At 69.8% G+C, this 57,671-nt stretch carries 48 protein-coding genes (1 of these 48 running past the window's edge); 28 read left to right on the top strand and 20 right to left on the bottom strand.

The features are described from left to right. The 4 genes from G4D86_RS22400 to G4D86_RS22385 form a co-directional block, all read left to right on the top strand. Positions 1–1,751 carry the 3' portion of a GMC family oxidoreductase N-terminal domain-containing protein gene (locus G4D86_RS22400; RefSeq protein WP_163996052.1) on the top strand. The gene continues 592 nt to the left of window position 1, outside the view, so only the last 1,751 of its 2,343 coding nucleotides appear in the window; its start codon lies beyond the left edge, outside the window; it ends in the stop codon at positions 1,749–1,751. Positions 1,752–1,860: 109 nt separating this feature from the next. After that, complete coding sequence (locus G4D86_RS22395) at positions 1,861–2,370, top strand: DUF2267 domain-containing protein (RefSeq protein ID WP_163996051.1); 510 nt, start codon at positions 1,861–1,863, stop codon at positions 2,368–2,370. A gap of 87 nt (positions 2,371–2,457) precedes the next feature. Next, the gene (locus G4D86_RS22390) at positions 2,458–3,303 is read left to right on the top strand and encodes an SIR2 family protein (protein ID WP_163996050.1); all 846 of its coding nucleotides are present in this window, start codon (positions 2,458–2,460) and stop codon (positions 3,301–3,303) included. A gap of 16 nt (positions 3,304–3,319) precedes the next feature. Continuing rightward, positions 3,320–3,880 (top strand): non-canonical purine NTP pyrophosphatase, encoded by a 561-nt coding sequence (locus tag G4D86_RS22385; protein WP_163996049.1) that lies wholly within the window; start codon positions 3,320–3,322, stop codon positions 3,878–3,880. A 51-nt stretch (positions 3,881–3,931) separates the two neighbouring features. Here the strand turns inward: G4D86_RS22385 and G4D86_RS22380 are convergent, their stop codons facing one another. From G4D86_RS22380 to G4D86_RS22365, 4 genes are all read right to left on the bottom strand, one after another. Next, positions 3,932–4,303, bottom strand: a complete 372-nt coding sequence (locus G4D86_RS22380; RefSeq protein WP_163996048.1) for an MPN domain-containing protein — start codon at positions 4,301–4,303, stop codon at positions 3,932–3,934. A gap of 17 nt (positions 4,304–4,320) precedes the next feature. Continuing rightward, entirely contained in the window at positions 4,321–5,439 is a 1,119-nt protein-coding gene (locus G4D86_RS22375) for a hypothetical protein (RefSeq protein ID WP_163996047.1), read from the bottom strand. A gap of 33 nt (positions 5,440–5,472) precedes the next feature. Beyond that, positions 5,473–7,248 carry a vWA domain-containing protein gene (locus G4D86_RS22370; RefSeq protein WP_163996046.1) on the bottom strand — a complete coding sequence of 592 codons (1,776 nt, stop codon included), beginning with the start codon at positions 7,246–7,248 and terminating at the stop codon, positions 5,473–5,475. Positions 7,249–7,547: 299 nt separating this feature from the next. Continuing rightward, positions 7,548–8,255: a metallophosphoesterase gene (locus tag G4D86_RS22365; protein ID WP_163996045.1), complete on the bottom strand. Its 708-nt coding sequence runs from the start codon at positions 8,253–8,255 to the stop codon at positions 7,548–7,550. Between the two features lie 437 nt (positions 8,256–8,692). On the opposite strand from G4D86_RS22365, the gene G4D86_RS22360 reads away from it, so the two are divergent. Next, on the top strand, positions 8,693–9,361 hold the full coding sequence (locus G4D86_RS22360; RefSeq protein ID WP_163996044.1) for an RNA polymerase sigma factor: 669 nt from the start codon (positions 8,693–8,695) through the stop codon (positions 9,359–9,361). 46 nt (positions 9,362–9,407) lie between these two features. Beyond that, entirely contained in the window at positions 9,408–10,592 is a 1,185-nt protein-coding gene (locus G4D86_RS22355; protein WP_163996043.1) for a hypothetical protein, read from the top strand. 47 nt (positions 10,593–10,639) lie between these two features. Here G4D86_RS22355 and G4D86_RS22350 read toward each other — a convergent pair whose 3' ends face one another. The 4 genes from G4D86_RS22350 to G4D86_RS22335 all read right to left on the bottom strand — a co-directional run bounded on the left by G4D86_RS22350 (position 10,640) and on the right by G4D86_RS22335 (position 13,647). Beyond that, positions 10,640–11,815: an AraC family transcriptional regulator gene (locus G4D86_RS22350; protein WP_163996042.1), complete on the bottom strand. Its 1,176-nt coding sequence runs from the start codon at positions 11,813–11,815 to the stop codon at positions 10,640–10,642. Positions 11,816–11,826: 11 nt separating this feature from the next. Then, positions 11,827–12,372, bottom strand: a complete 546-nt coding sequence (locus G4D86_RS22345) for a zf-HC2 domain-containing protein (protein WP_163996041.1) — start codon at positions 12,370–12,372, stop codon at positions 11,827–11,829. Further along, positions 12,365–12,973: an RNA polymerase sigma factor gene (locus G4D86_RS22340; RefSeq protein WP_240360409.1), complete on the bottom strand. Its 609-nt coding sequence runs from the start codon at positions 12,971–12,973 to the stop codon at positions 12,365–12,367. The genes G4D86_RS22345 and G4D86_RS22340 overlap by 8 nt, the downstream gene beginning before the upstream one ends. Positions 12,974–13,161: 188 nt before the next feature. Further along, positions 13,162–13,647, bottom strand: a complete 486-nt coding sequence (locus tag G4D86_RS22335) for a PaaI family thioesterase (protein WP_163996039.1) — start codon at positions 13,645–13,647, stop codon at positions 13,162–13,164. 122 nt (positions 13,648–13,769) lie between these two features. On the opposite strand from G4D86_RS22335, the gene G4D86_RS22330 reads away from it, so the two are divergent. From G4D86_RS22330 to G4D86_RS22320, 3 genes are all read left to right on the top strand, one after another. Beyond that, positions 13,770–16,079, top strand: a complete 2,310-nt coding sequence (locus G4D86_RS22330) for an ATP-dependent helicase (protein WP_163996038.1) — start codon at positions 13,770–13,772, stop codon at positions 16,077–16,079. A 235-nt stretch (positions 16,080–16,314) separates the two neighbouring features. After that, positions 16,315–17,178 (top strand): helix-turn-helix domain-containing protein, encoded by an 864-nt coding sequence (locus G4D86_RS22325; RefSeq protein ID WP_163996037.1) that lies wholly within the window; start codon positions 16,315–16,317, stop codon positions 17,176–17,178. 98 nt (positions 17,179–17,276) lie between these two features. Next, positions 17,277–18,482, top strand: coding sequence for an FAD-dependent oxidoreductase (locus tag G4D86_RS22320; RefSeq protein WP_163996036.1), 1,206 nt, complete (start codon positions 17,277–17,279; stop codon positions 18,480–18,482). A gap of 9 nt (positions 18,483–18,491) precedes the next feature. Here G4D86_RS22320 and G4D86_RS22315 read toward each other — a convergent pair whose 3' ends face one another. After that, complete coding sequence (locus G4D86_RS22315; RefSeq protein ID WP_338050615.1) at positions 18,492–19,523, bottom strand: outer membrane protein assembly factor BamB family protein; 1,032 nt, start codon at positions 19,521–19,523, stop codon at positions 18,492–18,494. 101 nt (positions 19,524–19,624) lie between these two features. On the opposite strand from G4D86_RS22315, the gene add reads away from it, so the two are divergent. The 4 genes from add to G4D86_RS22295 all read left to right on the top strand — a co-directional run bounded on the left by add (position 19,625) and on the right by G4D86_RS22295 (position 23,823). Then, positions 19,625–20,785: an adenosine deaminase gene (add, locus tag G4D86_RS22310; protein ID WP_163996034.1), complete on the top strand. Its 1,161-nt coding sequence runs from the start codon at positions 19,625–19,627 to the stop codon at positions 20,783–20,785. A 65-nt stretch (positions 20,786–20,850) separates the two neighbouring features. Further along, a complete protein-coding gene (locus tag G4D86_RS22305) occupies positions 20,851–21,630 on the top strand; it encodes an SDR family oxidoreductase (protein WP_163996033.1) in 780 nt (259 codons plus the stop codon). A gap of 157 nt (positions 21,631–21,787) precedes the next feature. Continuing rightward, the gene (locus G4D86_RS22300) at positions 21,788–23,212 is read left to right on the top strand and encodes an RtcB family protein (RefSeq protein ID WP_163996032.1); all 1,425 of its coding nucleotides are present in this window, start codon (positions 21,788–21,790) and stop codon (positions 23,210–23,212) included. A gap of 155 nt (positions 23,213–23,367) precedes the next feature. Further along, positions 23,368–23,823 (top strand): hypothetical protein, encoded by a 456-nt coding sequence (locus tag G4D86_RS22295; RefSeq protein WP_240360408.1) that lies wholly within the window; start codon positions 23,368–23,370, stop codon positions 23,821–23,823. Between the two features lie 7 nt (positions 23,824–23,830). Here the strand turns inward: G4D86_RS22295 and G4D86_RS22290 are convergent, their stop codons facing one another. Next, positions 23,831–24,349 carry a GNAT family N-acetyltransferase gene (locus tag G4D86_RS22290; protein WP_163996031.1) on the bottom strand — a complete coding sequence of 173 codons (519 nt, stop codon included), beginning with the start codon at positions 24,347–24,349 and terminating at the stop codon, positions 23,831–23,833. 8 nt (positions 24,350–24,357) lie between these two features. Further along, entirely contained in the window at positions 24,358–25,587 is a 1,230-nt protein-coding gene (glgC, locus tag G4D86_RS22285) for a glucose-1-phosphate adenylyltransferase (RefSeq protein WP_163996030.1), read from the bottom strand. A gap of 229 nt (positions 25,588–25,816) precedes the next feature. On the opposite strand from glgC, the gene G4D86_RS22280 reads away from it, so the two are divergent. Beyond that, entirely contained in the window at positions 25,817–26,698 is an 882-nt protein-coding gene (locus tag G4D86_RS22280) for a GGDEF domain-containing protein (RefSeq protein WP_163996029.1), read from the top strand. Beyond that, positions 26,699–26,851 (top strand): hypothetical protein, encoded by a 153-nt coding sequence (locus G4D86_RS52190; RefSeq protein WP_205519686.1) that lies wholly within the window; start codon positions 26,699–26,701, stop codon positions 26,849–26,851. A gap of 20 nt (positions 26,852–26,871) precedes the next feature. Here the strand turns inward: G4D86_RS52190 and G4D86_RS22275 are convergent, their stop codons facing one another. Genes G4D86_RS22275 through G4D86_RS22255 form a run of 5 tightly spaced genes read right to left on the bottom strand, consistent with a single transcriptional unit; the run spans position 26,872 to position 35,637 of the window. Further along, complete coding sequence (locus G4D86_RS22275; RefSeq protein ID WP_163996028.1) at positions 26,872–27,900, bottom strand: NAD-dependent epimerase/dehydratase family protein; 1,029 nt, start codon at positions 27,898–27,900, stop codon at positions 26,872–26,874. Then, a complete protein-coding gene (locus tag G4D86_RS22270) occupies positions 27,897–32,303 on the bottom strand; it encodes an AMP-binding protein (RefSeq protein ID WP_163996027.1) in 4,407 nt (1,468 codons plus the stop codon). Before G4D86_RS22270 ends, G4D86_RS22275 begins: the two co-directional genes overlap by 4 nt. Before the next feature lie 8 nt (positions 32,304–32,311). Beyond that, positions 32,312–33,922: an NPN-dependent hydroxyacid isomerase, LarAH14/15/16 family gene (gene larAH, locus G4D86_RS22265; protein ID WP_163996026.1), complete on the bottom strand. Its 1,611-nt coding sequence runs from the start codon at positions 33,920–33,922 to the stop codon at positions 32,312–32,314. A 12-nt stretch (positions 33,923–33,934) separates the two neighbouring features. Continuing rightward, entirely contained in the window at positions 33,935–34,600 is a 666-nt protein-coding gene (locus G4D86_RS22260) for an HAD family hydrolase (protein ID WP_163996025.1), read from the bottom strand. A gap of 56 nt (positions 34,601–34,656) precedes the next feature. Continuing rightward, the gene (locus tag G4D86_RS22255) at positions 34,657–35,637 is read right to left on the bottom strand and encodes an NAD-dependent epimerase/dehydratase family protein (RefSeq protein ID WP_163996024.1); all 981 of its coding nucleotides are present in this window, start codon (positions 35,635–35,637) and stop codon (positions 34,657–34,659) included. A 387-nt stretch (positions 35,638–36,024) separates the two neighbouring features. On the opposite strand from G4D86_RS22255, the gene G4D86_RS22250 reads away from it, so the two are divergent. The 6 genes from G4D86_RS22250 to hemH all read left to right on the top strand — a co-directional run bounded on the left by G4D86_RS22250 (position 36,025) and on the right by hemH (position 44,315). Continuing rightward, positions 36,025–36,342, top strand: coding sequence for an SWIB/MDM2 domain-containing protein (locus tag G4D86_RS22250; RefSeq protein ID WP_163996023.1), 318 nt, complete (start codon positions 36,025–36,027; stop codon positions 36,340–36,342). Positions 36,343–36,512: 170 nt separating this feature from the next. Next, positions 36,513–39,614, top strand: coding sequence for a malto-oligosyltrehalose synthase (gene treY, locus G4D86_RS22245; protein WP_163996022.1), 3,102 nt, complete (start codon positions 36,513–36,515; stop codon positions 39,612–39,614). Beyond that, positions 39,611–41,755 (top strand): glycogen debranching protein GlgX, encoded by a 2,145-nt coding sequence (gene glgX, locus G4D86_RS22240; RefSeq protein ID WP_163996021.1) that lies wholly within the window; start codon positions 39,611–39,613, stop codon positions 41,753–41,755. Before treY ends, glgX begins: the two co-directional genes overlap by 4 nt. Before the next feature lie 72 nt (positions 41,756–41,827). Next, on the top strand, positions 41,828–42,766 hold the full coding sequence (locus tag G4D86_RS22235) for a TerC family protein (protein WP_163996020.1): 939 nt from the start codon (positions 41,828–41,830) through the stop codon (positions 42,764–42,766). Positions 42,767–42,831: 65 nt separating this feature from the next. Then, positions 42,832–43,218, top strand: coding sequence for a Co2+/Mg2+ efflux protein ApaG (apaG, locus tag G4D86_RS22230; RefSeq protein ID WP_163996019.1), 387 nt, complete (start codon positions 42,832–42,834; stop codon positions 43,216–43,218). Beyond that, positions 43,218–44,315, top strand: a complete 1,098-nt coding sequence (gene hemH / locus G4D86_RS22225) for a ferrochelatase (RefSeq protein WP_163996018.1) — start codon at positions 43,218–43,220, stop codon at positions 44,313–44,315. The genes apaG and hemH overlap by 1 nt, the downstream gene beginning before the upstream one ends. Here hemH and G4D86_RS22220 read toward each other — a convergent pair. Together G4D86_RS22220 and G4D86_RS22215 are read right to left on the bottom strand one after the other, a co-directional pair. Beyond that, positions 44,263–45,294, bottom strand: a complete 1,032-nt coding sequence (locus G4D86_RS22220; protein WP_163996017.1) for a hypothetical protein — start codon at positions 45,292–45,294, stop codon at positions 44,263–44,265. The genes hemH and G4D86_RS22220 overlap by 53 nt on opposite strands. 96 nt (positions 45,295–45,390) lie before the next feature. Next, positions 45,391–45,972 (bottom strand): hypothetical protein, encoded by a 582-nt coding sequence (locus G4D86_RS22215; RefSeq protein WP_163996016.1) that lies wholly within the window; start codon positions 45,970–45,972, stop codon positions 45,391–45,393. A gap of 147 nt (positions 45,973–46,119) precedes the next feature. On the opposite strand from G4D86_RS22215, the gene G4D86_RS22210 reads away from it, so the two are divergent. Continuing rightward, positions 46,120–47,337, top strand: coding sequence for a M24 family metallopeptidase (locus G4D86_RS22210; protein ID WP_163996015.1), 1,218 nt, complete (start codon positions 46,120–46,122; stop codon positions 47,335–47,337). A 52-nt stretch (positions 47,338–47,389) separates the two neighbouring features. On the opposite strand, the gene G4D86_RS22205 is transcribed toward G4D86_RS22210, so the two are convergent. Beyond that, complete coding sequence (locus G4D86_RS22205; protein ID WP_163996014.1) at positions 47,390–48,958, bottom strand: CocE/NonD family hydrolase; 1,569 nt, start codon at positions 48,956–48,958, stop codon at positions 47,390–47,392. Positions 48,959–49,486: 528 nt separating this feature from the next. Here G4D86_RS22205 and G4D86_RS22200 point away from each other — a divergent pair. Further along, positions 49,487–50,110 (top strand): TetR/AcrR family transcriptional regulator, encoded by a 624-nt coding sequence (locus tag G4D86_RS22200; RefSeq protein ID WP_163996013.1) that lies wholly within the window; start codon positions 49,487–49,489, stop codon positions 50,108–50,110. 19 nt (positions 50,111–50,129) lie between these two features. Here G4D86_RS22200 and G4D86_RS22195 read toward each other — a convergent pair whose 3' ends face one another. Beyond that, positions 50,130–51,092 carry an L-threonylcarbamoyladenylate synthase gene (locus G4D86_RS22195; protein WP_205519685.1) on the bottom strand — a complete coding sequence of 321 codons (963 nt, stop codon included), beginning with the start codon at positions 51,090–51,092 and terminating at the stop codon, positions 50,130–50,132. 31 nt (positions 51,093–51,123) lie between these two features. On the opposite strand from G4D86_RS22195, the gene G4D86_RS22190 reads away from it, so the two are divergent. The 5 genes from G4D86_RS22190 (at position 51,124) to G4D86_RS22170 (ending at position 57,237) form a co-directional block, all read left to right on the top strand. After that, the gene (locus G4D86_RS22190; protein ID WP_163996011.1) at positions 51,124–52,545 is read left to right on the top strand and encodes a TIGR01777 family oxidoreductase; all 1,422 of its coding nucleotides are present in this window, start codon (positions 51,124–51,126) and stop codon (positions 52,543–52,545) included. A 72-nt stretch (positions 52,546–52,617) separates the two neighbouring features. Beyond that, positions 52,618–53,547, top strand: a complete 930-nt coding sequence (locus tag G4D86_RS22185) for an ABC transporter ATP-binding protein (RefSeq protein ID WP_163996010.1) — start codon at positions 52,618–52,620, stop codon at positions 53,545–53,547. After that, a complete protein-coding gene (locus tag G4D86_RS22180; protein ID WP_163996009.1) occupies positions 53,544–54,266 on the top strand; it encodes an ABC transporter permease in 723 nt (240 codons plus the stop codon). The genes G4D86_RS22185 and G4D86_RS22180 overlap by 4 nt, the downstream gene beginning before the upstream one ends. After that, positions 54,263–56,134, top strand: a complete 1,872-nt coding sequence (locus G4D86_RS22175; protein ID WP_163996008.1) for a motility-associated ABC transporter substrate-binding family protein — start codon at positions 54,263–54,265, stop codon at positions 56,132–56,134. Before G4D86_RS22180 ends, G4D86_RS22175 begins: the two co-directional genes overlap by 4 nt. Then, on the top strand, positions 56,131–57,237 hold the full coding sequence (locus G4D86_RS22170; protein WP_163996007.1) for a hypothetical protein: 1,107 nt from the start codon (positions 56,131–56,133) through the stop codon (positions 57,235–57,237). The genes G4D86_RS22175 and G4D86_RS22170 overlap by 4 nt, the downstream gene beginning before the upstream one ends. Positions 57,238–57,671 lie beyond the last annotated feature (434 nt).

The following is a 57,671-nucleotide window of genomic DNA, read 5'->3' as shown; positions in this document are numbered from 1 at the left end:
GGTGCTCGCTGTGCGGTGACTGCATGACGGGCTGCAACGTCGGCGCGAAGAACTCGGTGCTGATGAACTACCTGCCGGACGCCGCGCGTCACGGAGCGAAGATCTTCACCGAGGTGGGCGTGCGCTACCTCGCGCGCGACGGCGGGCGCTGGCGCGTCTACTACCGGCCGATGAATGCCGGCCGCGAGCACTTCGACGCACCGGACCTGTGGGTGACCGCGGACCGCGTCATCCTCGCGGCGGGCACGGTGGGCACGACGGAAATCCTGCTGCGCTCGAAGGCGCTGGGGCTGCCGCTGTCGGAGCAGCTCGGCCGGCGCTTCAGCAACAACGGCGACGTGATGGCCTTCGGCTACAACACCGACGTCACCATCAACGGCGTGGGGCATGGAGCGCAGCCGCACGACACGCTCGAGCCGGTGGGCCCCACCATCAGCGGCATCATCGACGACCGGGCCACGCCGCATCAGGAAGACGGCATGGTCATCGAGAACGGCGTCATCCCCGGCGCCCTGGCCCGGCCGGTGACGGCGCTGCTCGCGGCGGCCTCCATCCTCTCCGGCGATGACACGGACCGCGGCATCAAGGACCGCATGGAGGAGATGGCACGCATGGCGGAGAGCGCCCTGCGCGGGCCGTACTTCGGGGCCATGCGCAACACGCAGACGTTCCTCGTCATGTCGCACGACGACGGCAAGGGCGAGATGCGGCTGGCCGGAGACCGGGTGCGCGTGTACTGGCCGGACGCGGGGCTGCAGCCCGTCTTCACCCGGGTGGACGAGCGGCTGCGCCGCGCCACCGAGGCACTGGGCGGCACCTTCGTGCGCAACCCGCTGTGGAGCAAGCTCACCGGGCATGAATTGCTGTGCACCCATCCGCTCGGCGGTTGCGCCATGGCGGAGCGCGCGGAGGAGGGCGTGGTGGACGACGAGGGCCGCCTCTTCGCGGGCGAGTCCGGCACCGGCGTCCATGACGGGCTCTACGTCAGCGACGGCTCGGTGATTCCGCGGCCACTGGGCACCAACCCGCTGCTCACCATCTCCGCGGTGGCGGAGCGCTGCGTGGCGTTGATGGCGCGGCGCCACGGGTGGACGGTGGATTACTCGCCCGTCTCCGAGGCGCCCGCGCCGCTGCCGTCGCGGCCGCTGTCCGTGCAGTTCACCGAGACGATGTACGGCTACATCTCCGGCGCGGTGGAGGAGGACTTCCTGCGCGCGGGGGACCCGGAGCGGCTGGACACCTCTCCCTTCCGCTTCATCCTCACCGTGGAGGCGAGTGACCTGGAGGCAGTGTTCGCCCACCCGCTGCACCCGCTGAGCATGTCCGGCTGCGTGCAGGCGCCGGTGCTGTCCTCCCGGCCGCTGACGGTGGAGGGAGGCGTGCTGCACCTGATGACGAAGGACCTGGCCCGGGCGGGCGGGCGGCGGATGCGCTACCAGCTCCCGCTCGTCTCCGAGTCGGGCGAGCGCTTCTTCATGGACGGCTACAAGGACGTCCACGACGACGCGGGGCTGGACCTCTGGGTGGACACCACGCGGCTGCTCGTGTCCGTGTACCGGGGCGCGGACGCGTCGGGGCCGTGCGTGTACCGGGGTTTCCTGCGGCTGAACGCGAAGGACTTCACCGTGCAGCTGTCCACCCTGCGGGTGCTGTACGCGCGGGACTCGGCGCAGCGGCTGGCGGCGCTGGCCCGCTTCGGGCGCTTCTTCTTCGGGACGCTCTTCGACACGTACGTGCGCAAGGCGGCGTAGCGGGCGGGGAAGCGGCCGCGCTCGGTGCGTCCGCGTCCCGGGCGTGCCCCTCCGGAGGGCCATGGGCACCGTGATGCCCAGGACAGCAGTTCCGGAGGAACGACACCCCATGGCCGATGACCAGGAGCAGCAGGGAAAAGGCGCCCCGCAGGAGGACGAGCGACCGGTCAGCCGCCGCGACCTTCCCCTCGAAGTTCGGCGCGCTCAGCGGAGCGAGTCGCGCGCCAGCCAGACGTACAAGGCCTTCCTCGGCCACCTGTGCGAGCGGGGAGGCATGTCTCCCTCGGTGGCCCAGCAGGCGGCCGTCTCCGTGCTGTGCGCGCTGGAGCAGCGCATCTTCGCCGAGGAGGCCGCCGACCTGGAGGCCCAGCTCCCACGCAAGCTGACGGAGTTGCTGCACCGCTGCGAGCGGCACGAGGAGGAGCTGCCGCCCAAGTTCCACCGCGAGCACCTGCTGCGGCGCGTGGGCGAGGATTTGTCGCTCAACCCGGACGCGGTGGAGCCCGTGGTGCGCGCCGTACTGGACTCCCTCCGACACCAGATTTCCGAGGGCGAGGCCGAGGACGTGATGTCCCAACTCCCGCACGACATCCGGGACCTCTGGGGTCGGGCCATCTGACCCGGGAATGGCCTCGGAGTTGCCGCGAGGGGGCAACGTGGACAAGGTCCGATTGCGGGAATGTGCTTCCCGGCCACGGAGGTGCCGATGGCCGTTCTCGAACTGGCCCAGGCCGCACCCTTGCTGCAGCAGGAGTACCAGGAAGGCCGGCTCATTCCCTTTCTGGGCGCGGGCTTCTCCAAGCCGCTGAACCTGCCGGACTGGAGTGAGCTCATCGCGGTCATGGCGGAGCCGCTGGGCTTCGAGCCGGAGCTGTTCAAGCAACATGGCAGCTCCGAGCAGCTCGCGGAGTTCTTCGCCGTGGCGCACCCGAACAACTTCGAGCGCCTCGTCTATGGCATGGCGCGGAAGTTCAACTCGGACGAGGCCAGTGAGCTCCGCAGGACCTCTCCCACGCACAAGGCCCTGACCCACCTGGACAGGTGGCACACCATCTACACGACGAACTTCGACTGGCACATCGAGCACGCGCTCAGGGATGCGGGCAGGAAGGTCTCCGTGCTGTCCTCCTTCGTGGACTTCCAGGACAAGAAGGAGGCCGGTGCCTGCGATGTCATCAAGTTCCACGGCACGCTGGAGATGCGCAACACCATCATCCTGACGGAGAGCGGCTTCTTCGGCCGGATGGCCCTGGAGGATGCCGCGGACCAGCGACTGCGGGCGGACCTGCTCAGCCACAGCTTCCTGTTCATCGGCTACAGCTTCAGCGACTTGAACATCCGCTACATCTGGTACCGCATGCACCAGCTCCGCCAGCGCAGCCAGGTCGGAAGCCAGGTGCCGCTGAAGCCCCGCAAGTGCTTCTTTGCCACGCATGGCTCCGGACCGGTCCAGCCGGCGCTGCTCGAGCAGTGGAACGTCGACGTCATCCAGTTGGACCCGACGGACAAGACAGCAAGCGTCGCGGAGCTCCTGAAGTGCATCGGCGCATGACCAGGAGTGGATTGGGATGAAGACCGTCTATTTCCTCACGTCGAATGCCGACAAGCTCCGCGAGATCGAGCACTTCTTCCAGGGCTCGTCGAAGCTGGGCTTCGTCAAGGTGGCCAGGCCGGGCATTGGCGAGCTCCTCGAAACGGACCTGAAGGCGCTCGTCATGAACAAGGCCGCGGCGGCCTACGCTCGGGTCCGGTATCCCATCATCGTCGAGCATGGCGCCTTCTGCATCGAAGCCCTCGGCAGTCTCCCGGGGACTCTCATCAAGCCTTTCTGGGAGAAGCTCGGGGGAAGGCTCTGCGAGCTGGTCCGTTCCGAGGACAGGAAGGTGACCATCCGGTGCGCTGTCTGCTTCTGCGACGGCATGCAGCGGAGGGTGATTCTCAAGGAGGTCGAAGGCACGCTGGCGGATGCACCGCGCGGCAAGGGCGGCTTCCATTGGGACTCCGTCTTCATTCCCAAGGGCCGTACGAATACCTTCGCGGAGATTGCCGAGACCTCGCTGGATGACAAGCTGAGCCTGTCGGCCGCGGGGCTCGCATACGCCGAGCTGAAGAAGGAGCTCGGCCTCTGACCTGATTTTCGCTCCTGGCTCGCGAGGAGCCGGTTCATCCGAGGCCGGGGCTCAGGCCAATGCAATCGGCTCGCGCCGCATGCCGGACACGCGACGCAGGGGCTCCGCCCACCAGGGCTCCTCGGAGAGGAGCACGTCGCGCCCGTCCACGCGCGCCACCATGCCCTCGGGCGCCACCACGGAGAACCGCAGGGGCCGCCCGAGCGCGGAGGTGAGCGCGGACATGGTGCTCTCGTCCTCGGCGGAGAAGCCGAGCGGGCCCTCGGGGTGGCTGTGCGCCACCTCCGCGAGCTCCGCTCGCAACTGCCAGATGGCCTCCCACCGCTCGCGCGAGTCGGGCAGGAGGAAGGGGTTGTCGGACTCGTCACTCCACAGCACATCGCCGTCCCTGCCGATGAGCAGGCACACCTCTCGCGTCCTCATGGCTTCCTCCTTCCCGTCTACGCGTGCCGCGTAATCACCAGCACGCCCGTGTCGATGGCCTCGCGGATGACGGACGGAAGGCTCTCCAGCGTCACCTCGCTGTCCGCGCCCGCGAGACACACGCCCGCGTCCACCACCTGGAGCGACGCCGCGTCGACGATGGAGATGAAGCGCTCGCCCATGAAGGCGTACGTCACCTCCAGCCGGTTGCCACCCAGCCGCCGCACGTCGCGCAGCCGCGCCCCGGCGCTCAGGAGCGCCCGCTCCGCGCGCTCCGCACCGTCCTCCCGCGCACCCCGACGCCCGTGGTGAACGCGCGACACCGCCTCGGCCACCACCTGCGCCGCATGGGCCCGTCCCGCCGCCGCCCCGCGCTCCAGCACGCGTCGCTGTGCCTCGGACATCGTGTCCGCCGGGTACGCGCTCCCAGCCGCCGCCCGCCGCTGCGCCTCCGACACCAACCCCGCCGCGTACTCCCGCACCCGCGCCGCCTCGCGCTCCTCCTGCGTCCGCGCCTCCCGCACCGCCCGTGCCCGCAGGTGCGCCTCGCGCTCGGCCACCAGGTGCCGCAGGCACGCCTCCGCCTTCTCGCGGCCGCCCTCCGCCACGTCCAGCACCCGCGCGCGCACCTCGGCCGGCGCGAAGCGGATGGCCAGCGCACGCGACGCCCCCTCCAGCAGCGCGTAGCCGAACGCCGCCCGCAGCGCCGCGCTCACGCCCTTCGCACCGGCGAGGGACTGGCCCTCCTCCAGCGCGCGGCGCGCCGCATCCTCCGCCTCACCCTCGAACTCCAACCCGTCGAATAGCAGCGAGCCGTCATGCCACCGCCGGGCACTCACCAGCGCCAGCCGGGGCGGCTCCTCCTCCGGCATCAACTCCAGGGGCTCGGCCACCGCGCCCTCGCGCACCAGCCGGCTGCCCCACACATGGCCCCGCACGCGCGGCAGCCCGTCCAGGCCCTCCGGCCCGGCCGGCTCACGCGCCGTGGCGACCCGCCCCTGCACCTCGAAGCGCCACCACCCCGGACGGACCGGGGTGGCGACACGGAGGCGGCGCGAGGGGGCGTCCACGGTGCCGCCGCCGAGATACGGCAGCACCGCCGACTCCACCTTCCCGAGGAACTTCCGGTAGTCCACGCCGCCTCCTCCTTTCCCACTGCTACACGCGACTCACGCCACCTTCAGCAGCGGCGTGCGCATCACCCGCTCCACCCACCCGGACTGCACGGTGGTGGCACCGCCCTGTGCCGCCGGCGCGTCCAGCAGCGCCTTCAGCACGCGCGGCACCTGGTACGGGTCCGCGAACTGGTCCACGTTCACCTCGCTGAACGGCACCTTCAGCTGCCCCGCGCACGTGCGCACCGTGTTGCCGCGCGCACCCGCCACGGACACCAGCAACGCCATGGCCGACACGGTGTAGCCGAAGTCACGGAACGCCCGGGCGAACTGGTCCCCCGCCTCGCCCGCCTCGTCACCCACCACGATGACCACCAGCTTCGCCCCCTCCGGCACCCTCACGCCGTCGCGGTGCAGTGCCTGCAACGCGGCCGCGTGCGTGGTGCCACCCGACGCCTTCAGCCCGGCCAGCATGTGCTGGACGGCGGTGCGGTTGGCCGCCTTCGGCCGCAGCACCGTGCCCATCGTGTCGAACGCCGCGATGTGCAGCTTCTCCATCGGGAAGCCCGCGAGGATGCGCGCCAGCGCCTCCTTCGAGTTCTCGATGGCCCCCTCCATGGACCCCGACTTGTCGATGAGGAACATCACCCTCACGTCGGTCTCCGCCGTCGCCTCCGCCACCGCGGTGCGGGCCGCGTTGTCGCTCGCCTCCTCCAGCTTCTGCCGCAGCACCACGCTGCGCACGTTCTTCGCGATGTTCAGCGCCCGCTGGTCCGTGGCGCTCGCCACCGCCTTCTCCCAGCGCGTGCGCACCGCGGGCTCCGCCAGCAGGCCCAGCTCCTCCAGCGTCGGCGTCATCAGCCGCAGGTCACGGTCCGACAGGGACGGGAGCAGGGCCGCCATGATGGCCGGCGTGAGGCCCACGTCCTTCGGCAGCCGGCCCACCACCTCCTTGTAGGAGAGGCGCTCCAGCTCGACCCACTCGCAGATCTCCGCCTCCGACAGCCCGTCGAAGCGCTCGCGCTTGACCAGCGTCAGGCCCGTCAGGCCCACCGTGCGGTGGCCCGCGTCGGACTGCTTCTGCTTCCAGCCGAGCACCTCGAAGAAGGCCTGCGTGCCCGGCTTGTACCCCGCCTTGCGCGCCAGCTTCTTCAACGTCTCCTTGTACCCGGCCTTCACCAGACCCTGGAGCATCGGCAGGTTCGCCTCACGTGCCGCCAGCCACTTGGACGCGACGCGCTTCCAGCGGCCCAGCGGCGCCTTGCGGGACGCGGGGTCACCGAAGCCCGCCTCGCGGTTGAGGCGCGCAATCTCCGGCTGCTCGAGCAGCTCCGCCACCCGCAGCACGGCCTTGGGCGCGAGCATGCGCGTGGACTTGCGCTCGTAGTGGAGCACCATCGCCTCGCCAATGGCCCGCCAGTCGTCGTCGTGGAACGCCACCTGGCCGTTGTCGTCGCGCACGGGCTGGCCCGCGTGCTCCTGCACCAGCATGAGCGCGCACGTGGCCACCTTCAGGTCACGCCAGTCCGTCTGCGTCAGCGCGTACGACGCGAAGTGCGCCATCAGCTCCGCGTTGAGCTTGTAGATGTCCAGGAGCTGCCGGTAGAGCTTCACCGCCGCCGGCACGAAGAGGCCCGGCTTCACCGGCCGCCCGCTGGCCTTCTGCGCCGGGGTGGCGTGCGCCGCCGCGTACCAGGTGCCGTTCACGTCCAGCCCGGGCCGGTTGTGCCACAGGTGCGCCGAGCCTCCGAGCACCAGGTCCAGCAGCCGCTCGGCCGGGCCGCGCTGCGCCTCGGGCAACAGGTTCGTGTTCTGCGTCGGGGTCGTCATGGGTGTTCCCCTTTCGGGACATGCCGCGGGTCAGGCGCGGGGCGGACCTCTCGCGTGTGAGGCGAGGGGAGTGCACCGCGCGTGGAACGCACGTGCGGCCTTCACGTCAGCGAAGGCCGCCCGTGCGAAGTCGTTGGAAGGAAGAAAAAATGCGCCCGAGTGACGAGGCCGGTTGTCCTCTGGAGCCCAAGTCCAGCGCTCTACCGTTGAGCTACGGCCGCAGGGCGGCCGGCGGGAGTCGAACCCGCACCTCTTGCGTGTGGGGCCCCGTCGGACGGGCGCGAAAAGCTGTCAGTGCTTCAGGAGTAGACGCACACGTCGCCGTGCACCGGGAACTTCGCCACTTCTTTGCCACCCCGGTACGTGTTCCGGGCCGGCACCGAGACGAGCTCCCAGGTGGGGAGCACCACCGCCGTCAGTGAGCGGCCATACACGCAGCCGGTGTCGATACCCACCGCGTGCTCGGTGACGAGCGGCTGGTCGAAGACGGTGTGGCCGAAGATGACCCGCTCGGGGCCCTTCCAGTGGTGCGTCCAGAACCTGCTTCCCTCGGGAGCCTTGGAGGGCCAGAAGCTCTTGGGCGAGGGTGGCTGGATGCACTGCACGTGGAGCAGGTGGTAGGGGTCCTGGGCCTCGACGGGCTTGTCGGGCAGCATGCCGGCGTGCACGACGACGGCGTTGTGCTCTGGCAGCCGGATGAAGTGGGGCAGGCCCGCCATCCAGTCGTAGTGCTCCGGCTCCAGCACGCGGCGCGTCTCGAGGTGGTCCGGCAGCAGCCGGTCGTCCGAGCGGCGGCGCTGCTGCAGATGCTTCTCCTCGTGGTTGCCGAGGATGGCCTCGTGCCGCATCGCCAGCTCCACGCACTCGCGCCGCTTCGGGCCGCGGTCCACCAGGTCCCCCGCGAAGATGACCCGGTCGCTGGACGTGGCCCCCACCTTGGCGAGCAGCTCCAGGGCCTCGTCGTGGCAGCCGTGGAGGTCTCCGATGACGATGGTGCGGGCGGACATGACGCAAGACCTCGAAAAAGAATGAGTGCCCGAGTGAAGAAGCCGGAAATGCTGACTGGATAGGTCAGTGTCGAACCGTCGACGGACATCCACCCGTTGGGGTAGGTGCGTGGAGTTGAACCACGAGCTTGTGAGGCCTCTTCGGCCGGGCGCTCGAAAGCGATGCGGGCAGGGACGCGCCCTTTTTGTGTTCCTGACGGCGGGATTTTCCGGGCTTCTGGACCGCTTCCCCTCTTTAGAGGCATTTTGTCAGGAAATCGGCGCGGTCGGCGTCCGGCCCCTGGAGGTTCCAACTGTCCGCATTTCCAGGCGGTTTGGGGCCTTCCTGCTCGTCTCGGAGGCTGCCTGCGGATGCCAACGTGGTACCTTGCCGCGCCACATCCCCGTAACCCCATCTCCCGGGGGGGTTCTCCCGGCGCAGGCCTCAGGTCCTTCCGGTGTACGAGCAGCTCACGGATGACGAATTGTTCGCGGAGGTGGTCCGCCGCCGCGCCGCTGGCGAGCCCGTCGGGGCCCACCTCGGTTCGTTGGTGGACCGGTGGGGCCGCCCCGCGCGCTATGTCATCAGCAAGATTCAGGCGAGCTACGGCCGCGGTTCCCCAGCGGACGCGGACGAGCTCTTCCAGGACGCGGTGGGGAAGTTCATCGACCGCGGCCTCGACCAGTTCAGGGGCGTCTCCGAGCAGATGCCCGGCCGGAGCGCGTCTCCCAAGACGTTCTTCCTGCGCATCGTCAAGCACGTGGCCATCGACTTCTACCGGCGGCACCGCGAGGAGCTCGCGGCGCCTCCGTCAGACCCCGATGACGCCATGGAGGAGCCACCTTCCGAGGTGGCCCGCGCTGTCGAGGCAGGAAAGCGGACCGAGCAGCGCGCCGAGGCCCAGGAGCTGTACTGGGCGGCGTTTGCCCGACTCCAGCAGGAGCACCCGAAGGAGGCCTCTGCATGGGAGCTGTACCACCACGAAGACGTCGAGGATCACGAAGAATGTGCCCGGCGCCTGAACATCACGGTGGTCAACTCCTACAAGCGCGTCAGCCGCGCGCAGGCCTACCTGAAGCTCTACCTGCTGGATCTCCAGCGCGAGACGCAAGGGGAGGAAGCGTGAGCCTCCTTCCCGGTCATACCCCGGGGTACCCAGGAGGATTGAAATCATGAGTGTCGCTCTGTCCCGCTATTCCGCCCGCCGTTCCGTGCTGTCCTCGGCGAAGTCATCTCCCGGTGAAATCCTCGAGGCCGCGGGAGACTTTCTCCGCCGCTCGTCCCGGGTGGGGATGGAAGGTGTGGAGGACGCCCTTCGGGGCCTGGGTCGGCCGCAGGTCGAAGCCTGGTTGAAGGCCCAGAAGCCGCAGTCGCTGCAGCCGGTGTTGTTGAGGGCCGCGGAAGAAGCAGTGGAAGTCGCGCTGGACGGGGGGGAGGAGGCGGAGATGTGGCGGGCCTCGGCGCTGGAGGGACTTGCCGCCCGCGACAGGGCCGCCTCCGCCGCCCGCGCACTGGCCGCCTGGGAGGGACTTCACGGGGCCCTGCAAGGTGACGCCGCGCAGCTTCGAGATTCGTTTCTCTCCGCGCTCGGGACACTGGATTCGTCACTCCGCCCGAGAGCCCGTTGGTTCATTCCGTTGAATCCGCAGCGACGGCAGGAGCTGGAGCTTCTCGAGCCCGCCGAGCAGGACACGGCCTGGTGGTTCTCCGCCCGGGCCGGTTGCGATGACCTGGTGGCCACCTGGACGGGCAGGCCCCAGTCACTGACTCCCCACCTCCAGGGCTGTGTGGACTGCCGCGCGGACATGGCGGACGCGGCGCCCGTGGACGCGCCACCGCGCCGTCACCTCACCGCGGACGACCTCTGGCGCTTCGACATGGGGCTGATGACCGAGGACGAGCGCGCCAGGGTGGACGCGCACACGGCCCGCTGTGGCGAGTGCGCCCAGGCCGTGCTGGCATTGGGCGAGGGCGAGGAGGCGGTGGAGGAGGCGCTGGACATGGACATGGAGGAGGGCGCCGTGGGCCGTGCCGCGCGCAGCTCCCGCGCGCCGGTGTCCGGACGTCCTTCCGCGGCCCGTCACCCGGAGCAGCGGGAGGTGCTGGACGAGCGGCGCGACTTCCGCGTGGTGCTGGTGCGTGAGCGCCAGCGCGTTCGTCTCCTGGTGCAGCCCCTGTCGGGCCGCGCGGTGACGGCGGCGGTGTTCCTCAGTCCCGGCCGTCCCTCGCTGAAACCCACGAACGGCCCCGAGGGCCTGTCCTTCGACTTGACGACGGCGTCCTCCACGGGCGCGCGCTCCGCCCACCTGTCCGTGCAGGCGGGCAGCGAGACGCTGGAGCGCGACTTCGCCTTCTGAAGGGAAGCACCCCGAGGGTCGGGGCCCGAATCACGGGCCCCTCGCGCTCACGGGGTGACGGTGCTGGAGCCGCCGCGCTCCGTGTCGAGCGCCTGCCGGCTGCGCACCGGCGGCTGCGGAATGGGGAAGGTCTGCGGCGGCAGCGTGGGGCGGAAGCCATTGGCCAGCAGGGCCACCACCAGCTGCGCGGACGGAGGCCGGGTGCCGAGCGCCGCGCCGCACACGTCGAGCTGGTCCGTCACGCGGGGCCCGTTGGTGACCTGGTAGCGGTTGCACGTGGCGTCCACCTGCGGGCTCTTGTCGCGCGGCAGCTCGCGCGTGAGGCGGCCCCAGCGCATGACGAGCTTCTCCGGCGAGATGAGGATGTTGATGGCCTCGCCGCCCCACGTCCCGTCGATGAGCGTCCGGGGCCCTCCCGCCTTCACCTTCAAGTCCAGCGGGCGCTGGGCGTAGGTGCCCGTGACCTCGATGCCGTGCTCGAAGATTTCCTCGGCGAGGATGCTCACCCAGACGCCGTCGGTGCGCTTCGTGTACGGCTTGTCCGCGGCGACGCGGCCATGGTTGAACCAGACGTCGCCCACGCGCCCCAGCGGCACCTGGTCGTTCTTCGCCACGGGGAAGGGCTCATCGTCCAGGCTGGCGGGGCCGGTGGAGGCCACCACGGGGCGCGAGGCCAACAGGTCCGTCACCGGCACCGAGGCGTCCACCGGCTCGAAGCGTACGCCGTCCAGCCACGCCTGGCCGGTGCCGCTCATGATGAGGCCGGCCATGATGGTGGTGGCCTCCTTCGGCACGTCCAGCACCACGTCGTAGCGCTTGCAGCCCGCGGTGCCCACCAGCGCGCGCGACTGCATGTTGTCGAAGGCGAGGGGCTGCTTGGGGTCCGGCCCCTCCACGCGCATCCACAGGCCCGCCCAGCCGTCCACGTCCTTGAAGCGCACGGCGGCGGAGAAGCGCAGCCGCTTGCCGCGGAAGTCCTGTGCGCCGAAGGCCTGCATGAAGGTGCCGTAGCCGTTCTCGTCCTGCGTCAGCGAGCGGAGGTAGGCGCTGCGGGTGCCCTCGCAGCGGGCGGAGTTGTCCACGCCCGCCTCGTAGCGCTTGGGCGCGCTCTCCGTCACGTACCAGCCCACCGGCAGCTTCGGGGCGCCATCCGAGGGCTGCGCCCCGGCCGCGGTGGCGGCCAGCGCGAGCAGCAGGGCGGCGAGTTTCTTCCGGAAGTCCATGACGTGGGTCCTCACAGCGACACGGGATGGCGCGCGCTCAGCGCGCCCTCGGGGAGGCCGGTGCGGGCCTCGTAGCGCGGCACCTCACCCATGCCCCAGGGGTTCTGGACCAGCAGCCCGCGGTCCGCCGCGTTCTGCGTGCAGGAGGCCTGCGTCGCGAAGTTCGGACAGGCCACGACGATGGCTCGCTGCGCTCCGGCTTCCTGCTCCTGCGCGGGCGAAGTCAGAGCGCTTTCGCCGCCGCCGGACGGGGGGTGGACGCGGCCGCCGGGCAGCAGGACCAGGGCCAGCGAGGCCGCCGCCGCGAGCGCCGCGCCGACTGCGCCCGCCGCCACGCGCCGCACGTGCCAGCGGGCGGGGCGGATGACGCGGTCCTCCCGAGGGAACTCCTGGGCCACCTCCACGAGCTGCTCGGAGAGGACGGCCTCTTCCTGCAGGAGCCTCGCGCACGGCTCACACTCCAGCGTGTGCGCCTCCAGCGTGGCCGAGGCCTCGGGTGACAGCGCCCCCAGGATGTATTGCTCCGCGGAGTCGCGGGTCAGGTGGGGCTTAAGCATGGGTCTCCTCCTCGAGCGCGGTCCGCAGCTTCTTGCGGACCTCGCACAGGATCTGTCGCACGCGCTGGACGGACAGTCCGACTCGCGCCGCGACTTCGGCATGGGGTAGCTCCTGGCCGTCACAGGCCAGGAGGAAGACGGTTCGCGCGCTCGGCGACACCTGCGCGAGCGCGGCATGGGCGCGGGACAGCTGCTCCTCCGACAGGAGGCGCCGCTCCGCGGACACCGATGGGTCCACCGGGTGCTGCCGCTCCGGCAACTCCTCCACCGCCCCGGAGATGGACTCCCGCCGTGAGCGGCGGGCATCGTCCGCGGCCAGGAAGGCCGCCTGGGTGAGCGCGAGGTTGGGCAGGCGCAGCTCCGTCAGCAGCCCCCGCTGCTGTTGTTGGATGAGCCGGGCCCACGTCTCCTGGGCCAGCTCATGCGCCCGGTCCACCCGGACGCCCTTGGCGAGCAGCGATACCACGACCCGGCGGTGGTGGCGTGCCACCAACGCATCCCAGGCCGCCCGGTCGCCGGCCAGCGCGCGCCGCGCCAGGGTCTCTTCATCCCCCCCGCGCGACGCTTCGGCTTCCACTGGCTCCTCGGCTTCCTTTGGCATCCGAAGCGTCATCCGCAGGCCTTGCACGGCTGCACTCATGCCGTCTTCCCGTCGCACTGAGGCGTCTGAGGGAACGGTCTGCTCCCCGGTGCCCGGGTAACGACTGTCCGTGCCGGACATATCGGCGGGCGCCGCGATTGTGTGGGGAGGAGTGGCCAAGTGTCGGTTTGCGGCAGGGCTGTCGGGCTTCAGTTGACGGCGGGGCTCTCGCCGGAGGGCCAGGGGAGGTTGGAGAGCTTCACGACGCCCTGGCAGCGGGCGCACTCGCGGCCCTGCCCGTCGAAGGCCCGGGCGGAGGCGAAGATGAGCGAGACGCTCTTGTTGTCGATTTCCGCCTCCACGCGGAAGTCGGCGCCGGTGACGGGGCGCTCGAAGCTCATGGAGAGCTGCACGGTGGCGCAGCGGCGGCTGGGGTCCACCAGGGCGCCGCTGCAGCCGATGGCGAGGTCGAACATGGCGGCGAGGATGCCGCCGTTGACGGCCGCGCCACTGCCCAGGCCGCCGCGGTGCTCGGGGCGCAGTTCGGGGAGGGTGATGACCACCTTGTTGCCCTCCGGGAAGGCCAGGTGCGCGCCGAAGTGGCGCAGGGTGAGGCTCTTGTTGAACAGCTCGGCGTAGCGGTCCAGGTCGGCCTGGGTGGGCCGTGAGGGGGGGCCGGACGGGGTGTCGGACATGTGCCGTTTCCTTATACCCGAGCGTACGCCGCGGGGGGGACCGGGCAGGCTGTGGCGCGGTGGAAGGACGCCCACCGGTGGGGGAAAGACGTTAGAAGCAGGGGTTCCTTTTCGAGCCTCCCGTGAACCCCCACGAATCCGCCCTCCTCGAAGACCTGAACCCTCCCCAGCGCGAGGCCGTGCTGCACGGCGACGGTCCCCTGCTCGTCCTGTCGGGCGCCGGCAGCGGCAAGACGCGCGTCATCACCCGCCGGGTGGCGCACCTGGTGATGGTCCGCCGCGTCTTCCCGTGGCGCATCCTCGCGGTCACCTTCACGAACAAGGCCGCGCGCGAGATGCGCGAGCGCCTGACCCACCTGCTCGGTGCCCAGGCGAACGACCTGGTGGTGAGCACGTTTCACTCCTCGGCGGCCATGATTCTGCGCCGCGAGGCGGAGCACGTGGGGCTCACCCGCTCGTTCGTCATCTACGACGACTCGGACCAGCTCAACGTGGTGAAGCGGGCCATGCGCGACGCGGGCATCGAGGTGCCCATGCAGCCGCGCGAAATCCTGCATCGCATCGACCAGGAGAAGAACGCGGCGCGCCTGCCGCAGCACATGCAGGTGGAGCCGGGGGACGAGCGCGGCCAGCTCATCCGCAAGGTGTACGCGGCGTACCAGGAGCGGCTGCGCACGGCGAACGCGGTGGACTTCGGTGACCTGCTGCTGCTCTTGGTGACGCTGTTCCGCACGCGGCCGGACGTGCTGGAGAACTACCGGCGCCGCTTCCACCACGTGCTGGTGGACGAGTTCCAGGACACCAACCCGGTGCAGTACGAGCTCCTGAGGCAGCTGGCGCCGCCTCCGTCGGCGAACCTGGTGGTGGTGGGCGACGACGACCAGTCCATCTACCGGTGGCGCGGCGCCAACGTGGACAACATCCTCAACTTCCCGCAGCAGTACCCGGGCGCGATGGTGGTGAAGCTGGAGCAGAACTACCGCTCGGACCAGAACATCCTCACGGCGGCGCACGAGGTCATCAGCAAGAACGCGCGCCGCATGCCGAAGAAGCTCTGGTCGGACCGGCAGAAGGGCCAGACGCTGAGCCTGCTGCTCAACCGCGACGAGCGCTCCGAGGCGCAGGAAGTGTCGCGGCAGATTCTGGCGCTCCAGCGGGAGGGCTTCATCAAGTTCTCCAGCATGGCGGTGTTCTACCGGGTGAACGCGCAGAGCCGCGTGCTGGAAGAGGCGCTGCGGCTGGCGCGAGTGCCGTACACGCTGGTGAGCGGGCGCAGCTTCTATGACCGGGCGGAGGTGCGCGACGCCTCCGCGTACCTGCGGCTGATGGTGAACCCGAAGTCGGACGCGGACCTGCTGCGCATCATCAACACGCCGGCGCGCGGCATCGGCGACACCACGGTGGAGCGGGTGACGGACCATGCCAACTCGAAGGGCGTGAGCCTGTACGAGGCGCTGGCGCAGCCGGAGGAAATCCCCGCGCTCAACGCCACGGCGGTGAAGCGACTGAAGGTCTTCCGCAACCTGCTGTCCTCGTTGACCGCCTTCGCGCAGGACACGAAGGACGCGGCGAGCGCGGTGGACCAGATGCTGCGCGAGACGAAGCTGGTGGACACGCTGCAGGCCGAGGGCAGCGACGAGTCCCAGACGCGCGCGGAGAACCTCAAGGAGTTCCTGGGCGCGGCGCAGGAGTTCGACTTGAACCGCGCGGCGGCGGCGGTGCAGGCGGCGCAGAACGCGCCCGCGGAGGTGCCGCCGGAGGTGGACGCGGCACCGCTGACGGCGGACGTGCCTCCGCTGCAGGCCTTCCTGGAGCAGATCTCGCTGGTGGGCGAGGCGGACGCGGAGGTGGGCGACGGCCGGGTGGCGTTGATGACGCTGCATGCGGCGAAGGGGCTGGAGTTCGACGCGGTGTTCCTCACCGGCCTCGAGGACGGCGTCTTCCCGCACGCGCGCGCGCTCAAGGGCGAGGACCCGGACGACAGCGAGGACATGGCCGAGGAGCGGCGCCTCTGCTACGTGGGCTTCACGCGTGCGCGCAAGCGGCTGTTCGTGAGCCTGGCGCAGTGCCGCTCGCTGTTCGGCGAGCTGCGCTACAACCCGCCGAGCCGCTTCCTGCGGGACGTGCCTCCGGCGCTCTTCGGCATCAGCGAGCAGGACGTGCCCGAGCCGCCCCGCGCCGTCGCGGTGGCGCCGCGCAAGCGCTCGTGGGACGAGGACGACGGGCCGCGCATCGACCGCTCGTACTCGCAGGCGTCGGACATGGACGGGGTGGGCGGCGACGTGCGCGGCATGCGCGTGCGCCACGAGCAGTTCGGCACCGGCCGCGTGGTGTCCACGGACGGCAGCGGGCCGAATGCGAAGGTGACGGTCGAGTTCGGCGGAGGCGTGGGCCTCAAGCGCGTCATCGCCCGCTTCCTGATTCCGGGGTGAGGCTGGGGCGCCCGAGTGGAGAAGCCGCAGTTGGAGACTTGCCAGATTTGCGTCTGGTGCCTTCGACCACTTGGCTACCCTTCCGTATGGCGGAAGGGGCTGGATTCGAACCAGCGAAGTCCTGAGCGTGTAGGGCCTCTTCGGCCGGGCGCATTCACAGGGACGCATCGACGCATGCATCCCTGACGGCTCCGGGCTGCGGGGCTTCGCGGGCCGTGGCAGATTCCCGGGCCCCATGGCCCAGGCTCCCTCCCGGCGCGGCAACGCGAAGCGTGAAGCGCTGTTCTTCGAGTTCGCACAAGCGGTGCCGCTCTTCCAGAGCGCCGCAGAGTCCGTCAACGATGCCGCCGGGGTGGTGCTCGCGCTCGGGCGCACCGAGTTGCAGTACCTGGACCGGCTGCGCTACGGGTCCGCCACGGAGCCGGAGTTGGCTTCGGCTGCGGGGCTGGGGCCGCGAGAACACACGGCCGTGCTCGACCGGCTGGAGCTGGCGGGCTACGTCCGAGCGCGCTCCACCGTGGACGCCCGACGCGAGGCGCGGGTGGAGCTCACCCCTCACGCGCTGGAGTGGATTGAAAGTCTCTGGGGGCCCCTGCGCGATGAGGGCTTCCGCCATTTCTCCACGTGGAGCACCCGCGACTTGAAGGTGGCCGCCCGCTTTCTCGCGGAGGCTCGTGCCATCCAGGAGGCGCACACAGCCCGGCTCCGTGCGCTCGCGGCCGAGCCCACTTCCAGCCGCCCCCGGCCAAACCGCGCGCGAGGCGGCCTTTCTCCGGCGGCGGTGCGGCGCGTCCACCTCTTCGCCGTCGCGCACCTGGACGGCCCGCTCCGGCTGGCCGACCTGGCGGAGCGCGCGCAACTCAGCCCGTACCACTTCGCGCGGGCCTTCAAGGCTTCCACCGGAGAGACGCCCAGGGCCTATGTGGAGCGGCTCCGCGTGGAGAAGGCCCAGGAGCTGATTCGCGACACGGAGCTGCCGCTCGCGGACATCGCGCTCGCCAGTGGCTTCAGCTCGCAGAGCCGGCTCACCACGGCATTCCGCGCGGCCACGGGCTTCACGCCCGCCAGATTCCGCAAGGGCGCCGTCGCCCGAGAGTGAATCGCAGCAAGAACGGGCAATCACCGGCAAGCCGCGGAAAGAAGCCCGTGGCCGGATGACGCAACACTCGGCGCATCAGGTCCCAGGAGGGAACACGGATGCGCACGAGGAACGGACACGCATTGATAATGGGCTGTGGCATCGCCGGGCCGGTGGTGGCCATGGCGCTGCAACGCGCGGGCATCGAGTCGGTCATCTACGAAGCCCGCAGCGGGGCCATGGACGAGGCGGGCGCGTTCCTGAACCTGGCGCCCAACGGCGTCAACGTGCTCAAGACGCTGGGCGTCGACGCCCAGGTCCAGGCCGCGGGCTTTCCGTGCGGCGGCATCGCCTTCTGGAATGGGGCGGGGCGGCGCCTCGGGGTGATGGACAACGGACCCGAGGAGCCGCGCTACGGCGCCGCGAGTCTGGTCATCAAGCGGGGCCTGCTGCACCGGGTGCTGCGCGAGGAGGCGCTCCGCCGGGGCATCCGGGTGGAGTTGGGCAAGGCGCTCGAGTCCTTCGACGCCACATCGGACGGCGTCGAGGCCCGCTTCAAGGACGGCAGCACCGCGAGGGGGGACTTCCTCCTGGGCTGCGACGGCCTGCGCTCTCGCACGCGCGAGCTGCTGCTACCGGGTGCCAAGGGGCCCGAGTACACGGGGCAATTGGGGTGGGGTGGCTTCTCCCGCTGCGCCGTGCCTCCCCCGCCGGGCGGTCTGATGCAGATGACCTTCGGCCGGAAGGCCTTCTTCGGCTACTGCGTCGCCCCGTCCGGAGAGGTCTACTGGTTCAGCAACGAGTCCCAGGCCGAGGAGCCCGCGCGAGGCTCGCTGAAGCCCGCCACCGCCGGAGCCTGGAAGGAGCGACTGCTGGCGCTGCACGGCGATGACGCCGCGCCCATCCCCGACATCATCCGCGCGACGGAGGAGGACAGCATCTCCTGCTACCCCATCCACGACATCCCCTTCCTGCCGCGCTGGCACCAGGGGCGCGTCTGCCTCGTGGGAGACGCCGCGCACGCCACGTCGCCGCACGTGGGGCAGGGCGCGTCGATGGCCATGGAGGACGCGCTCATGCTGGCCCGGTGCCTGCGCGACGCCCCGGAGCCGGAGGCCGCGTTCGCCCGCTACCAGGGCCTGCGCAAGGAGCGCGTGGAGAAGCTGACGCGGCAGGCCCGGCGCACCGGAAACACGAAGGGTGCCCCCGGCCCCGTCGGCGCCTGGTTCCGGGACAGGCTCCTGCCGCTCTTCCTCAAGCGCGCGGCGGAGGCGAACGCCTGGGTGTATGCCTACAAAGTCGACTGGGACGGCGGTACCGCCTGAGCGTCCGGCTCACTCCTGCTCTGGAGGTTTCAGCCGCCACGCCATCACCCGCCCGTCCAGGCCCAGCACGAAGAACTCGTCTCCCAGCACCACGGCCGGGGTGCGCAGGGGCGTGTCCGTGCGCAGCGAGAAGGCACGCTCCCAGGCCGGCGGCTTCAGTACGAGGAGCCGCCCCTCGCGCCCGCTGGTGGGGACGACCAGCAATTCCCCGCGAATCGACGTCACCCGGGTGAGGAGCGGGTCGGGCAGGGGGACTCGGGCCACCTCCTTGCCGCTCTCCCGGACGAGCCCCACCAGCACGGGAGCAGGCGCCGAGGCCCCGACCCACAGCGTCCCCAGCGCCATGGCCGGAGGCCCGGTGAGGATTTCGGCCACGGCCTGCTCCCACAGCGGGCTCCCGTCCTTCGCCCGGAGGGCCACGAGCCGCCCCGGGCGCGTGCTCACGTAGAGCCCGTCCCGCCACGCCTCCATCCCCACCACGTCTCGCACGTCCTTTGCCCAGGCCTGTGCCCCGTCGGCCGTGGACAGGGCCACCAGCCCCGCGCTCCCCCGCGCGACCACCAGGAGTCCCTCCGTCAGGACAGGGGCCGGAAGGCCGCGAGGCGTGTCCGGCGGGGGCTCGGTGGCCTTGGGGGCGGGGTGCCGCCACCGCACCTTGCCCGTGTCCACCGCGTGCGCGCGCACGGCGCCGTCCGGGGCCACGAAATACACCGAGGTGCGCGCCTCATCCACCACGGCGGGTGTGAGGACGGGAGTCTCGCCGGTGAGGCGCCAGCGCTCCGCGCCGTCCTCCAGCCCCAGCCGCACCACGTCTCCCGCCACCGTGCCCACGATGACGCTGTCGCCGACCACCACGGGCCGGGCGGCCACCTCCCGGCCGAGCGACACCCGCCACACCACGCGTCCGTCCCGGTCCAGGCGCACCACGGCGCCGGCCTCGTTGCCGGTGATGACGCCGTCCGCCAGGGCGACCAGCCCGGCGCGCGAGGAGGCATCGGTGGAATAACGGAAGGCCGTGTCCGCCGGCTCCCTGCATCCCACGGCCACCACCAATGTCACCGCGAGGGCGGGCAGGAGCGGCGTGCATGGACAGGCGCGGGGCGACATGGTTTGGAGGATGGCGCAAGGAAGGAACTTCGACCATGCCTACCATTCGTGAAGACGAGTTTCCCAACGCGACCGGCATCCCCTCCTCCGCCCGGCGGACGGACTTCGTGCCGCCCCCGACGCTGGCGGTGACGGAGGAGCTGCTCCTCGCGCTGCCCAAGACGGACCTGCACTGCCACCTCGATGGCTCCATGCGGGTGAAGACGATTCTGGAGCTGGCCGAGCAGCAGAAGGTGAAGCTGCCCGCGGACACCGAGGACGGCCTGGCCAGGGCCATCCACATGGGCCAGGTGTGCAAGAGCCTGGAGGAGTACCTCGTCGCCTTCGACGTGACGCTCTCCGTGCTCCAGACGGCGGACGCCCTCTACCGCGCCGCGTACGAGCTGGCGGTGGACGCCGCCGCGGAGAATGTGCGCTGGCTGGAGGTGCGCTACTCGCCCGCGCTCCACCTCCAGAAGGGCCTGAAGATGACCACCGTCATCGACTCGGTGCTGGAGGGCCTGCGCGCCGCCAAGCGCGAGACGGGCATCAAGTGCGGCGTCATCGTCTGCGGCATCCGCCACATCAACCCCCAGACGTCCATGCGGCTGGCCGAGCTGTCCGTGGCCTACAAGAACCGGGGCGTCATCGGCTTCGACCTCGCCGGCGCCGAGGCGAGCTTCCCCGCCAAGGACCACCGCGACGCCTTCCAGCTCATCCTCAAGAACAACGTCAACTGCACCGCGCACGCGGGCGAGGCCTACGGCCCCGAGTCCATCTCCCAGGCCATCCACAACCTGGGCGCGCACCGCATCGGCCATGGCACGCGGCTGCGCGAGGACGGCGATTTGCTCAACTACGTCAACGACCACCGGATTCCGCTGGAGGTCTGCCCGACGTCCAACGTGCAGACGGGCGCGGTGTCCAGCCTCGCGGCGCACCCGCTGAAGTTCTACTTCGACTACGGCCTGCGGGTGACCATCAACACCGACAACCGCCTCATCACCGACACCACGGTGACGAAGGAGCTGTGGGTGGCGCACAAGGAGCTGGGCCTGTCGCTGGAGGACCTGGTCACCATCCTCGTCTCCGGCTTCAAGAGCGCGTTCCTCCCGTTCCGCGAGAAGCAGGACATGCTGCGCGCGGTGAACCAGGAGATTGCGACCACGCTGGCCGCCTTCGACAAGAAGCGGACGGCGATGAAGCAGCCGGCGTGATGGCGTAGCTTCCGGCTCGGTGTGCGCGCCAGCCGCCGTGCCTGGCGCAACGAAGGAGACGACACGTGGACCTGGAGCTCGGTGGCAAGGTGGTGCTGGTGACGGGGGGCTCGGACGGGCTGGGGGCGGCGGTGGCCCGGAGGCTCGTCCGGGAGGGCGCGAAGGTGGCGCTGTGTGCCCGGGGCATGGAGCGCCTGGAGGCCACCGCGGACTCCCTGCGCGCCGAGGGCGGGGACGTGCTCACCGTCCAGGCCGACGTGTCCAAGGCCTGGCAGGTGGAGCACTTCGTGGACGCGGCGCACGCGCGCTTCGGGCGGGTGGACGCGCTGGTGAACAACGCCGGCTCCGCGGCCGCGCGGCCCTTCCTGTCGGTGACGGACGCGGAGTGGGAGGAGGACCTCAACCTCAAGCTCTTCGCGGCCGTCCGCGCCGCGCGCCAGGCGCTCCCGTTCATCCGCGAGTCCGGCGGGGGCTCCATCGTCAACGTGCTGGCGATTTCCGCGAAGACGCCGGGCGCGCACTCCACGCCGTCATCGGTGTCTCGCGCGGCGGGCATGGCGCTGACGAAGGCGCTGTCGAAGGAGTTCGGCCCGCACGGCGTCCGCGTGAATGCCGTGCTGGTGGGCATCATCGAGAGCGGCCAGTGGGTGCGCCGGGCCCAGGAAGTGGGCAAGCCGGTGGAGTCCTTCCAGACGGAGATGGCGCGCCACGCCGGAATTCCGCTGGGCCGGGTGGGCAAGGCCGAGGAGTTCGCGGACCTCGTCGCCTTCCTGCTGTCTCCCCGGGGCGGCTACATCAGCGGCGCCGCCATCAACGTGGACGGCGGACTGTCCTCCGCCGTGTAGCGTCAGGAATCCTCCCCGCTCCCGTCCGTGCACGGTGAGGACGGCCTTGCGCCGTTCCGGCGACCGCGGCTGCTGAACCCTGGTCCCCCTATCTCTCCGTCACGTCCCCCTGGCGCTGTGCATGCGTGCGCGCGCCGGGGCATTCCTGAGCTGGGTCATGCAGCCGAAACTGAATCGGCTCCTGCGGGCGCTTGCCCGTGAGGGGCTCGAGGTGACCTATGACGGTCGCCTCTACTCCGTGCGCCTCCTGGACGACGCGAATGCGCCGCCCGCCGAGGTGCTCCTCCCGCCGGACCTGCCCGTGGAGGGCAAGGCCTTCCGGCAACTCGCCAACCTCGCCGCCCTGAAGCACCCGGGCGGCGGCCAGGTGCTGCGCGTGCGCGCCACCCCCGACTTCCACCCCGGTGACTCCGGTGTGGCCATCGGCTCGGTGCTGCACACGCGGGGTCTGGTCGTTCCCGGTGCCATCGGCACCGACATCAACTGCGGCATGCGCCTGCACGTCGCGGACCTCTCCGTGGACACCTTCCTCGCGAAGCGGGACGCCTTCGTGGAGCGGATGAAGGGCCACTACTTCTTCGGCACGCGGGACGTCACCATGTCCTCTCGCGCCGCTGAAGCCCTGCTGCGCGACGGCATCCCCGGCTGGTTGCTGGAGACGCTGGAGCAGCCGCTGGGGTGCGTGGGGCGGGCGGACCTGAAGCAGCTCGACGCGGAGGTGGACCGCATCCACCTGGGCGGCGGGCTGAAGGGCCACCCGTCCTGGGCACCCGACGCCTTCACCCGCGAGGGCGTGGTGCGTGACGCGGGGCTGGCCACCGTCGGCGGGGGCAACCACTTCGTCGAGGTGCAGCGCGTGGAGGCCGTGGAGGACCGGGCGCGGGCCTGGCAGTGGGGCGTGCGCGAGGGACAGCTCGCGTTCATGGTCCACTCCGGCAGCCGCGACGTGGGCAAGCACGTGGGCGTGGCCTGGCAGGAGCGGGCGCGCAAGGCGTGGCCCGCGGGCCAGCCCTTCCCGGACAGCGGCATCCTCCCGCTGGGGGATGAGCGCCTGGTGGCCGAGTACCTGGAGGCGGAGGCCACCGCGGCCAACTACGCCTTCCTCAACCGGCTGCTGCTGGCGGAATTGCTGCGCCAGACGCTGCGCGAGCTGTTCGGCGAGGTGGAGGCACCGCTCGTCTACGACGTGCCGCACAACCTCACGCTCCCGTACGAGGGCGGGTGGCTGGCGCGCAAGGGCGCCTGCCCGGCGGGGGCGGAGCAGCCCGTCATCATCCCCGGCTCCATGGGGGCCACGTCCTTCCTCATGGTGGGGTGTGGCGACGCGAAGTCCCTGGAGTCCGCGTCCCATGGGGCAGGGCGGGCGCGCTCGCGCTTCAGCATGTCGCGCGGCGGGGCGGACCACAGCGAGGCGGCGCTGGGCCTCACCGGGGTGGACTGCATCAGCCTGCGGGCGGAGCGGCGGGTGGAGGAGGCGCCCGCGGCGTACAAGCCCATCCGCCCGGTGGTGGACTCGCAGGTGGAGGCCGGCATCGTCCGCGAGGTGGCGCGGCTGAAGCCCCTGCTCACCTTCAAGGCCTGAAGGACGCTTCCGGGGCCGGAAAATCGGCTCCGGAAGCGTCACCTGTCCGGCGGACACGTCATTTCACTTGGCGTGTCCGCCGTTCTCCGGGTGGAATGCCCTCGCCCGGGCCGGTGCCCGCGCACCACCCATGTCATTCGAGGGAAGAGGGGAACATGGAGAACAACTTCGGCACGCCGATGTCGCCCGGAGGCTCGCCCGCGCAGGCGCGTGAAGCCGTGTCACTGCCGGCCATCCTGCTGATGGTGACGTCGGCGCTGACGTTCCTCTATGGCCTCTATGGCCTCGTCAGCCCCGTCAACGCGGACCAGATGGCGCAGGTGCAGCAGATGATGCAGGACCCCAACATGGCGCCGATGCGGGGGTTCGTAGAGTTCCTCACGTCCACGGGCGGGCGCCTGGTCTTCACGGTGCCGTACGTCATCCTCAATGGCCTCATCTTCCTGGGCGCGCTGAAGATGCGCGGCCTCCAGAGCTACGGGCTGGCGATGACGGCCGGCATCCTCGCGCTCATCCCGTGCTGCGGCCCCTGCGGCTGCTTCGGCATTCCGCTGGGCATCTGGGCGCTGGTGGTGCTGCGCAAGCCCGAAGTCCGCGCCGCCTTCACCTAGCCACGGTTCAGCGCGCGGCCGGCTCCTCCCGGAGGGTGGAGGCCGGCCGCCGCTTCTGCATCCTCACGCACGCCAGCTGCACGTCGGGCGTGAGCGGGCGCCGGGCCGCGTGCATCCACACGTAGCCATGGCGCCGGTAGAAGGCCTCCGCGTTGAGGCTGGCGTCCAGGCCGAGCAGCGGCACCCCTTCGCGCCACGCCACGGACTCCAGCGCCGCCAGCAGGGTGGAGCCCACGCCCTGGCCCACCTCGTCCGGCACCACGTAGAGGGCCTCCAATTCCCCCGCGCGCGTGTCCACCTGGCCGAAGCCCACCAGGCGCCGGCCGCGCTCGGCCACCAGCACCGTGCGGGGCTTGTCCGGCCGGAGGTAGCCCTCTGGCCGGAGCAGCCGCACCCAGGTGTTCACCTCGTGCGGCGCGTACACGTCCCGGCAGTGCGCCTCCACCGCCTGCGTGTGGATGCGCCACAGGGTGCGCCGGTCCGACTCTCGCGCCGGCCTGAGGTGGAGGCCCCCCGCCGCACCCATGCCGTACCTCAGGTCACCTTCATGCCCTTGGGGATGACCACCACCCCGCTCGGCGTGACGTGGAAGCGCCGCTTGTCCTCCACCGGGTCGTAGCCAATCGTCGTCCCCTGCGGAATCTCCACGTTCTTGTCGATGATGGCCCGGCGGATGCGGCAGCGCCGGCCGATGGTGACGTTCTCGAAGAGGAGCGAGTCCTCCACCTCCGAGTACGAATTCACGCGCACCTTCGGGGACAGCACCGAGCGATTCACGTGGCCGCCGGAGATGATGCAGCCCTCCGCCACCAGCGAGTCCGTGGCGTGCCCCACGCGCTTGTTCTCCTTGTCCGCGAAGACGAACTTGGCCGGCGGGTAGTTGTTGGGCTGCGTGTGGATGGGCCACCGGTCGTTGTACAGGTTGAACACCGGGTCCACCTGCACGAGCTCCATGTTGGAGTCGTAGTAGACGTCGATGTTCCCCACGTCCCGCCAGTAGCCGCGCTCCTTCTCCTCCTGGCCGCCAATCTCGTTCGTGGCGAAGTCGTACACGTACACCGGCGCCGTCTTGTACAGCTCGCTGATGATGGACTTGCCGAAGTCGTGCGCGCTCGTCTCGTTGGCCGCGTCGCGCACCACCTCCTGCACCAGCACGTCGGTGGTGAAGAGGTAGTTGCCCATGGAGGCCAGGCACATCTTCGGGTTGCCCGGCATGGGCGGGGGATTCTTGGGCTTCTCCAGGAACTGGAGCATCCGCCCGTCCGGCCCCACGTCGATGATGCCGAACTCGCGCCCCTGCTCAATGGGGACGGGAATCGCGGCCACCGTGCACGCGGCCTTCTTCGCGCAGTGGAAGTCCAGCATCTGCCGCGTGTCCATCCGGTACACGTGGTCCGCGCCGAAGACGAAGATGTGGTCCGGCTCCTCGTCGGTGATGATGTTGAGGTTCTGGTAGATGGCGTCCGCGCTGCCCTTGTACCAGTCCACGCCGGTCCGCATCTGCGCGGGCACCGCCTCCACGTAGTGGCCCAGGAAGGCCGTCATCCGCCACGCCCGGGACAGGTGGTTGTTCAGCGAGTCGCTCTTGTACTGCGTCAGCACCTTCATCCGGTACACGCCGGAGTTGGCGAAGTTGGAGAGGACGAAGTCGATGATGCGGTAGCGGCCGCCGAACGGCACCGCCGGCTTCGCGCGCTCACGGGTGAGCGGCTCCAGGCGGGTCCCCGCACCTCCTGCCAGAATCATTGCCAGCACTTTGGACATAGGCCGCCGACGTTAACCGGCCGCCCCCGTCCGACAAGGGCACACGTGCCCGCTTGCCCGCCTTCGTTGAGTGCCGAACCGCCTGTTCAGGTCCTCCACCCTCCACGAGAGGCGCTGGATGTGGGAGAAGCGCCCCGTCGGGGGTTCCCGAGGGAGCCCTCGCTGCGGCCTGAGCAAGCGGGTTGCGCGGCTTCCCCGGAGATGGGCGGGCTGCTAGCCTTCCCTCGCGATGTCCGGAGACGAAACCCGCGTTACAAAAATCTCCACGCTCAAGGACGTGAGTTCCGAGCGCAGCACCGAGTGCTGCCTCGTGCAGATTCATGGTCCCGAGCTGGGCAAGAAGTACCTCATCGACTCCGAGCTCACCATCGGACGAGACCAGGGCAACCACATCTGGGTGGACCTGGACAACGTCTCCCGCCGGCACGCACGTGTTCGCGGCCACGGGGGGCGGATGTTCGTGGAGGACCTGGGGTCCACCAACGGCACCTACCTGAACGACCAGGAGGTGCTGCAGGCCTCGCCGCTGCGCAGCGGGGACCTCATCAAGGTGGGTGGCTCCATCTTCAAGTTCCTCGATGGCGACAACATCGAGACCCAGTACCACGAGACCATCTACACGCTGACGATTGCCGACGGCCTCACCGGCATCAACAACAAGCGCTACTTCCTCGAGTACCTCGAGAAGGAGATGGGGCGCTCCGCGCGCTACCAGCGCTCGCTCACGCTGATGATGTTCGACATCGACCACTTCAAGCAGATCAACGACGTCCACGGCCACCTGGCCGGGGACTACGTGCTGCGCGAATTGGCCCAGTCCATCAAGCGCATGGTGCGCCGCGAGCAGTGCTTCGCCCGCTACGGCGGCGAGGAGTTCGCCCTCGTCATGCCCGAGGACGGGCCCGACAAGGCGCGTGTGTTCGCGGAGAAGATCCGCAAGTTCATCGCGGAGAAGACCTTCGTCTACGACGAGAAGGAGATTCCGGTCACCATCTCCATCGGCGTGGGCGAGATGACGCAGGACATGACGGAGCCCCCGCACTTCATCAAGGTCGCGGACGCCAACCTGTACAAGGCGAAGAAGACGGGCCGCAACCGGGTGGTGGGCTAGGTGGCGAAGGAAGCGGGCCCCTCCACCTTCGCGCGGTTGCTGCTGGTGCTGCTGGGGCTCGGCTTCCTCGGCGCGGCCTGGGTGTGGAGCCACCGCTCCGAGCCCTGGGCCGCGCGCCTCGTGGAAGACGCGCGGGGCCATGTCGGGCGCTGAGCGGTAGGCCCCGCGGTACTTCAGGTGCCTTCGCGCAAGTCGTTCAGCCGGCCCTTGGTGCCCGGCAGGGCCTGCGGCGGCATCTTCCCGTAGATGTGCTGCACCGTCTCGGAGAGCGTCTCGTGGATGTCGCGCGCGCGGAAGCCCAGCTCGGCCTCCGCCTTGGACGCGTCCAGCCAGAACCAGTGCTCGCCAATCTCGACTTCCTGCGGGTCCAACACGGGCTTGGTGCCGCGCACCTTCGCCCAGCGCTCCAGCAGCTTGCTGCCCAGCACGTTGACCTGTGAGGGCAGGCGCAGCCGGGGCGCGGGCACGCCGGTGATGCGCTCCAGGCGCTTGAAGAAGTCCACCATGGAGAGATTCACGCCCATGAGATGGCGGCCGTAGAGTTCGCCCCGGGTGAGCGCGTTGACGAAGGCGTCCGCCGCGTCGCGCGCGTCCACGAAGGAGATGCCGCCGCCCGGCATGGCCGGAATCTCCTGGTTGAGGAACTTCACCACCGTCCACGTGGAGGAGAGCCGGTCGTCGCCCGGCCCCATCAGCAGGCTGGGGTTGAGCACCACGAGGGGAATGGCGTGCTTGCGGCAGTACTCCAGCGCCAGCTTCTCCTCGTAGATTTTGGACAGGTAGTACGGCCAGCGCCCCACCACCGTAATCGGGTAGTCGTCGCTCTCGGTGCCGACGTGCTCCTCCTTCGACACCGCGATGGTGCCGGAGGTGGAGGCCAGCACCACGCGCTTCACGCCGGCCTCGCGCACGTCGCGCAGCAATTCGCGCGTGCTGTCAACGTGCAGCTCGAACATCTTCCGCGCGTCCTTCGGCTGGAAGGAGACGAGCCCCGCGAGGTGGTAGACGGCGTCCACGCCCGCCAGCGAGCGACGGACCGCGTCCCGGTCCTTCAAGTCACCAGGGGCGTACTCCGCGCCCGCGAAGGCCGTGCCCGAGGGCTTCGAGCGGCCGATGAGCCGCACCGCGTGCCCCGCCGCCACCAGCCGCGGCACCAGGTGCGAGCCGAGGAACCCCGTGCCTCCCGTTACGAGCAGCTTCACGAGTCCTTCCCTCCGGTGGAGGCGCGGGTGAGCGCCGTCGACGTCGGCTCCTGCGCGTTGAGGTCCAGCACCCGGCCGGCCTTGAGCGCGCGCATCGCGTCCTCGGCGATGCGGGTGGCGTAGCGGTAGCCCTCGGAGCGCGCCATGCCCTGCACGCGCGCGCGCAGCGTCTCGTGCTCCAGCGCCGGGCCGATGTGCACCTCGAGGTTCTTCGACTTGGGGAACACCGTGCCCTTGGGCAGCGCGTCGAAGGCACCCTCGATGTAGAGCGGCAGCACGTCCACGCTGTAGGTGAGGGCGAGGTAGCCCAGCGTGGACTTGAACTCCAGGAGCTCCCCGGTGGTGGAGCGCGTGCCCTCCGGGAAGATGAGGACGTTGTAGCCCTGGCGCAGCGCCTCGCCCGCCATGCGCAGCGACTCGCGCAGCGAGCCCTGCCGCTCAATGGGGATGAGGTTGGTGAAGTTCTCGAACCACGCGCGCTTGAGCGGCGTGTTGAAGAAGTAGTCGCGCGCCGCCAGCGACACGAGCCGCTCGCCCTGGTCCCCCAGCGCCACGCGCACCAGCCCCGCGTCCAGGTGGCTGGAGTGGTTGGCGATGACGAGGAAGTTGCGGTTCTGCGGGATGAAGGGCTTGCCCGTCACCTTGGTGTCGAAGACGCCGCCGTAGAGCACCTTCTGCCCGAAGGCGAGGAGCTGACGGCCCACGTCTGCCACCACCTCGGGCACCGGAATCTCCACCTCCTCCGCGCGCACGTTCTCCTTGCTGATGTCCTTCGCCCGCGTCTCCACCGTGGGGCGCTTGCCGGACGCCAGCACCACCTTGCGCAGGTCCTCCACCGTCTGCACCTGCGTCAGGTCCTCGATGGCGGGCAGCGGCACGCCCGCGCCCTCCAGCGCTGACGACAGCTCGGTGAGCATCAGCGAGTCGAAGCCCAGGTCTCCGGTGAGCAGCGCATCCGGCCGCACGTCCGCCACCGGCCGGTGGCAGACCTCGGCGATGAGCGGGTAGAGCCAGTCGCCCACGCCGCCGCTGCCGGGGTTGGCCACCTTCTCGCGCGCCTTGCTGGCGCTGGCGGCCATGCGCTCCAGCCGCTGCAGCTCCTCCACCACCTGCTTGCGCTTCACGCTGCGCTTGGCGGTGCGCGGCAGCTCGCCGTCCCACAGCCGCAGCACCTTCACCCGGCGGTAGAAGGGCATGTCCGCGCTCACCTTGCGGAAGTGCTCCTCCACCTCGCGCCGCACCTCTTCACGCGGGCGCTCGCCGTAGTCCGGCACGCACAGGCACGCCACCTTCTCGCCGCCGGCCTCGTCGGGCAGGCCGACGATGGACAGCTCCTTGATGTGCGGGTGCTCCTGGTACAGCTCCTCCAGCTCGTCCGGGTAGATGTTCTTCCCGTTGTGGTCGATGATGACGTCCTTCGCGCGGCCGACGAGGTACAGCCGGCCCTCCGCGTCCAGACGCCCCAGGTCGCCGGTGTGGAGCCACCCCTCCTTGAGCACCACGTCCGTGGCCTCGCGGTCCCCGAAGTAGCCGGGCATGACGTTGGGGCCCTTCGCGAGCACCTCGCCCAGCCCGTCGTTGTCCGGGTTGGCGATGCGCAGCTCGATGCCGGGCAGCGGCCGGCCCACCGTGCCGGGCTGGCGCTTGTTGCCGGGCTCCGTCACCGACAGCACCGGCGCGGACTCCGTCAGGCCGTAGCCCTCGGTGATGTTGAAGCCCAGCTCGTGGAAGGCCTTGTGGACCTCATCCGGCAGCGCCGAGCCGCCCGACACGAGCACCTTGATGCGACCGCCGAACTTGCGGTGCACCGGCCAGAACAACAGCTTGCCCAGGTTGATGTTGCCCCGGTTGCGCAGCTCGCCGTGCGTGGCCATCAGCGCCTTGAGCGCCTGCTCCACGAAGGGCGGCTTGCTGGCGAACTCCTGCGTAATCTTGCGGTGCAGCAGCTGCCACAGCGCGGGCACGCCCACCATGGCGGTGATGCGGCCCGTCTCGAACACTTCGCCCAGCCGGTCCGACGTCAGCTCGTCGATGTACGTGATTTCCGCCCCGCGCCAGAACGGGGTGAGGAAGCCGGAGGAGAACTCGAAGGTGTGGTGCAGCGGCAGCACCGACAGCACACCGTCACCCACGCCGATGTCGAACACGCCGGCCAGCTTCGCCACCAGCGAGGCGAAGTTGCGGTGCGTGAGCATGACGCCCTTGGGCGTGCCCGTGGTGCCAGAGGTGAAGATGATGCTGGCCAGGTCGTCCGCGGACGCGGACTTCTTCACCGGGCCGATGCGGTCCGGGTGCGCCGGGTCGCCCGTCATCGCCTCCGCGAGGCTCGCCACCGTGACGCTGTCACCCAGCGCGGTGACGAGGCCGGGGAAGTCATGGGCGGCGTCCTCGGACAGCAGGCACGCACGCGCCTCGGCGCGGCGGGAGATGTTGAGCAGCTCCGCCTCGCTGAGGCCCGGGTCCACCGGCACGGCGGTGGCGCCCGCGCGGAGGATGCCGAAGTAGCAGATGCCCCACTCGGGCCGGTTCTCCGACACCAGCAGCACGCGGTCGCCGTGCTTGATGCCCTTGCCGAGCAGGAAGCTGCCCACGCGCGACGCGTAGCGGTGCACCTCGCCGAAGGTGAAGCGCTCCTCGCGCTCGCCGGCCACCATGCGGAAGGCCACCCGGTGCCGGTACGCGTGCACCGTCGCCTCGAGCAGCTCCAGCAAATCTCTGTGCGCGGGGATGACGGTGCGCTTCTCGCGCTCCTCCTCCAGGCCGGGGAACACCCACTTCTCCAGGCCGGGCAGGTGCGTCTCCATGAAGTAGGCGCGCCAGTCGATGTGCTCGGGGGCCCAGGGCACCTTCAGCCGGTCCGTGTGCGCCATGCGCGTGTAGACGGAGCGCGTGTTGTCGCAGCGGAAGACGTACCGGTTCTCGTAGAGGAAGGGGAGGAACAGGTCCGTGAGGGCGATGAGCCCCTGGTTCTGCTGCTCCACGTCGTCCAGCGACACCTTCGCCTTGTCCAGCATGGCCTGCACGCCGGGCGCGCCCCAGGCGGGCCGCACCTCGTCGATGGCCTTCTTCAGGAACTTCGCGCCGCGCACCAGCATGGGCGCGCTGAACAGCTCGAACTCCTTCTTGCTGACGGGCTGCGGCTCCAGGCGCGAGCGCAGCGAGTTCATCAGCGCGTTGCCCGTCTCCCGGTTGCGGTAGTAGCGCCGCCGGTACAGGCCCACCAGCTCCACGGAGCGGCTGGCGTAGAACGGATTCACGTCACCGGATGCCAGGTGGTAGACGCGCCGCTCCTCCACCTCGATGGAGTGCGCGGTGATGCCGATGGTGGCCCCGGCCACCTGGTCCACCGGGATGATGTCCAGGATGGTGCTCTCACCGGCGGGGATGCCGCCCGGCCCCTTGATGCCCGCGAAGGCCAGCGGCGCCGAGGTCGTGAAGCCCTCGTTCCACCCGGGGAAGGGGAAGTGCATCGCGCTTTCCACGATGGAGGGCCGGACGATGGCGTAGCGCAGCCCCGGCGTGCTCGCGAGCACCTGCTCGCCCAGGGACTTCGTGTACGTGTACGTGTTGGGCCAGCCCCAGTGCGCGGCGCGCTCCATGCCGGCGCGCACCAGCTCGCCGCTCAGCCACAGCTTGCGCTCGCGGCCCACCGCCAGGCGCAGCGTCTTCTCGTCGTTGACGTCGCGGCCTTCCTCGGCCAGCCGGTCCAACGCCTTCTTGCGGAAGGTGGACGTGAGGGCCTTGTCGTCGGCCTGCTCGCGCAGGCGGGCGACGATGCGCTCCGCGTCCGCCAGCTCCTGCTCCAGGCTGAAGTCGCGTCCGTCCAGCTCGTCCCGGCGGGGGAAGTAGCCGCGGACCTCCTCGTCCTCGAAGACGAGCCCGTCGCGGTTGCCGGCCACGAAGGCGGTGGACATGTGCACCAGCGGCACGCCCCAGCGCACCGCCAGCTCCGCGGCGTACTTCACGCCGTGGGTGTTGACGTTGAGGCCCACCTCCAGCGACGGGTTGAAGGACACCAGGCCCGCGCAGTTGATGAAGGCGTGCACCTTGCCGGTGAGCTCGGCCACCTGGGCTTCTTCCAGGCCCACCCACGGGTCGGTGATGTCACCGTCCAGCACGTGGCACTTCTTGCGGATGAACTCCAGGGCGCCCGCGTCGCCGTACGCGTCGCGCAGCGGCTGGAAGGGCTCGCTGGTGGCCACCTTGTCGAAGAAGCGCCGCTCGGCGGAGGCCGCGCTGCCCTTGCGGACCAGCACGTACACCTTGTCCAGCTCCTGCCCGTACCGGTGCAGCAGCATGGACAGCGTCACCTTGCCCACGAAGCCGGTGGAGCCCGCGAACAGCAGGCGCTTGCCGGTGAAGACGCGGGAGACGTTCAGCTCGGGAAGCTGCGGCTGACTCATGACCGGCCTCACTTCACGTCCACCATCACCGTGGGAGCAATCCGCAGCAGGCTGATGGTGGCCGAGCGGCCCATGAAGCCGCGCGCCTCTTCAATCGCCTCGGTGAGGGTGTCGGTGCGGTCCCAACCCATCAGGGCCGGGACGTGGTTGTTCTCCGCGCCCGCGACGATGACCTTGCCCACGTGCTGCCGGCCGTTCTCGCCCCAGTACCACATGTAGAAGGGGTGCACGCCGTGGTAGGCGTTGCCCTTGCGGTACAGGTGCACGTAGCTGGGGTTCTCCGCGAACTCCTTCTCGTACTTGTGCTCCAGCTTCATCGAGTCGCGCGTCTCCGGCAGCAGCCGGTTGAAGAACTCGATGTAGCTGGGGTGGTGCTCGGGGTCGAACTCGTCGTAAGCCGGGTGCAGCAGAATCAGCACGCCGCCCTTCTTCACCAGCGGCACGCCGCGGTTCAGGTTGTAGAAGTAGCCCAGCCCCATCACCTGCACGAGCAGCGGGTTGAGGATGGAGTTGACGCTGTACGGCGAGATGAAGGGGATGGGGAAGATGACGATGTCGCTCTGCCCCTCCACCGGCACCACGTACTGCTTCCAGCTCGTCTCCAGCGTCTTCTGGTGCGCGGGCTCGGTGGCTCCGGCGTACACGCCCGTGACGTCATAGGGCGCGGGCACGGCGCTGAGCACCTTGCGCGCCATCGCGCGTGGCATCTTCGACAGCGCGTAGCGCATGGCCTGGAACTTCAGCCGGTCGCCCTCGGTGTAGTCCTCTTCCTTCTTGGCGAGGAAGTCCGTGGGCGCGCCGAACATGCGGTTGTTCAGTGAGGTCTCGATGTGGAAGACCTTCAGGTGCTTGTCGATGTTCTTCCCGATGCGCTCGTTGCTCCTGTAGAGCGCGCTCGCCTTCGGCTCCATGTAGGAGTCCGACTCGCGGATGGTCTTCGGGTTGTGGTGGTGGCGCAGCGAGGCGTAGTTGGACACGCCGGTGCCCATGGACTTGTGCCCGCCATTCATGGGCACGAAGTTCACATTCACGTAGATGATGAGGTCGCTCTCCGCCACGCGGCGGTTCACGGACACCTCCTCACCGTGCGAGGTGCGCTCCAGCGCGACGATGCCGTCCGGGTCCTCGGCGTCGTGGTTGTAGTAACGGTCCGGGTAGAACGCGTCGTAGATCTTCTGCCCCACCATGCGCCGCATCTCCGCTTCCGTCATGCGGCGGTGCAGGGCGTTGGCGATGACGAGGTGGATGTCGTCCACGCCGCTGTCGGCGGCCAGCTCCAGCACCACCTCCAGGATGGACTGGCGCACGTCCGGCGTCACCATGGGCGGCAGCGGCACGCTGATGTCGTCGATGACGCACGTCAGGCGCATGCCCGGCTTGAGCAGGGCGTGCAGCGGCTCCATGCCCTCCGGGTGGTTGATGGCCCAGCGGATGGCGGCCTTGACGTTGGGCACGCCGGCCAGCGGGGGGCGGGGGAAGATGACCCGCGTACCGACGGGCAGGTCTTCCTGCAGGAAGCCCTCACCGTAGAAGAGCGCCCGAGGCGGGCTGCCCTTCTCCGTGATGACCACCTGGCTTTCCTCGTCGTACAGCTTCTGGAGCGTCTTGAACGGGCGCATGGGGAACGGGGCCTACTTGAGGTCGAGGATGGGCCAGTTGTACGCGCGCGCGATGGAGCGCAGGCGCATGTCCGGGTTCACCGCGGTGGGACGACCCACCACCGCGAGCATCGCGTAGTCGGAGGCACTGTCGGAGTAGCCGTGGCACTGGTCCAGCGCCAGGCCCTCCTTCACGCAGTAGGCGCGGATGGCGTTGGCCTTGTTCGCGCCTTCGATGATGGGCGGAATCACCTTGCCGGTGGCCTTGCCGCCCACGAACTGCATCTTGTTGGCGATCATGTCGTCCACGCCCAGGTGGCGGGCGAGCGGGCGCATGGTGAAGTCCAGCGCTCCGGTGACGAGCACCACCTTGCACCCGCTGCGGCGGGCCTGGTCGATGAGGTCCTGGGACTGCTCGAAGAGGGCCGGCTGCAGCACGTCCTCGAACATGTCCTGGGCAATCGTGACGAGCCGGTCTTCGCTCAACCCCGCGTAATAGCGGTAGAAGAACTCGTTGAACGTCTTGCGGTCGAGGACGTCCATGACGCCGAAGAGGGGCACGCTGACGGCGGTGCTCAGCGTCCTTCCGGCGATGCCCAGGACCGAGCCACGGTTCATCGCGTAGTACGCGTAGACGTGGACGACGTTCGTCTTCACGAGCGTCCCGTCGACATCGAAAAAGGCAGCTTTCGCGGGCATGGGGGCAGCGGGCTTCCTGACACTCCTGGGGGGGTGTGGTCAACGACGGCAAATCTCTACAACCAGCCCTGCTGGCGGTACCACTCCGCACTGCGGCGGATGGAGTCGCCCAGGTCGCGCCGGGGGTGAAAACCGAGCAGGCGCTCGGCCTTGGCCCCGGAGCACGTCCAGGCGGGGGCGAGCAGCTGCCGCGCCAGCTTCCGATTCAGCGGCAGCTTCCGCCCCGTCACCCGCGACACGCCGTCCGCCGCCGAGGCCAGGGCCTGGAGCACCCGGGGGCTCAGACGCACCGTGCGGGGGTGCAGGCCCAGCGCCTTCGCCCCCACGTCCTGCACCGCTTCCAGGGTGAGGGGCTCGCCGGGGCCCGCGCAGAAGAAGGCCTCGCCCAGGGCCCTGGGGTGCTCGGCCTGGAGGAGCATGAGGTCCACGACGTCCTCCACGTCCACCATGGTCAGCGGGCGGGGGCCGCCGGTCAGCTCCAGGCGGATGCCCTTCTTCGCCAGCTTGAAGAAGGTGAGGTTCTCCCTGTCGCCGGGGCCGAGGATGCGCGGGGGACGTGTCACCGTCACCGGCAGCCGGTCTCCATAGGAGAAGGCGATGCGCTCAGCCTCCGCCTTGCTCTCGCCGTACCACTCGTGGGGGTGGAAGGCGTCCTCCTCTACATGGGGGCGGGTGGGGGAGGACGGACCCATGGCGGCCAGCGAGCCGGCCAGCACCAGGCGCGGCCGGTGTCCGGCGGCCACCATGGCGTCGCATAGATGACGCGTGCCCTCCGCGTTGACGCGCATGAAGTCGTCTCGCGTCGCGCCGCGTCGTGCGCCCGCGAGGTGGAAGACGACGTCCTGGCCCACGACGGCGGGGGCCAGCGAGGCGGGGACCGTCACGTCTCCGTCCACCCGCGTATAGGTGACGCCGGCCAGCGCGGAGGCGTCACCTCCAGGGCGGAGGAGGCACGTCACGGTGTCCCCGCGCGCCGCCAGGGCTTTCGCCAGCCAGGCTCCGAGGAAGCCTCCGGCACCGGTGATGAGGGCTTTCATGGGCGATTCATCCAAAAAAACACACCACGTCCGCAAGGAGAATCCCGAGCGGATGTCCTCTTCTCCTCCGAGCAGCCGGCTGCGGCGGAGCCGGTTTGTCGGCCTCCGGAAGCGTTCCGAAGCCTATTCCCCGAGGAGAAACGCGCTCCCGAGCCGATTTTTCGGCCTCCGGCGGCGTTGCGCGCACCGTGCTCCCGAGGGAAAACCGTGCTGCGGGGCCGGATTCTCGGCCTCCAGAGGCGTTCTTCCGAGGGATTCCCGAGGGAAAAGCGCATCAGAGGGCTGTTTTTCGGCCTTGGGCGTGCTACTTCTACGCCGCATCGGCTCTAGCTTCACATAAGCAAAGCCGTACAACGTCCCCTTCGGAGGGGAGGAGACTCAAGACGAATGGCCGCCAAGAAAGCTGCTGCGAAGAAGGCTCCCGCTGCCAAGAAGGCTCCCGCTGGCGCGAAGCGCAAGCCGAACGCGTCGTTCATGAAGGAGATGACCCCTTCTGCCGCGCTCGCTGAGATCGTCGGCCCCAAGCCGCTGCCCCGGACCGAGGTCGTCAAGAAGCTCTGGGCCTACATCAAGAAGCAGGGCCTCCAGGACGCCAAGAACAAGCGGCAGATCAACGCCGACGACAAGCTGAAGCCCATCTTCGGTGGCAAGAAGAACGTCACCATGTTCGAGATGACGGCGCTGGTGAACAAGCAGCTGAGCTGAGCACCGCCGGAAGTCTCTGGCAGTAGCCGTACTCGAGGGCTCGTCGCGCGATGCGCGGCGGGCCCTCTGCTCTTCTATGGGGCCCCGCGGCCCCATGGAGCGTTGGATAGAGGGCGGACGGACGTCTGCGTGCTGGCGGAAGGTCTCCGTAGGACCTACCTCAGGGCCGAATGCTGCGCGACGGTCTGGACGAAGAGGAGACTGCCTCTCACGAGGCGGGGGGCGCCACCATGAGCGCCGAGGCACTGGCCGAGGGCCTCTACACACGTGTACAGGGGGACCTGGACTCCCGGCCCCACACGCCGCTGTCCACGTACCGGGTGCAGCTCCACAAGGGGTTCACCTTCCAGCAGGCCCGCGAGGTGGTGCCCTACCTCGCCCGGCTGGGGGTGAGTGACTTGTACGCCTCGCCGTACCTCAAGGCGACGCCGGGCAGCACCCACGGCTACGACTGCACGGACCACCAGCAGCTCAACCCGGAGGTGGGCTCGGCGGAGGACCACTTCGCCCTGTGCTCCGCCCTGCGCGAGCACGGCATGGGGCAGCTGCTGGACGTGGTGCCCAACCACATGGGCATCGAGCGGGACAACCGGCTCTGGTTCGACGTGCTGGAGAACGGCCCCTCGTCCGTCTACGCGAAGTACTTCGACATCGACTGGGCGCCGGTGAAGGAGGAGCTGCGCGACAAGGTGCTGCTGCCGATTCTGGGCGACCAGTACGGCATCGTCCTGGAGCGCGGCGAGCTGAAGCTGTCCTTCAAGGAAGGCGCCTTCTTCGTCCACTACTACGACCACCTGCTGCCGGTGGCGCCCCGCCAGTACGCGCGCATCCTCCGGCACGGGCTGGAGCGGCTGGAGGCGAAGCTCGGCGGCGAGCACCCGTGCATGGTGGAGCTGCTCTCCGTCCTCACCGCGATTGAGCACCTGCCGGCGCGCACCGAGGTGGAGCGGGCGAAGGTCGTGGAGCGCCACCGGGAGAAGGAGGTCATCAAGCGCCGGCTCGCCGCGGTGTCGGCCGCCAGTCCCGAGGTGACGGCCTACATCGAGGACAACGTCCGCGTCTTCAACGGCGAGCCCGGCAACGCGCGCTCATTTGATTTGCTCGACTCGGTGCTGGCCTCGAGCAGCTACCGGCTGGCGCACTGGCGCGTGGCGGGGGAGGAAATCAACTACCGCCGCTTCTTCGACATCAACGGCCTGGCCGCCCTCCGCGAGGAGGACCCGGACGTCTTCCAGGAGGCGCACGCGCTCATCTTCCGCTGGCTGCGCGAGGGCTTTGTCACCGGCCTGCGCATCGACCACCCGGACGGCCTGTTCGACCCCACCGCCTACTTCCTCGACTTGCAGGAGCGCTTCTTCGTGGAGCGCGCCCAGGCCCTGTTCCTGAAGGACCACGGCGACGCGGACACGCGCTGGTCCGCGGTGGAGACGGCGCTGCGCGAGCGCTGGCGCGCGGAGGTGACGGCGCACCCGGACAGCCCGCTGCGCAAGGCGCTGTACGTGGTGGTGGAGAAGATTCAGGGCGGGCGCGAGCGCATGCCCGAGTCCTGGGCCGTGCACGGCACCACCGGCTACCGCTACGCCAACGCGGTGAGCGGCATCTTCGTCCAGCCAGAGGCGGAGGCCGCCCTCACGGACATCTACGAGCGCTTCGTCGGCGAGAAGACCGACTTCGCGGAGCTCGTCTACCAGAAGAAGCTGCTCATCATGCGCGTGTCCATGGCCAGCGAGCTCAACGTGCTGGCCCACGAGCTCAACCGCATCTCCGAGATGAACCGCCGCACGCGCGACTTCACGCTCAACTCGCTGCGGCGCGCGCTGGTGGAGTTCATCGCCCTGTTCCCCGTCTACCGCACCTACGTGGACGGCTGGCGCCCGGAGCTGGACGCGCGCGACGTGCAGTACGTCGAGTGGACCATCCAGCGCGCCAAGGAGAAGAACGCCACCACCAACGCCTCCATCTTCGACTTCCTCCGCGACATCCTCCTGCGCCGCTACCCCGAGCACACCCAGGAGCAGGAGCGCGCCGTCATGCTGCGCTTCACCATGAAGCTGCAGCAGGTGACGGGGCCCGTCATGGCCAAGGGGCTGGAGGACACCGTCTTCTACATCTACAACCGGCTGGTGAGCCTCAACGAGGTGGGCGGTGAGCCGGAGCGCTTCGGCGTGCGCGCCACCACCTTCCACCTGCGCAACCAGGAGCGCGCGGAGCGCTGGCCGGCGAGCCAGCTCACCTCCAGCACCCACGACACCAAGCGCAGCGAGGACGTGCGCGCCCGCATCAACGTGCTGTCCGAGGTGCCCGAGGAGTGGCGCAAGCGGGTGAAGAAGTGGTCCCGCCTCGTGGAGAAGTTCGTCACGGCGCTGCCCTCCGGCCCCGCGCCGTCGCCCAATGACGCGTACCTCTTCTTCCAGACGGTGGTGGGTGCCTGGCCCATGGGCGAGGGCCACTCCAAGGAGGAGCTGTCGGACTTCCAGCGCCGGGTGCGCGAGTACATGGCCAAGGCCATGAAGGAGGCCAAGGTCCGCACCTCGTGGACCAACCCGGACGGCGCCTACGACGACGCGGTGGCGCGCTTCGTGGACCGCTGCTTCGACGAGAAAGATGGCGGCGCCTTCCTGGAGGACGTGCGCGAATTCAAGCGTCACCTCGAGCGCGCGGGGCAGCACAACGCCCTGGGCCAGCTTCTCTTGAAGCTCGCCTCGCCCGGCGTGGTGGACACGTACCAGGGCTGCGAGCTGTGGGATTTGTCCCTCGTGGACCCGGACAACCGGCGGCCGGTGGACTTCAGCCAGCGCGCGCGGCTCTTGGACGCGCTGGACGCGGAGGCCGCCAGCGACAGGGCCGGGCTGTGCGCGCGGCTGACGGCGGACATGGCTGACGGTCGGGTGAAGCTCTTCGTCCTCGCCGAGTCGCTGCGGCTGCGCCAGCGCCAGCCGGTGCTGTTCCGCTCCGGCGGCTACCGGGCGCTGGACTTGACGGGCCCCCGCGCGAAGGCGGCGGTGGCCTTCGCCCGCGAGCACGGGGACGCGGTGGTGCTGGCCTGTGCACCGCGTTACACCCTGTCCGCTCTGGATTCCCCGGAAGGCCTGTCCGGCGCGTACGGGAGCACGTTCCTCGACCTTCCCGAGGCATATGCGGGCATGATGTTCCGCAGTGTGTTCACCGGGCGTCAGGTGCGGCCGGAGCGTGGGCCGGGCGGCGTGGTGCTGCCCCTCGGACCGCTCCTGGCGGAGTTCCCGGTGGTGCTGTTGGAGAGGAGCACGGGATGAGGCGGGCCGAGGTGCTTCCAGGGAAGCCGTTTCCCCTGGGCGCCACGTTTGACGGGCAGGGCGTCAACTTCGCGGTCTTCAGCGAGCATGCGAAGAAGGTGGAGGTCTGCCTCTTCGACCCGAATGAGCCCTCGAAGGAGACCCGCCGGTTTCCCCTGCTGGAGACGAACCACCACGTCTGGCACGGCTACGTGCCGGAGCTGCAGCCCGGGACGCTCTACGGCCTGCGCGTCCACGGCCCGCATGAGCCGAAGAAGGGCCTGCGCTTCAATCCCGCCAAGCTGCTGGTGGACCCGTACGCCCGGGCCATCCACGGCAAGGTGGACTACAAGGCCCCCATCTACGGCTACCCGGCCCCCGCGACGGGCAAGGACGAGGACCTCGTCCTGGACACGCGCGACGACGCCGCGGGCGTGCCCAAGGCGGTGGTGCTGACGGACGCGTTCGACTGGGAAGGCGACACGCTGCCCCGCATCCCCTGGCACGACACCGTCGTCTACGAGCTGCACGTCAAGGGCTTCACGAAGTTGCACCCGCGCGTGCCCGAGCCCCTGCGCGGCACCTACGCGGGGCTGGCGCACCCGGCCAGCATCGAGCACCTGAAGAAGGTGGGCGTCACCGCGGTGGAGCTCCTGCCCATCCACCACATCGTGGACGAGCCCTTCCTCATCCAGCGCGGGAAGGTGAACTACTGGGGCTACAACACCCTGGGCTACTTCGCGCCGGACTCGCGCTACGCCGCCTCGGGCTCTCGCGGCGAGCAGGTGGACGAGTTCAAGGGCATGGTGAAGGCGCTCCACCGTGCCGGCATCGAGGTCATCCTCGACGTCGTCTACAACCACACCTGCGAGGGCAACCACCACGGCCCCACGCTGTCCTTCAAGGGCCTGGACAACGGCGCGTACTACCGGCTGACGGACAAGGACCCGCGCTACTACATGGACGTCACCGGGTGCGGGAACTCGTGGAACGCCACGAACCCGTACGCGCTGAAGCTCATCACCGACTCCTTGCGCTATTGGGTGGAGGAGATGCACGTGGACGGGTTCCGCTTCGACCTGGCCACCACGCTGGGCCGGGACAGGCACGGCTACGACACGCGCGCGGCCTTCTTCCAGATCATCCACCAGGACCCGGTGCTCAGCCGGGTGAAGCTCATCTCCGAGCCCTGGGACGTGGGCGACTTCGGCTACCAGGTGGGCAACTTCCCGGTGCTGTGGAGCGAGTGGAACGGGAAGTACCGCGACACGATCCGGCGCTACTGGAAGGGCGATGACCGGCAGGCGGCGGAGATTGGCTACCGGCTCACCGGCAGCTCGGACCTGTACTCGTTGTCGGGGCGCAAGCCGACGGCGAGCGTGAACTTCGTCACCGCGCATGACGGCTTCACGCTGCACGACCTGGTCACCTACAACGAGAAGCACAACGAGGCGAACGGCGAGGAGAACCGGGACGGCGCCAACGACAACCACTCCTGGAACTGCGGAGTGGAGGGCGAGACGGCGGACCCCAAGATCAACGCCCTGCGCGAGCAGCAGAAGCGCAACTTCCTCGCCACGCTCTTCCTGTCCCAGGGCGTGCCCATGCTGGTGGGCGGCGACGAGATGGGGCGCACCCAGCGCGGCAACAACAACGCCTACTGCCAGGACAACGAGCTGTCCTGGGTGAACTGGGAGCTGAACGAGAAGCAGCGGGCGCTGCTGGAGTTCACCAGCAGCATGGCCAAGCTGCGGCGCGAGCAGCCGGTGCTGCACAAGCGGCGCTTCTTCCGCGGCGCCCATATGTGGGACAGCGAGCTGAAGGACCTCGCGTGGTTCCGGCCGGACGGCAAGGAGATGAAGAAGGACGACTGGGAGAAGCCCTATGTGCGCTCCCTGGCCTTCCTCCTGGGCGGAGACGCCATCGCCACGCCGGACGACGAGGGCAACCGCATTGTCGGGGACACGCTCCTGGTCCTGATGAACGCGCACCATGAGCCCATCAGCTTCCTGCTGCCGGCGCTCGAGTGGGGCGCGGACTGGGAATTGGTGGTGGACACGGCGGCGGCGGGAGAGTCGCAGCGCACGCACACGCCCGCGGGCGGCAAGGTGCAGGCGGCCGGACGCTCCGTGGTGGTGCTGCGCCGGCCGGCGACGGAGTAGACACGGGGGTCGACGCCCGGACGCGCCGCCGATAGGGTGCGCCCCGGCGGCACACTGCACCAGGACTCTCACGTGAACACGCAAGTCGCGCTCTGGGTGGGTTTCAACGTCTTCGTCCTCGCGATGCTCGCGATGGACCTCGGCTTGTTCCACCGCAAGGAACATGTGGTCACGCCCAAGGAGGCGGGTGTCTGGACGGTGGTGTGGATCACCATCAGCCTCGCCTTCTGTGCCTTCATCTGGCGCTTCTTCGGCCCCACGGAAGGGCTCCAGTGGCTGACGGCGTACGTGGTGGAGTACGCGCTCTCCGTCGACAACCTCTTCGTCTTCCTTCTCGTGTTCAGCTACTTCCGGGTGGCGCCGGAGCACCAGCACCGCGTGCTCTTCTGGGGCATCCTGGGCGCGTTCGTCATGCGCGCGGTGCTCATCATCGCCGGCGCGGCGCTGGTGCTGCGCTTCCACTGGCTCATCTATGTCTTCGGCGCGTTCCTCGTCTTCACCGCGGTGAAGATGCTCTTCTCCAAGGACGAGGAGATGGACCCGGAGCAGAAGGGCATCGTCAAGCTCGCCCGCCGGGTGCTGCCAGTGTCGCGCCAGGGGGAGGGCAGCCGCTTCTTCCTCACCGAGGACGGGCGGCGCAAGGTGACGCCGCTGTTCATCGTCCTGCTGGTGGTGGAGGCCACGGACCTGCTCTTCGCCCTGGACTCCATCCCCGCGGTGCTGGGCATCAGCCAGAACGCCTTCATCATCTACACGTCCAACGTGTGCGCGATTCTGGGCCTGCGCTCGCTGTTCTTCGTGGTGGCCAGCCTGATGGACAAGTTCCACCTGCTGAAGCTGGGCCTGAGCGCGATTCTGGCCTTCGTCGGCGTGAAGATGCTCATCACGTACTTCGACATCCACATCCCCATCGGCCTGTCGCTGGGCGTGATTGGCGGCATCCTGCTGGCGGCGATTCTCGCCTCGCTCATCTGGCCCAAGGCCGCCGAGGAAGAGCCGGGGAAGAGCTGAGGGGTGGGCCGCTCAACCCCGCGTTTTGCTTGCAACTTGAGGGGCTTGGCGCCAATTGTGGAGTCATGTCTTCTACCGCCACCACCGACGGTATCCGCGTCACCGTGAAGCCCGCGTTCTGGCCGGAGCGCAGCGCTCCGGAGTCCGGGCAGTTCGCCTTCATGTACACGGTGGAAATCGCCAACGAGGGCAGCGCGCCCGCGCAGCTCAAGGCGCGCCACTGGTTCATCACCGATGCCACCGGGAAGGTGGAAGAGGTGAAGGGCGAGGGTGTGGTGGGTCGCCAGCCCAGCCTGGAGCCCGGCGAGCGCTTCGAGTACACGAGCTGGGCGATGCTGCGCACGCCCTTCGGCACCATGCGCGGCACCTACGACATGGTGCGGCCGGACGGCTCGCGCTTCGAGGCCCGCATCGCCGAGTTCGCCCTCACGCTGCCCAACTCCCTGCACTGATGGCCACACCGGTCACGAAGCGGGGACTGCTGCTGCTCAACCTGGGCACGCCGGACGCGCCGGAGACGGGGCCGGTGCGCCGCTACCTGCGCGAGTTCCTCAATGACCCGCGCGTGGTGGACATCCACCCGGTGGGCCGCTGGCTGCTGCTCAACCTCATCATCCTCCCGGTGCGCCCGGCGAAGAGCGCGGAGGCCTACCGGAAGGTGTGGACGGAGCAGGGCTCGCCGCTGCTGGTGTTCAGCCGGGATTTGACGGCCGCGGTGGCCGAGCGACTGAAGGGTGAGTACGAGGTGGCGCTCGCCATGCGCTACGGCAACCCGTCCATTCCGGACGCGGTGGCGGCGCTGCGCGCGCGCGGCGTGTCGGACTTCACGGTGCTGCCGCTGTACCCGCAGGAGGCCGCGTCCTCCTCGGCGTCCTCGCTGGCGCGCACGTACGAGGTCATGGCGCAGTCGTGGGACGTGCCCAACGTCCGCGCGGTGCCGGCCTTCTACGAGCACCCGGGCTTCCTGGACGCCTTCACCAACGTCGCGCGGCCCGTCATCTCGGACATGCGCGCGGACCACGTCCTCTTCAGCTTCCACGGCGTGCCGGAGCGGCACGTGAAGAAGACCGACGCGACAGGGAAGCACTGCCTTGCGTCCGCGGGGTGTTGTGACGCGATGACGGAGGCCAACCGCCACTGCTACCGCGCGCAGTGCTTCGCGACGGCGCGCGGGCTGGCGGAGCGGCTGGGGCTGGGCCCTCAGGGGCAGGGCTGGAGCGTGTCCTTCCAGTCGCGGCTGGGGCGCACGCCCTGGGTAAAGCCCTACACGGACCTGGTGCTGCCGGAGCTCGCGCAGCGGGGCGTGAAGCGGCTGGCGGTGATGTGCCCGGCCTTCGTCGCGGACTGCCTGGAGACGCTGGAGGAGATTGGCATCCGCGCCCGCGAGCAGTTCGTGGAAGCGGGGGGCGAGGCCTTGCGGCTCGTCCCCTCGCTCAACGCCCACCCGACGTGGGTGGACGCGGTGGTGCGGATGGTGCGCGAGTCGGACGGCGCGCCTACGGCTGCGGCTTCGCCGTGGGCTGCGGTGGAGCCGACTCGAGCGCGGTGAGGCGCAGCGTCATCGTTCCCGGCGGCACCTGGAGGGCCGCGGGCGGGAAGGGGCCCTTGGTGACGGTGGAGAGGGTGCCCTCCCACGAGCGCCAGCGGCCGGCCTTCACGAGGAACTCGCCGCGGCCGGTAATCTTCACCTCGGCGCTGACGTCGGACTCCGTCGAACCGCCGGCCTGCAGCGCCTCGGCGCCCTCGCGCGCGGGCACGACGGCCGGCTTGCGCAGCGTGCGGACCTTGCCGGTGCGCAGCTCGTAGAGGTCGTACTCCACGGTGGCCACCTGCTCGCCGCCGTCGGCGGGAGCCAGTCCCGCGAGCTTCACGCGGTTGCGCCGCTCCGGGGTGGGGCCCTGGAAATAGGCGCCGAGCGCGTCCGGGGACACCAGCTCGGTGCCTAGCGCCCACGTGTCGTTGGGGCCCACGGGGTCTCTCGGCAGCTCCAGCACCAGCGTGGCCGTGTTGCGCGTCATGCCCTGCAGGCCGTCCAGCACGAAGCCGCGCTCGCTGAGGGTGCCCACGTCCTCTTCCGGAGGGACGCCCCTGCCCTCGGGGATGACGCGCAGGCGGGCATCCCCCGAGTCGGTGCGCTCCATGACGAAGGTGAGCGAGGTGGGGACGAAGACGGCGGGAGCCGGGGCCTTCGCCTCGGCCGGAGCCTCCTCCTTCTCCTTGCCCCGGCCCTTGCGGCCCCGGGAGGGCTTCTCTTCCGCCTCGGGTTCGGCGGCCTCGGGGGCGCGGCCGGTGTGCTCCAGGGTGAGGCGGTACGCGGTGGGCGTGCCCGCGGCGAGCTTCCAGCGCAGCGTCACCTTGGCGGGGTCCACGGCGGGACGCGCGGGCGCGGCCGGGGCCTTCGCCTCGGCCGGGTCGGGCGTGTCCTTCATCCCCGGCGGGCGGGGAATGGGCTCCAGTGCTCCTCGGGGTTCTTCCTTGCAGGCGAACAGGGACAGGGCGACGACCAGGCCAGACAGGCTTCGCTTCACGCGGGGACGCTCCTCGGGAGTACCTCTCGGGATATCGGAGCCGGTGAGGACATTTCAAGTACGTCACCCGGACGCATCACCGTCTGTCCTGACGCGTCACCGTGTGTGCTGGGGGGTGTTCTGGGCGAGGTAAACGTCGACCTGCTCCTTGACGCGCCCGGCGAACTCGGGGTTGAGGCGCTCCATGATGGCCCACTCGAACGCCAGGTCCCTACGGATGGCGGGCCGCGCCGAGCGCCCCAGGACGGGGTCGGCGGCGATGAGGACGGTGGGCGAGGTGTTGGGTTGCTCGTCCGGCGTTCCCGGAGTGGAGGCGGCCATGACCGGCAGCAGCTGCGTCCGGGCGGGGGTGTTGGCGGCCATCTCGTAGGCGCGCACGACGAAGCGGCCGTCGGGGAGCTTGTGGCCCTCGACGTAGCGGCGGGACCAGGCGGACCAGACGTCGAAGTTGCCGCTGACCTTCCACGGCGTGTGGAGGAACAGAGGGTCCGTGCTGGGCAGCAGGGCGTAGCCGCGCGCGTCCAGCTCCGCCTCGGCGGCGGCCATCACCTGCTGCGCGGGCAGGTCGTAGACCACGAGGCTGCCAGTGCGCTCCAGCAGCGTCTTGCGAGGGCTGCCAGCGCAACCGGTGATGAGCAGCGCGCCAACCAGCGCCACGAGGCCGTGCTTCGTCGTCATATGCGCTCCGTCCGCGCCACGCGTGGGGGAACCTTCGTACGCGGCGCATCGCAGACAACGTGGCTGGCGCGGGCGCATATCGCGCGGGGCACGGAGGGGCTTGTTCAAGTACCGTCCCGAGAGGTTTGCGTACTGGGAGGATGAACCGTGGAGCGTGTCTACTCGGCGGCCGAAAGCGCGGAGTTCCAGCGGCGGCATGACCGGCTCGTCGCCGAGCTGGAGACGCGGGGTCTAGAGCAACTGGTGCTCACCTCGACCGAGAGCATCTTCTATCTCACCGGCGCGACGGCCGAGCCGCTGGAGCGGCCGTTCTTCCTCGTCATCGACGTGGCCCGGGCGAAGCGCTTCCTGGTGGTGCCACGCCTGGAGCAGGAGCACCTGCGCAAGGGCTGGGGGCCGGGCTCGCAGCAGGAGGTCCTCGCGTACGCGGAGTTCCCCGCGCCGGCGGGGCAGGGGTGGAAGGACGCGCTCCTGGCGCTGCTCCGGCCCGGCTTCGCCTTCGAGCCGAGCACGCCGCATGAGCGGGGTGGCGTGCTGGTGGCCTCGGGTGGGCACTCGCTGGAGCTGCTCGAGCCGCTGCGGATGGTGAAGTCGGACTTCGAGGTGGCCCGGATTGAACGCGCCGCCTACTACGCGATGTGGGGCGTGGAGCAGATTCTGCGCTCGGCGTACCAGGGGGCGACCGTCATCGAGGGCTACATGACGACGACCTCGCTGCGGCGGAAGATCATCCAGGAGGAGGCGCACTTCGATGCGCTCGCCACCGACGTGCTCGCGGCGCCGTGGCCCGCGCCGCTGAGCAGCGAGCCGCACTCCGTGCCCGGCGCGACGATGAAGCTCGAGGGCGGGCCGCACGTCGCGCTGGTGCTCACGCGCGTCAACGGCTACGCGGCCGAGTGTGAGCGGACCTTCTTCACCGCGCGGCCCACGAAGGAGCAGGGACGGCTCTTCGCGCTGATGCTGGAGGCGCGGCGGGTTGCGTTCGAGAAGGTGCGCCCGGGCGTTCTCGCGGCGGACATCGACGCGGCGGTGAATGAGTTCCTCACGCGCGAGGGCTTCGGCGACCCGGCGCAGCGGCTGCACCGCACCGGGCATGGGTTCGGCCTGGGCAACCATGAGCCGCCGTGGGTGGCCGTGGGCAGCGAGCACCGGCTGGAGCGGAACATGCTCATCTCCATCGAGCCCGGCATCTATGTGCCGGGCGTCGGTGGGTATCGGCACTCGGACACCGTGCTCGTCACCGCTGACGGCTACCGCGTGCTGACGGGACGCGTGCCGACGGACATCGGCAGCCTCACGTTCGGCAAGCCGAGCCTTCAGCAGCGCGTGCGGGCCTCGGTCATTCGCAGACTGGCTGGCGTCTGATTCCCCTCGGAGCTTGAAGGGATATCCAGGCGCTCCTGCAGCGCGCCTCTTCTCACTTCAGGGGCAGCGTCAGGTAGGACGGGCTGCTCGACGAAGAGGAGAACTTCACCGTGGAGAACAGCGGCGCCTTGTCCGCGTAGAGCGGATCGACGGTGTCGATGACGAGCGAGAGGCGATGGCCGCTCGGGACGTCATAGGCCGTCGCCGGGAAGTCCACGTCCACGGCACGGGCCTGGCCGGCCACGGCGTCCCGGAGCGTCAGCGCGATGTGCGTGACGAGGCTCCCCGTCCCCGCCCAATCCGTGTCGTAGAGGTAGGCGATGACCGTCGTCTGCCCGGAGCTGCCCGGAGTGACGGTCAGGCGCAGGTGCGCGGCCCCGCGCACGCGCTGCGGACTCGCCAGCGAGGCCGACTGCCAGACGCCCGCGTTGTCCCGGTCCACCGCGGGAATCCACGCCGTGGGCGGCTCACCGGTGATGGCCTCCGCGCCGTTCGTCAGCAGCACCACGCCGCCGTTGGCGACGGTGTCATCGCCCGCGAAAACCGTCGCGCTCCAGCCCGACTGCGCGCCCGTCAGGAGCTCGCCCTCCCGGTTCCACCAGTGCACCTCGCTCAGGTTGTAGCGCGCGGTGCCCGTCGAGACGGCGCTCCACGACGGGTACGACTCATAGGTGCTCTGGCCCCGGAGCTGGAGCTGAACCGGGTTCTCCGAGGCGATGCCGGTGTCCACGCCGCGCAGGTACTGGTCGAACCAGCGGTGCATGCTCGTCCAGGCGTCATTGGGCAGGCCGAGGATGCCGGTCAGCTCGGGGATGGCGTGGTCACCCGGGCGGAGCTCGAGCCGCTTCGGACCCGACAGGCGGGTGTAGAAGTCCGTCAACTGGTTCGGCCCGAAGAAGCTGTCGCCGTAGGCGTTCGCCATGAGAATCGCCGGGCGGTTCGTGTTGATGCTCGTCAGGTACGTCGCGGCGCTGCGCACCTGTGAATAGGCGATGACGCCGGGCAGGTTCCGGTTGGCGAAGAAGTCCGAAAGCGTCTGCTGCAGCTCCGGCGACGGCTTCCCCGTCAGCTCTGCGGCGAGCCCCAGCAGCCCGGCGCTCTGCAGATGACGCGTCTGGTTCGCGAACAGCGAATACGTCAGGTCCGTCCAGCAGCTCAGCGCGGCCACGGCGCGGATGCGCGAATCGAAGGCCGCGCCAATCAACGCCATCCCCGCGCCATAGGAGACGCCCGCCGCGCCGATGCGGGTCGGCTCCGTGGGAGTATTGGCGAGCGTCCAGTTGATGACTTCGGTCAGGTCGCCGATGTCCTTGGGGCCCGCCGTGTCGATGGTGCCCCCCGACGCGTAGAAACCTCGCGGGGTGTACGAGACCACCACGTACCCGGCATTGGCGAACTGCTGCGCCTGCACGAGGTACTCCAGGTTGGGCAGTGCCCAGCTGGTGATGAAGACGATGGCCGGATACCGCCCCGGCGCATCCGGCGTGTAGACGAAGCTCTTGAGCGCCACTCCATCACGCGTGGGGATGTCGACGACACGCTGCGACGCCGCCGACGCGGGAGTGGTGACAACGCACACCGATAGAACCACGGACACGGCGATTGCACGTAACCAGGACAAGGCGCTCCTCCTTCAGTGGGGGGACCAGGCACTGCATTGACAGACGGATTCGAAGCAACCGGGCCAAAAGCCCGCGCACGCGTTGGGGGACACGATGGGCCCCTACGCGCGCTCCCCCCGATTCGCTGTGTTGATGCCCATCCGGGTAGCGGCCTCGCGAGTGGCTGACGCCTCCAGCAACAGCTCTTCGGCTGTCGCGGCCCCGTCCCTCCACCCCACGGCGCGTCGGTCACGATGGCTGCTCCCCGCTACCGGGAGTCGCCAGCTCGCCTCCAACCTACGGTTCCGAAAGTTACGAAGCCGTAGATTGATTGTCAAATCGGAATTCCATGAAAAGTCGCGTCGGCCTCTGTGATTCACCCGAGACAGGTGGCCCGCGAAGGCAAATCGGCGGCACGGATGGGGGACGGACCTACGTCTTCGTAGGTAAGGAGGAGAACCTTCGGACCGTTCATCCGGGCTGCGCCACGAGAGACGCGCTGGCGAAAGGCGGCGCGGGGTCGAACGGGTGTACTAGGGTGTTCGTCGATGGCCAGCCGCGCTCAACGCCTCCCTGCCTCTGCCCGACGCGCCCAGCTCATCGATGTCGGGCGCTCCGTTTTTGCTCGACGTGGCTATGACGGGACTTCAGTCGAGGAGATCGCCGAGGTTGCGAAGGTCTCCAAGCCCGTCATCTACGAGCATTTCGGCGGCAAGGAGGGCCTTTACGCCGTCATCGTGGACCGCGAGATGGAGTACGTGGTCAGGCGCATCGCCGAGGCCATCGCGGTGGGCACTCCTCGCGAGCGCGTCGAACAGGGAGCCATCGCGTTTCTGATGTACGTGAAGGAGCACCCGGATGGCTTCGCCGTCCTCGCTCACGACACCCCTGTGACCTCTGCTCGCGGTGGGATGTCGTCGCTACTCAACGATGTGGCCGAGCGCGTCAGTCATGTCTTCCTCACCTCGTTCAAGGGTGCGGGCTATGACCCCAAGGTGGCGCCCATCTATGCGCATGCCCTGGTTGGCATGGTCACCTTCGTCGGCCAGTGGTGGACGGGCGTGCGCAAGCCACCCGTCGAGGAGGTTGCCGCGCACATCTCGTCCCTCGTCTGGATGGGGCTGCGCCACCTTCCCAGACGTCCGGTGCTCGGCTCGAAGCGGCGGAAATGACGCTTCTTGGAATGCTGGCTCAGGTGCGAGGCGCAGCCGCTCGCGCCAGTCTGTCTCGCACTGCGATGCCCAGGCCGCTCGCCTCGGGCAGGCAGGCCACCAGCACGTCGTGGCCCTGCTCATCCGCCTCGCGCAGCCGCGCGTACAGCACGCGCGCGGCTCCGGCCGGGTCCTCCGGCACGTCGAAGCGGGGCACATCCGGCGGCAGGTTGAGACTCGCGGGCCCGAGGACGCCCACGCGTTGGCCCTGGTTCCGCAGTGCCTGCACGCGCGCAAGCGCCTCGCGAGGCTCAACCAGCACCACCCCCGCGCGCGGCGCGTAGTGCGACGCCAGCGAGCCCGACACGCGCACCTTCGACTCCGTGCGCACCGGCACGGGCCTGCCCAGCACGCGCTCCACTTCCTCTGTCGCCAGGCCACCGGGACGCAGAATCGCGGGCGCGTCCGAGCTCAGGTCCACGATGGTCGACTCCACGCCCACCGTGCACGGACCTCCATCCAGCACGAGGTCTACGTCGCCGCCCAGGTCCCGTGACACGTGCTCCGCCGTGGTGGGGCTCACCCGGCCGAAGCGATTGGCGCTCGGCGCGGCCAGCCCGCCTCCGAGCTTCTGGAGTACCGCGAGCGCCATGGGGTGATTCGGCACGCGCAGGGCCACCGTGTCCTGCCCACCCGTGACGGCATCCGTCGCGCGCGACGTGCGCGGCAGCACCAGCGTCAGCGGGCCAGGCCAGAACGCGCTCGCGAGCCGGAGCGCCGCGTCTGGCACCTCGCGCGCCCACGACGACAGGTGCTCCACGCCGGGGATGTGGACGATGAGCGGGTGTGTCGCGGGCCGGCCCTTGATGGCAAAGACGCGGCGCACGGCCAGCTCGTCCTCGGCGTTGGCCGCGAGGCCGTACACCGTTTCCGTGGGCAGGGCGACGACACCGCCGTGGCGCAGCAAATCCACTGCGCGCTCGATTGAGTCCGGATTAAGCATGCGCGGCCGCACTGTCGCCCCGGGAGGGAACATGGGCAAGTCGCACGTCTTCGATGCGCGCAGCCAGATGCCAGTCTCCGCCTCCGAGCTGTTCACCTGGCATACCCGCGAGGGGGCATTCGAGCGTCTGACACCTCCCTGGGAGCGGGTGGAGGTCGTGGAGCGCACCGGCGACGGCATCCGCCAGGGCTCCCGCGCCGTCGTCCGCATGAAGCTGGGCCCCATCTCCCAGCGCTGGGTGGCCGAGCACACCATCTACGAGGAGGGCTCCCTCTTCCAGGACCAGCAACTGTCGGGCCCCTTCTCGAAGTGGGTCCACACCCATCGGATGCTGCCCGACCCGGCATCTCCCAGCGCCTCTGTCCTCCAGGACGCCATCGAGTACGTCCTCCCCGTGGGTGCGCTCGGTAGCGCCTTCGGCAATGGCTTCACCCGCAACAAGCTGGCGCGCATGTTCGCGTACCGACACCGGGTGACACGCGAGGACCTGCGCCGGCACGCGGCCTTCGCCGGGCAGGGGTCGCTCACGGTGGCGATTACCGGGGCCTCGGGCCTGCTGGGCTCATCGCTGACGCCCTTCCTCACCACCGGCGGCCACCGGGTGAAGCGCCTGGTGCGCGGGAAGGCGGACGCCGCGAAGGGCGAAGTGGCGTGGTCGCCCGACAAGGGACGGGTGGACACCGACGCGCTGGAGGGCGTGGACGCGGTGGTGCACCTGGCCGGCGCCAACGTGGCGGGGCAGCGCTGGTCGCCCGAGTACAAGGACGTCATCCTCAAGAGCCGCACCGAGGGCACGCGCACGCTGTGCGAGGCCCTGGCGCGGATGAAACGCAAGCCCAAGGTGCTGGTGTGCGCCGTCGGCACCGGTATCTACGGCGACCGTGGGGACGAGCCCCTCACCGAGGAGAGCGCCCCCGGTACCGGCTTCCTCGCCGACGTGTGCCGGGCCTGGGAGGCCTCCACCGCGCCGGCCGAGGCCGCCGGCATCCGCGTGGTGCACCTGCGCATCGGCCCCGTGCTGGACGCGCGCGACGGCGCCCTGGCGAAGATGGTGCCCGCCTTCAACGCGGGCGGCGGTGGCCCCGTCGGCTCCGGACGCCAGTGGTTCAGCTGGGTGTCGCTGGAGGACGTGCTCGGCCTCATCCACTTCTCCCTCTTCACGGAGGGCGCGCGCGGCCCCATCAACGCGGTGGCGCCCGGCGCGGTGCGGCAGGTGGACTTCGCCCGGACGCTCGGCCGGGTGCTGCGCCGGCCGGCCTTCTTCCCGGTGCCCGCCCCCCTCATCCGCACCCTCTTCGGGGAGATGGGGCAGGAGACGGTGCTGTCCGGGGCCCACGTATTGCCCTCGGCCGCCGAGCGGCTCGGCTTCTCCTTCCTCCTGCCCGACCTGGAGGGCGCCCTGCGTTTCACGCTCGGCCGGACGACGGAGGGGCCGGAATACCGCCATGCGTAGGGCGTTGGTCGCTTGACATTCCCCACGGCTGCGCCAGAAAAAACGCCGCTTCCGAAGGGGAGAGGACACCTGATGATCCAGGTCGAAGGGCTGACCAAGTACTACGGTGAGCACGCGGCCATCCGCGAGCTGGCCTTCACCATTGGCCAGGGCGAGGTCATTGGCTTCCTGGGCCTCAATGGCGCGGGCAAGTCGACCACGCTGAAGATTCTCGGCTGCGTGCTGCTACCCACCGCCGGGCGCGTCGTCATCGACGGGCACGACGTGGTGAACAACCCGCACGAGGTGCGCCAGCGCATCGGCTACCTCCCGGACGTGCCGCCGCTCTACGAGGAGATGACGGTGGGCGAGTACCTGGCCTACGTCGCGCAACTGCGCGGCGTGACGGCCCGGGACACCACCGCCCGCGTGGGCGAGGCCGAGGAGAAGACGGGGCTGCGCGAGGTGGACGGAGAGCTCATCTCCACGCTCAGCCACGGCTTCCGCCAGCGCGTGGGTGTAGCGCAGGCGCTGGTGCACAAGCCGGCGCTGCTCATCCTCGACGAGCCCACGAGCGGTCTGGACCCGCGGCAGATTGTCGAGATGCGCGACGTCATCCGCGGCCTCAAGGGCACGCACACGGTGCTCGTCTCCAGCCACATCCTCCCGGAGATTTCCCAGACGTGTGACCGGCTCCTCATCATCCACAAGGGGACGCTGGTGGCGCAGGGCACGGAGGAGGAGCTGGGGACGAAGATGGGCGGCGGGGGCTCCATCGAGGTGGAGGTGCGCGGCGACAGGGCGCGCGCGGTGGAGGTGCTCAAGGCCTTCGGCGCAGTGGACGTGGGCCGGGTGGCGGACGGCGTGGTGGCGCTGACGGTGCGCGCCTCGCCGGACCAGCGGCCCCGGGTGGCGCAGGCGGTGGTGGGTGCGGGCCTGGAGCTCTTGCGGCTGGACCAGGGCGCGGGGCAGTTGGAGTCCATCTTCCTGCGGCTGACGCACGGCCAGGAGGTGCGGGCATGAAGGCGCTCCTGATTGCCCGCCGCGAGCTGGCCGGCTACCTGCGCACGCTCAGTGGCTACGTCGTCATCGCGGTCATCCTCGGGTTGAACGGCCTGTTCTTCAACGCGTACGCCCTGGGCGGCGCCAGCAAGCGCTCCGCCGAGGTGCTGTCGCAGTTCTTCTATTACTCGAGCGGCTTCACCATCGTCGCCTCGGTGTTCATCTCCATGCGCCTGCTCGCGGAGGAGCGGCAGACGGGCACGTTGCCGCTGCTGTACTCGTCGCCGCTGCGGGACAGGGACATCGTGCTGGGCAAGTTCCTCGCGGGGCTGACGTTCCTCGGGCTGTACGTGCTGTGCACGCTGTACATGCCGCTGTTGGTCATGGTGCACGGCAAGGTGTCCTTCGGGCACGTGGCGGCCGGCTACCTGGGCCTGCTCCTCTTGGGCAGCGCGTCGCTGGCGGTGGGGACGTTCGGCTCCGCGCTGGCGCGCAACCAGTTGCTCGCGGCGATTACGTCCGCGGTGCTGCTGGTGGCCCTCATCCTCTGCTGGCTGCTGGCGCGAATCACGGAACAGCCGCTGTCGGACGTCTTCAGCGCGATGTCGCTGTGGAACCAGCACTTCCCGCCGTTCCAGTCGGGGCTCGTCCACGTGCGCGACGTCGTCTACTACCTCGTGGTCACCTACGTGGCGCTGTTCGCGGCCACACGGGTGCTCGAGGCCCGGAGGTGGCGATGAGCACGCGTCCTGTCGGCAGCGGGCTGCCCATGACGCTGGCGTACGTCGTGGGGTTGCTGGCCATCTTCATCGGCGAGCGGATTTTCGGCGCGGGCACGGGCCGCACCGTCCTCACCGGGCTCGGCGTGGTCCTGGCGGTGGGCGCGGCGGTGTGGCGCTTCACCCGCCTGCGCTCGGCCGCGCCGGACCGGCGCGCGGTGGAGGGCTGGGTGCTGGGGCTCTACGGCGTGGGCCTGGTGGCGCTGCTGCTCTATTTCCTCCAGTCGGACGTGGGGACGGCGCTGTTCGGCGGGCCGCTGTCGCAGAAGGCCCCGAAGCTGGCGGTGGTGCTGGCGGCGCTCTACCCGGCGCTGCTGCTGTGCACGCTGCTGCCGCTGGCGCTGGTGGAGGTGGCCGCCTCGGCCATGGCTCGCGCGCCGGTGATGGAGACAGGCCGCGCCCGCAGCGCGCTCTACTCCGGGCTGGGGCTGGCCTTCGTCGTCGTCTTCTCCTTCGCCACCATGTACGTCGCCACGCAGGCGGACGTGACGTGGGACCTGTCGTACTTCCGCACCGCGAAGCCCGGGGACTCCACGCGCAAGGTGATTCGCGGCCTCAACGAGCCACTGCAAGTCACGCTCTTCTTCCCGCCCGCGAACGAGGTGGGCGAGGCGGTGGGGCAGTACTTCCGCGACCTCGCGGTGGAGAGCCCGCAGCTGCTCAACGTAGAGCGGCTGGACCAGGCGGTGGACCCGGCCCGCGCGCGTGCGCTGGGCGTCTTCAACAACGGCACCATAGTCGTCGCGCGCGGGGACAGGAAGGAGCCGCTCACGGTGGGGCTCGAAATCGACCGCGCGCGTGGGCAGCTCCAGCGGTTGGATCAGGAGGTGCAACGCCGGCTGCTGGCGGTGGCTCGGCCCCGGCGGGTCGTCTACTTCACGGCGGGCCATGGCGAGCGCGCCGAGTCGCGGCCGGTGCCGGGCGAGACGCCCCGTCCCTCCGTGTCGCAGCTCAAGGAGCTGCTGCGCGCGCAGAACGTGGACGTGCGTTCTCTGGGCATGGCGGAAGGGCTGGGCGCTGAAATCCCCAAGGACGCCGCCGCCGTCGCGGTGGTGGGCCCCACGCGTGAGTTCCTCCCCGAGGAGCTGACGGCGTTGAATGAGTATGCGAATCGCGGCGGCCGGCTGTGGCTGGCGCTGGAGCCGGACGGGCCGGACTTCCACCAAGTGTTGGAGCCGCTGGGGCTGAAGTACCTCAAGACGCCGCTGGCGAACGACCAAGTGTACTTTCGCACCACGCGCCAGCAGAGCGACCGGGGCAACCTGGGCACGGCGAGCTTCTCCTCGCACCCGTCCGTCACCTCGCTGTCGGCGCTGGCGGGACAGGCGCCGGTGGCCTTTCCTGGCGCGGGCGCCATGGACCAGCTCCAGCCGCTACCCAACAGCGTCATGCACGACATCTCCGTGCGCGCGCACGGCGCGACGTTCGCGGATGCCAACGGCAACTTCACCCAGGAGGCGGGGGAGACGCGGCGCGCGTGGCCGCTGGTGGTGGCGGTGGAGAAGCCCTCGCCGGCCGGCAAGGTGCCGACGCGCGCGGTCGTCATGGCGGACGCGGATGCGCTGGGCGACGGTGTGCTGACCAACCTGGGCAACGCGTACCTCGCGGTGGACACGCTGAAGTGGCTCACCGGTGAGGAGGCCCTCGCCGGTACGGTGTCCACCGAGGAGGACGTGCCCATCCAACACACGCGCGAGCAGGACGTGGCCTGGTTCTACGCCACCGTCTTCCTGGGGCCGGCCCTGGTGCTGGTGGTGGGCTTCGTGAAGACGCGGCGGCGGGGCCGGCGCGCTCCGCGGGCCGCGGTGGCGGCGGGAGGTGAGCGATGAAGGTTCGGGACCTGGCCCTGCAAGGGGGCCTCGCGGCCGTGGCTCTCGTGGCCGCCTTCTTCGTCTGGCAGCGCGAGCCCTCGGGCACCCCGGGTGAGGTGACGGTGATGGACGCCCCGGCGCGCGCGCTGGACGCCGTGCGCTACGAGGACGACGCGCGCTTCGTGGAGCTGTTCCGCGACGAGAAGGACCGCGACAGGCTGTGGATTCGCCTGGGCTTCAAGCCACCGAAGCTGCCGGTGGTGGGCGCGACGGATGGCGGCACCGCGGTGGCCGGTACGGGCGCGGATGGCGGCACGGTCGACGCGGGCACGGTCGTGGCTTCGGGCGCGGACGCGGGCGCGGCGCCGGTGGCGGGCACGACGGAGCCTCCTCCTCCCCCGCGTGAGCTGCGCGCCAACGAGACGGCGGAGAAGCTGTTCGCCCGCTTCGCGCCGCTGCGGGCCCTGCGCGCGCTGGGCGAGATGGACGGGAAGAAGCTGGACGAGGTGGGGCTGGCCAGCACCGCGCGCAAGCTGACGCTGACGGTGGGCGGCAAGCCGCGGTTCTTCTCCCTGGCCTCACCGCCGGGCGGCTGGGGCACGCCGTACCTGCGCCGCGAGGAGGACGGCCGCGTGTTCCTCCTGGGCCCGGCGCTGCTGCCGGATTTGGAGAACGCCTCCAGCCGGCTCGTGGACCGGCGGCTGCACACCTTCGACGTGGGCGACTTCGACGCGGTGGTCATCACGGCGGGTGGCACGTCGCGCGCCTTCACCGCGAGCGGCAAGACGGCCGGCGCGGTGGCCCTGGCGCCGGAGGAGTTGCCGGACCGGCCTGACGAGTTCGCGCGCAACTGGCATGACCGGGTGTGGCGGCTGCTGCCGCTCGACTTCCTCGGCCGGGGCGAGCTGCCGCCGGGCGGCGAGCCGGAAGTGGCCTTCCGCGTCGAGTACCGCAAGGGCGGCAAGCCCGTGGGAGAGCTGACGGTGGCGAAGGGGCAGGGCGGCTTCTTCGCCCGCACCGAGCACACCACCGGCTGGACACGCCTGCACGCGGGCGTGGACGCGCTGGCCGCCGAGGCGGCGAAGGTGTCCGCGCCGGTGTCGTCGGCTTCGGGGAAGTGAAAGCCTATTTTGGTAGGAGCGTGTGGCGCCAGGCGACGATGCCCAATGTGAGTGAGGTGCAGGATCCCACCAGGTGGGTGTCTTTCACGCTTCTCCCTGCGCACCAGCAATAGACGAGAACGGTTGAGCAAGGAGTTCCCGCGATCAACCATCCACCGTCGGCCTGTTTGCGAGAGTTGCTCTTCGCGTGCACCGTGCCAGCGTCGAGGCTGGTGCAGCCTGTAACCGAACTCCTCGGCCAGCCGTTGAGCCTCGTCGTAGTCCCAGCCCCGGTCCACCTAAGGTGCCGACGCGAGGCCCCAGTGGGCTAAACGACCGATCACGATTCTCGAACGGTCTCATGCTGCGCGTCGAGCGGGGCCGGCGCGCAGCAGCGGGCTCGCGGTCTGCTGCGCGTTGCGAGCTTCCAGGTAGGCATCCACCTCGGCCATGAG

Origin of the sequence: Pyxidicoccus caerfyrddinensis (assembly GCF_010894405.1) — a bacterium.
GTDB classification, from domain to species: domain Bacteria; phylum Myxococcota; class Myxococcia; order Myxococcales; family Myxococcaceae; genus Myxococcus; species Myxococcus caerfyrddinensis.
This window is presented reverse-complemented; position numbering and strand designations above follow the sequence as displayed.

Coding starts and splice junctions, on each gene's coding strand:
- G4D86_RS22395 (WP_163996051.1), top strand. CDS start 1,861: ATGGCCGATGACCAGGAGCAGCAGGGAAAAGGCGCCCCGCAGGAGGAC.
- G4D86_RS22390 (WP_163996050.1), top strand. CDS start 2,458: ATGGCCGTTCTCGAACTGGCCCAGGCCGCACCCTTGCTGCAGCAGGAG.
- G4D86_RS22385 (WP_163996049.1), top strand. CDS start 3,320: ATGAAGACCGTCTATTTCCTCACGTCGAATGCCGACAAGCTCCGCGAG.
- G4D86_RS22380 (WP_163996048.1), bottom strand. CDS start 4,303: ATGAGGACGCGAGAGGTGTGCCTGCTCATCGGCAGGGACGGCGATGTG.
- G4D86_RS22370 (WP_163996046.1), bottom strand. CDS start 7,248: ATGACGACCCCGACGCAGAACACGAACCTGTTGCCCGAGGCGCAGCGC.
- G4D86_RS22365 (WP_163996045.1), bottom strand. CDS start 8,255: ATGTCCGCCCGCACCATCGTCATCGGAGACCTCCACGGCTGCCACGAC.
- G4D86_RS22355 (WP_163996043.1), top strand. CDS start 9,408: ATGAGTGTCGCTCTGTCCCGCTATTCCGCCCGCCGTTCCGTGCTGTCC.
- G4D86_RS22350 (WP_163996042.1), bottom strand. CDS start 11,815: ATGGACTTCCGGAAGAAACTCGCCGCCCTGCTGCTCGCGCTGGCCGCC.
- G4D86_RS22345 (WP_163996041.1), bottom strand. CDS start 12,372: ATGCTTAAGCCCCACCTGACCCGCGACTCCGCGGAGCAATACATCCTG.
- G4D86_RS22340 (WP_240360409.1), bottom strand. CDS start 12,973: ATGCCAAAGGAAGCCGAGGAGCCAGTGGAAGCCGAAGCGTCGCGCGGG.
- G4D86_RS22335 (WP_163996039.1), bottom strand. CDS start 13,647: ATGTCCGACACCCCGTCCGGCCCCCCCTCACGGCCCACCCAGGCCGAC.
- G4D86_RS22325 (WP_163996037.1), top strand. CDS start 16,315: ATGGCCCAGGCTCCCTCCCGGCGCGGCAACGCGAAGCGTGAAGCGCTG.
- G4D86_RS22320 (WP_163996036.1), top strand. CDS start 17,277: ATGCGCACGAGGAACGGACACGCATTGATAATGGGCTGTGGCATCGCC.
- add (WP_163996034.1), top strand. CDS start 19,625: ATGCCTACCATTCGTGAAGACGAGTTTCCCAACGCGACCGGCATCCCC.
- G4D86_RS22300 (WP_163996032.1), top strand. CDS start 21,788: ATGCAGCCGAAACTGAATCGGCTCCTGCGGGCGCTTGCCCGTGAGGGG.
- G4D86_RS22295 (WP_240360408.1), top strand. CDS start 23,368: ATGGAGAACAACTTCGGCACGCCGATGTCGCCCGGAGGCTCGCCCGCG.
- G4D86_RS22290 (WP_163996031.1), bottom strand. CDS start 24,349: ATGGGTGCGGCGGGGGGCCTCCACCTCAGGCCGGCGCGAGAGTCGGAC.
- glgC (WP_163996030.1), bottom strand. CDS start 25,587: ATGTCCAAAGTGCTGGCAATGATTCTGGCAGGAGGTGCGGGGACCCGC.
- G4D86_RS22280 (WP_163996029.1), top strand. CDS start 25,817: ATGTCCGGAGACGAAACCCGCGTTACAAAAATCTCCACGCTCAAGGAC.
- G4D86_RS22270 (WP_163996027.1), bottom strand. CDS start 32,303: ATGAGTCAGCCGCAGCTTCCCGAGCTGAACGTCTCCCGCGTCTTCACC.
- larAH (WP_163996026.1), bottom strand. CDS start 33,922: ATGCGCCCGTTCAAGACGCTCCAGAAGCTGTACGACGAGGAAAGCCAG.
- G4D86_RS22260 (WP_163996025.1), bottom strand. CDS start 34,600: ATGCCCGCGAAAGCTGCCTTTTTCGATGTCGACGGGACGCTCGTGAAG.
- G4D86_RS22255 (WP_163996024.1), bottom strand. CDS start 35,637: ATGAAAGCCCTCATCACCGGTGCCGGAGGCTTCCTCGGAGCCTGGCTG.
- G4D86_RS22250 (WP_163996023.1), top strand. CDS start 36,025: ATGGCCGCCAAGAAAGCTGCTGCGAAGAAGGCTCCCGCTGCCAAGAAG.
- treY (WP_163996022.1), top strand. CDS start 36,513: ATGCTGCGCGACGGTCTGGACGAAGAGGAGACTGCCTCTCACGAGGCG.
- glgX (WP_163996021.1), top strand. CDS start 39,611: ATGAGGCGGGCCGAGGTGCTTCCAGGGAAGCCGTTTCCCCTGGGCGCC.
- apaG (WP_163996019.1), top strand. CDS start 42,832: ATGTCTTCTACCGCCACCACCGACGGTATCCGCGTCACCGTGAAGCCC.
- hemH (WP_163996018.1), top strand. CDS start 43,218: ATGGCCACACCGGTCACGAAGCGGGGACTGCTGCTGCTCAACCTGGGC.
- G4D86_RS22215 (WP_163996016.1), bottom strand. CDS start 45,972: ATGACGACGAAGCACGGCCTCGTGGCGCTGGTTGGCGCGCTGCTCATC.
- G4D86_RS22200 (WP_163996013.1), top strand. CDS start 49,487: ATGGCCAGCCGCGCTCAACGCCTCCCTGCCTCTGCCCGACGCGCCCAG.
- G4D86_RS22195 (WP_205519685.1), bottom strand. CDS start 51,092: ATGCTTAATCCGGACTCAATCGAGCGCGCAGTGGATTTGCTGCGCCAC.
- G4D86_RS22190 (WP_163996011.1), top strand. CDS start 51,124: ATGGGCAAGTCGCACGTCTTCGATGCGCGCAGCCAGATGCCAGTCTCC.
- G4D86_RS22185 (WP_163996010.1), top strand. CDS start 52,618: ATGATCCAGGTCGAAGGGCTGACCAAGTACTACGGTGAGCACGCGGCC.
- G4D86_RS22180 (WP_163996009.1), top strand. CDS start 53,544: ATGAAGGCGCTCCTGATTGCCCGCCGCGAGCTGGCCGGCTACCTGCGC.
- G4D86_RS22175 (WP_163996008.1), top strand. CDS start 54,263: ATGAGCACGCGTCCTGTCGGCAGCGGGCTGCCCATGACGCTGGCGTAC.
- G4D86_RS22170 (WP_163996007.1), top strand. CDS start 56,131: ATGAAGGTTCGGGACCTGGCCCTGCAAGGGGGCCTCGCGGCCGTGGCT.